Genomic DNA, 57,671 nt, shown 5'->3' with positions numbered 1-57,671 from the left:
CATACAGGCACGCAGTCCCATTCGCGCACGCTGGTCACCGCACGTTGCAGCAACCGCAGTCTGCCGGTGATCAATGGCCACATACCTGACGAAGCAGAAATTGCTGCTGCCTTTGATGCCAACGGTAATCTGCTTGCGCTGCAAGCCGGGCAAAACCTGAGCTGGGACCGACGCAACCAGTTGCAGCACGTGCGCCCCGTCGTTCGCGAAAACGGTTCGGACGACAGCGAACGCTATATATACGACGCCAGTGGCCAGCGCCTGCGCAAGGTGCGTACCACGCAGGCCAAAACCATGACCCATACGGCCGATGTACGTTACCTGCCCGGTCTTGAAATCCGTACCGATACGGCCACTGGCGAAACCCTGCACGTTGTTGTGGCCCGGGCCGGGCGCAATAACGTGCGCGTGCTGCATTGGGCATCTGGAAAGCCCGACGCGCTTGAAAATGATCAGACTCGTTACACCCTGAACGACCACCTGGGGTCCGGCACGCTGGAACTGGATGGACAGGCGCAGCGTGTCAGTCAGGAAAGTTATTACCCGTTCGGAGGCACGTCATGGTGGGCGGGGCGCAATGCGATTGAGGCGAGTTACAAGACCGTGCGTTACTCAGGCAAGGAGCGGGATGCGACAGGGCTTTATTATTACGGGCTGCGGTATTACGCGCCGTGGTTACAGCGCTGGATCAATCCGGACCCGGCGGGCGTTGAAAGCGGTTTGAATTTTTTTAATTTCAGTGCCAACAGCCCGATTGTGTTTGTCGATATCGGCGGGTTGACACCATTCCCTTTTGAAAAAATAAATAATCCGAAGGTATTGGCAGCAATCCGCAGCGGCTCCTATTTAGAGGCTCAAACTTTAGCTCGTGAAGCGCGAGCTTTCAACGATGTAGCATCGATAAATGAGTGGTTGGTTTCATTGATGAGGGTTACAAAAATAAGTGATGCCAAAAGATTTGATAATAGGCTTAATAATACGCTATTGACAATGGATGTGCCGGATAGCAGTATTAAGTTAATTATTAAAAAAGTAAATTTTAGTACGGGCGCTCAGCGTGAGGAGTTGGCTTTTATAGTAAGTCATAAATTAAAGCTAAACCTTGTTCCTCCCACCATCGCCAAGGCAAAAATAGCGGTTCAACAAATGATCGTAGGTGGGAAAAAAAACACAACTTCGGGAGTTAAGTTTCCGGAAGATGCCAAATTTTTTTACTATCTGGTGAATCAAATAGATGATAACTCAGGTAATCAACTTTGGCGGCAGGACGGCAGTGTGTATCTGATAGATCACGAATCGACGTTCTCAACAATAAACAATCAGGCGTACACGCTTGAAAATATAGACCTTCTGAGCGTTTTTGATGTGGACCGATGGGCCGCATTTAACAGTATTGGAGGGGGGAGTGGCGGAAGATTATTGCTCAGTCGGGTTCGACATTGAAGGACGCGGAAATAGACGCTTTTTTACACCGTGTTGCACAAACAAAAATTTCTGTACAAAAACATATTGATCAAGGAACGGCTTCTTTTGGGAAAAAGCGAAGTCTGATGCAGCGGGTGCTTAATAAAAAGACCGCCTGATGGCGTTTCTACTAAGTTGTGAGGTTTGAGAGTGAAATAAATTAAAAACCCTCAACACCTCTCTGTGCATATCAAAATACACAAAGAGCCGCTGAGGGCTGTCTTACTTGCAGCTAAAAGCGTCTGTCAGCGAGCGATCGTCTGTGTTTTCACACCCGCTTCCAGCGCGTTCGAACGACCGTAGATGTCTTCGAAACGCTCGATGTCGTCTTCGCCCAGGTAGCTGCCCGATTGTACTTCGATGATTTCCAACGGGATCTTGCCCGGGTTGCGCAGGCGATGGACCGAGGCGATCGGGATGTAGGTGGACTGGTTTTCAGTGAGCAGGAACACGTTCTCGTCACAGGTGACCTGCGCAGTACCGGATACCACGATCCAGTGTTCGGCGCGGTGGTGGTGCATCTGCAGCGACAGGCAGGCGCCCGGCTTGACGGAGATACGCTTGACCTGGAAACGACCGCCCATGTCCACCGAATCGTAGGAGCCCCACGGACGGTACACTTCGAGGTGGTTCTGGGTCTCGGTGCGGCCCTGTTCGTTCAGGGTGGCGACCATCTGTTTGACGCCCTGGACCTTGTCCTTGTGGGCAATCATCATCGCGTCCTTGGTTTCGACGACCACGATGTTGTCCAGACCGATCACCGACACCAGTTTGCCGTTGCCGTGGATCATACAGTTGCGGCTGTCCTGGATAACGACATCGCCCTTGGTGACGTTGCCGTTGGCGTCCTTGGCGTTGACTTCCCACAGCGACGACCAGCAGCCGACATCGCTCCAGCCGGCCGACAGCGGTACAACGCAGGCGCGCTGGGTTTTTTCCATGACTGCGTAGTCGATGGAGTTGTCCGGGCAGCAGGCGAAGGTCGAGGAGTCGATTTCAAGAGCGTCGCCATCCTGTACGCTGCGCTCGAGGGTCAGCAGGCAGGTGTCGTAGATGTCCGGATCGTGCTTTTTCAGTTCTTCGAGGAAGCGGCTGGCGCGGAACAGGAACATGCCGCTGTTCCAGTAGTAACCACCGGCTTCGACGAATTCCTTGGCGCGTTTTTCGTCAGGTTTTTCGACGAACTGCGACACGCGGCTGACGCCTTCCGGCAGCAGGGCATCGGCGGTGGACTTGATGTAGCCGTAGCCGGTTTCCGGCTTGTTGGCCGGTACGCCGAACAGCACCATTTCGCCGCGTTCTGCGGCGACGGTTGCCAGTGCCAGTGCGCGTTGCAGGGCTTTCTGGTCTTCGATGACATGGTCCGCTGGCAGCACCAGCATCAGGCCGTCATTGCCTTCGTTGACCAGCTTCATGGCGGTCAGTGCAACGGCGGGTGCCGTGTTGCGGCCGAACGGTTCCATGAGGATCGCCTGGGTTTCCAGGTTCAGTGCCGCGAGTTGCTCGTTGACGATGAACCGGTGGTCTTTGTTGCAGACCACGATAGGCTCCTGCATGCCTTCGAACACCAGACGCTCCAGGGTTTGCTGGAACAGGGTGTGCTCGCCGGTCAATGCCAGGAACTGTTTAGGGAATTGTTTACGCGAAAGCGGCCAGAGTCGTGAACCACTACCGCCTGACAAGATAACTGGAATCATTTTGTTTCTCCAAAAGCATTCAATTAGGGCCGTACGAGGTGTCTGTCGTTTCTGTCTTGTTCTTGTTCCGCGCTGGCCGGTTCAGTGCTGACGCCCTGAACCGACCGGCATAATCCGTTTAGCGGGTAGCGACCGGTGGCTTGACCCACACTGGCGAGAGGCTGCTGCCACTGCCGGTGATGTAGAGCACAGCGGCTTCGCCACGCTCCAGTGCCACAGGTTTCACATCGGTGACTTTCTTGTCGCCGTCGTACAGCGCCAGGCTGACCTTGACCGGGTTGATTTCACGCTCGCCGGTGCCTTTGGCCGCTACAGCCTTGACCACGTCGGTCTTGCCATCAGCGGTTTTCAGGGTCAGGGACTTGTCGCTCAGGTTTTGCACACGAACCAGGGATTTCTGCTTGTTCTTGAACGGTGGCTCTTCGACCAGCTGTGGCTTGCCGCTGGCGTTGTTGACGATGGTGTAGTAGTGATCACCCGCCAGTTTCACCGGCAGGCTCTGGCTGCCCAGCTTGGCGGTGTAGTCGCCCTGCGGCATGAAGCTGAACGCAGTGCTGCCCAGTGGCGCCACTTCGTTGAGGTTGGTGTTGCCAACGGCTGCGCTGATTTCGGCGTTGCTGGCGTTGTAGACACGCACGAAGGTCGAGCCTTTCGGTGCGGTCGGGCCGTACAGGGCGGAGTCACCGGCGAAAGCCTGCAGGGACATCAGGCCCAGACCTGCGGCCATTGCGCAGGTTTTGAACAGGCGTTTTGCGGCCGAACGGTTGGCAGTAGTGTTGAAAGTCATGAGTCAGTCCTCTCAGTTTTGCGCCCGGTTGGGCGACTCGGATTGTTTGGCGTTGAGCGCCACGTTTTCTTGGGTGTCACGCGATTTCTTCAGCTCGGCGATCCACTTCGGATCGAACTCGCCAAGATCGTTGTGTGCCGGCAGGTAGCGCTCCGGGAATTCCCAGATCACCACTTGCGGCGGGGTGTTCTTGAAGGCATCAGTCTGCAGGTACTTGAGCATCGGCAGGATGGGGCCATGGCCGTCTTCGGCGTAGTTGACGACATCGCTGCGCAGCGCTTCTTTCAAGGCACCGACGAAGTTCCAGTTAGGGTTGGCGCTGTAGCTGGTGCCCACCAGACCCACCGGGATGTCGCTGTCTGCGAACAGTGCGTCACCGCCTGCCGCTTCGCCTGCTACCGGATCGGTGCTGCGTTTCTGCAACTCGTCCGGCTTGGGCAGCATGTTGCTGAACAGCGGATCAAGCGGCAGGAATGTAGTCAGGTCACCTTTGTAGGCTTCGGTTCCCTTGGCTTGTGTGACGAACTGCTCAGGTTCGCCTTCCAGTGGTGTTTTCTGGGCAATCGCGGCGCTCAGTTGCTGCGCGGCGACTTCGGCACCCATTGGCGTCCAGTGGGTGTCGGTGCGCAGGAAAACCTGGCCCTGTTGCTTGGCAGCTTGCAACGGCGCCAGCAGGTCCGGGGCAAAGATCCCGGCCTTGGCCACCTGAGCGTGGAACTGCTGATACAGGTCGGTGTGCAGGCTGGCAGGCTTGCTGTCACCGATGTGTTCCGGGTACAGACGGGTCTTCGCCGGAACGATCGCCAGGACCAGTTTGGTGCCCTGTTTTTCCAGCGCGTCACGCACACCCTGAATGATCGCCAGGTTGTCGGCTTCGTTCTGCTCGCCGTTGGCAACTGCGTCGAATTCTTCGTCGGTGTACAGCCACTGGTCCTTGCCGAGCACGACGCCCGGACGACCTTCGTTGAACAGTTTGAAATCCAGCGCCGCCCAGAGGTTGGTGCCCAGACGCTTGATCGGGAACTCATCGTCGTAATGAGTTTCCGCCGCCTTGGTCCACTTGCCGTTGAGCACAGTGGTTTCCGCCGACGTCGAGAAGGTGCTGAAACTGCGCAGCGACCAGATCCCGAGGACCAGCAGAATGCCCAGAAAGAGGGCGATGTAGAGGATTCGTAATGAACGCGTCATGTCAGTCTCCTCAGAACTGGAAGTAAAGGAACGGCGAGAAGCTTTGCGCCGAGAGTTTGAGAATCGAAGCCACGAACAGCAGCAGGATCAGTGCGCGCATGGCGTAACGTGGCCAGTCGGCTTCCCAATAGGCCGGTTGCACCTGAGCTTCGCTGCCTACGGTGTAGCCAGGCATGTGCAGGCTGCCGGGTGCGTCGCCAGGAACGGCCTTGATGGTGCCCGGTTGTGCGGTTGCAGGACCGTCGGCCTTGGTGCTCTTGCCGGTGTCTTTTTCGCGATTCTGGTAGAAGTCGCGCAGACCGAAGAACGCCAGCGTCAGATAAGCCACCACCAGCGTTGCCACTTGCAGACCGGTCAGGCTGGCGCGGTTGAGTTCCGAAAGCTGCCACTCGCCGAAGCTGAACATGGCGCCGTACATACGACCGGCGACATGCAGGTTTTCAGCGCGGAAGATCACCCAGCCGATGATCACCAGCAGGAAGGTCAGTGCCCAGCGGATCGGGTTGAAGCTGTAGGGTTTGGTGTTGATACCGACCGCTTTTTCGATCGCCAGCCACATGCCGTGCCAGGCACCCCAGATGATGTAAGTGACGTTGGCACCGTGCCACAGACCGCCGAGCAGCATGGTCAGGAACAGGTTGCGGTAGGTCGCGACCTTGCCGCCACGGTTGCCGCCCAGGGTGATGTAAAGATAGTCACGCAGCCAGGTGGACAGGCTGATGTGCCAGCGACGCCAGAACTCGGTAATCGACTGGCTGATATAGGGCTGTTTGAAGTTTTCCATGAAGCGGAAACCCATCATCAGACCCAGACCGATGGCCATGTCGCTGTAACCGGAGAAGTCGAAGTACAGCTGCGCGGTGTAGGCCAGCGCACCCAGCCAGGCGTCGCCGGTGGTCGGGTTCTGCAGAGCGAAGCAGTGGTCGGCGACCACGGCCAGGGTGTCGGCGATGAACACTTTCTTGATGAAGCCCTGCATGAAGCGCGTGGCACCTTCAGAGAACTTGTCCAGCGTGTGGGTACGGTTGTTGAACTGGTCGGCCAGATCACGGAAACGCAGCACGGGGCCGGCGATCAGGTGCGGGAAGATCGCGACGAATGCAGCGAAGTCGATCAGGTTGCGCGTGGCCGGGGTGTCGCCGCGATAAACGTCGATGATGTAGCTGATGGACTCGAAGACATAGAACGAGATACCGATCGGCAACAGCACGTGAGTCAGGATGAACGGTTCCAGACCCATCGAGGTCATGGCTGCGTTGATGCTGTCCACGCCGAAGTTGGCGTATTTGAAGTAGCCCAGAATGCACAGGTCTACAATCACGCCAAGCAGCAACCACTTCTGTGCCGGCTTGGTCCGCACACCTGCTGCGCCCACCTTGAGACCGATCCAGTAGTTCCAGACGGTCACGCCGATGAACAGCGCCAGAAAGTCCACTCGCCACCAGGCGTAGAAGATATAGCTGGCAATCAGCAGCAGCAGATTGCGATAGCGTTGCCCGCTCAGGTAGTACAGGCCGAGGAAGATCGGCATGAACAGGAACAGGAACACGTTGGATGAGAAAACCATCCTTATCTCTCCGTTTGTCCAACATTCAAGGGCTCAAAGCCCCCCCAAACCCCCCGTTGAAATTGGGGGGTAAAACACGTCGCGTTACGACTTGTCGGTGAAGCAGCTCAGGCGAGGTCCGGTCTTACGGATTTAGCGCCTGGGCGTGCTTCTTCGCGAGCAAGCTCGCTCCCACAAAGAACTCTGTGAATCACGAACCGTCGTTATCGCCCTTGTCGCCTTTCTCGTGCGAGGGGTCGTAGACCTTGGTCAGGTCACCGCCCAGGCGGAACGTCTTGAACGGCTGCTTTTCGTGTTTCTCTTCCAGCACATCCGGGCTGCAGGTGTAGAGCGAGCAGTACGGTTCGAGCCAGGCGAATTTCGGATCTTTCTTCAGGTCCGTCATGTCCTGTTTCTCGCCGTTGTGTTCAGCGAAAATCGAAGGGTCTTTGACGCCGGCCAGAACCCGGTCACCCAGACGCTTCAGGGCACCATTGTTTTCCGGACGCAGGTCCACGCCGTTGGCCTGGGCGAAGCTGGCAATCATCGCGAGCGGTGGCAATGCGTAGTTGTGATACGACAGTGCACGCTGACGACGCTTCATCTCGTTGGGCAGGAAACCGTCCTTGTCCACTTGATTGGCAGCGACCTTGTATTCCTTCACGGCCCAGTCGAACAGGTCCTGACGATTGGTGGCGACAGCGGTTGCCATCACTGACCAGGCAGCCCAGTACGAGTGGTTGTTGATTTTTTCCAGCGGCAGATTGCTCCAGTCGCTGACCACCTGATCGGCCAGTTTGCTGAACCAGGTCTCGATGATCTTGGCGTCCTGCTGACGGTTGGCCAGCGGGTGCGACTCGGAGAACTTCAGACGCAGGTAGGCGGAGGACATGCTGCCCAGTGCCCATTTGCGCATGGATTTACCGGTGTGGTTGAACTCGCGCGACTCCAGCGCATCGGCCTTGGCCCAGGTGGTCATCATGTTCAGCGCGCAATCGAGTTGTTCCGGACGACCGTCGCGCATGTACTGCATCACGACTTTGCTGACGCCACGCTCAAGGGTGGTGATGTCCTTGGTCGCATCGCGGAACGCTTCTTCGGATACCGCATTGAGCGTTGCACGTGCCTTGTCCGAACCCTCGTACTTGCTGCGGAAGACCAGCTTGTCGGTGTAGGGCTTTGGAATGGCTTCACAGCTGAAGTTGTGATCGCCAGTCTTCATTTTTTCGATCGGGGCGTCATAGCCCTTGGGTGGAACCAGTGCGGCGGACGCGCCCGTGGCCCAGGCCATCGATGACAGGATTGCCATCGACAGCAGGGTAGGGCGTATCAGTTTAGGAGTCTGCATAAGTCACCTCATAGTCCGGCTTGAGCGGTGTGTGTCGCAGCGCTCGGGAACACGTTGCGTTTGCATACTTTGGCTTCGACTTTTTGTGGTGCCGTGCCTGCTTCCGGTCCCTGGATTTCCAGCGCCAGCAGTTGCTGGTTGGCCCAATCCTCATCCTCGCGCAATTCAAAGGCGAAGCGTCCATCGGTGTCTGACGTTTCCGGTTTCTCGATTTTCAGATCCTCGTGGCGACCGTTCATGTACCAGAGCCTGGCCTGAAGGACTTTCACCGAGGTGTCGTCAAACTTGATGTCGATCTGATTGCTGCCGTTGCGAATGTCCTTGATGCCATTCTTGCCGTTGACCAACACTTCGTTGGTGCCCGGCTTGAGGGTGGTGCTGGCGCTCATGACGGCAGGCTTGCCTTCACAGCCGTTGTCCAGCAGCGACATCATCTGGCGATAGATGGTCTCCTGATCCAGGCGATACAGTGGCGAGAATTCCCAGATGAGAATTTTCGGCGGACGCTTCTGGAAGTCTTCGCTGCCCAGGTACTGCAGCATCGAACCTTCCAGGCCACCACCAGGGAACGCCACGTTCAACACGTCAGCGCCCATGTATTCCTGCAGGAAGCCAGCGAAGTTGTAGTTCTTGCCGCTGTGGCTGGTACCGACCAGGGTGATTTCCGGGTTACCGGAATCGCCGAACAGGTCGCCGTCGCCCGCCTCACCCTTGGGCTCGGTGGTGAACTGGTCCATGTACTGGATCGCGTAGCTGGTGCCGCACAATTGACCCGCCATATTGTGCAAAGTGCCCGTCTTGCCCATGCGCCCGGAAATATGGCTTTCGAACTCACGCTTGGGGATGTCGCTGTAACCCGGAACTTTCTTCACGGTTTCGGCAACGATCTTCGCCGTACGCTGCGCGCCATACGGCGTCCAGTGCTGGTCACCGCGGAAGTAGAAGTCGTGCGCCTGCTGCTCGTTGGTCAACGGCGACAGGTCTGGGACCCAGTAGCCCATCTTGCTGAAGCGACCGAGCATGGCCTGATAGTTTTTCAGCGCCTTGTCGTAGTCGAACTTGTCGCGTTCGGCCGGGAACAGCTTGTTGCGATCCACCAGACCACGGGTCGGCTGATACACCACGACCAGCTCGACGCCTTTGCTCTTGAACGCATCGTGCAGTTCTTTCATGCGGCGATAGCCGGCAGGCGTGGTATCGAACTCGGTGCGCAGGTCTTCCTGAGTCCGGAACAGCCAGTCGCCCTGCGCCTGGACCAGCGTGGTGAAGTTCTGCTGATAGCGCGTGGTGTAGTTTTTCGCGTCATGCGCGGCCGGGCACAGCGAGCAGCAAGGCTCGGCCTTGAACGTCGGTGCTTGCGAGTCGTCTGCCCGAGCGACACCCGCGGCGGCCATCAAGGCGGCGGTGAGGCTGGACAGGCTCAACAGCTTGATCAGATGTGCGTGCATAACAATACCCTTCCTCATTCCCGCAGCTCGGTCTGGCTTTCGACGGGGTCGATCAATACGGCTTTCTTCTGGCGTACCAGCAGGTCGAGGATTTCGTCCTGGCGCTCACCGAGGACGCCGTTGAGGCTGATACCGACTTCTTTGGTAGGCATCAGCATCGAGACGCGATACAGCTCGACACTCAGTGGCGAATCGATGGACAGCGGGCCGGAGCCGTTGCTGGACAGTTCGCCGCCGACCATGATCAGCGAGACCTGAGCGTCGAACGGATCGAGCTCGATGTCGCGGTCGGTGTCGCTCAAGTCCTTGATGTGGCCGTAAACGCCCATCAGGCCGTTGCCCATGGCGACGTTCTCGTACAGCTTGATGTTCACACTGTTACGCACGCGGATACCGTGGCGGCGGTTGGCGATCACGCGATTGCCCCACAGCAGGTTGTTGCCGCTTTCGTACAGGGTGATGCCGTCGGTGTGGTTCTGGTAAATCTCGTTGTAGGCGACGATGTTGCCGACGCTGTTACGGTCCAGAACCACGCCGGACAATTTGTTGTTGTGGCTCTTGTTGCGGAAGATGAAGCTGTTGTCCACTTCCCGGGAAATGATGATCCCGTGCTTCTTCTTGGTCCCGTAAACGTCGTTTTCGGCGATGATCAGACCGTGCGAACGGTCGTGCGGGTCAATGCCGTAAATGATGTTGTCGCGGTAGGTGTTGCCCTTGACCACGAAGTCGCGGGTTTCATAGCAGTAGAAGCCGTACCACATGTCCGAGAACTCTGAATCGATGATCCAGCCCGTCGGTTCGGGACGCTTGAGCACCTTCGCGGTGTTGGGCGTGTACTGGGAAATACTGATGCCGTAGGACTTGCTCTGGTCGTAGCCCATGCTCGCCATTTTGGTATTGGCGATCCAGGTTTCCGAGCCACCCCAGGTCAGCAGGAAAGGACGAAACTCGTCAGGCTTGCGATAGGTCGCCAGGCCGTTGCGGGTTTCACTCCAGGCGTTGACCTGAGTGTGAGTGATCAGCATCTTGCCTTCACTGACGATGAACGAGCCCTTTTCCTGAGACAGACGCAATTCCTTGGTCTTGCTGTCGATCTCGAAGGTCCCGGTTTCCTTGATCAGGATCGGCAGGCGCGCCACGTAGACACCTGGCGAGACTTCGTTGAGGAACTGCTTGGGCACCTTCCTGGCCAGGTCCTGCAGGTTCACGTAGCCGTCGGAAATCATGATGGCCTGCGGGATACCGCGCTGACGGTTCACCCATTCGGCCATCTTGTTGTCACCGCCGATGAATTCCTTCAGGCCGGTCTCTTCCATCATCCGCGAAACAGTGACCTTGCCCGGCTTGTTGCGCACGATCTTTTTCAAGGCGGCTTCGGCGGTGTAGCCCTTGAGATCGGGCAGCACCGGCTTGGCCATTTCCAGCGGCTCGGTCGGCGGGCTGGTGATGGTGTAGGTCTTGGCCTGGTGCAACTCCTTGACCACCGCCTTCTGTGTGTCGGGTACGACAGGCGCGTTGGCCAGCGCCACACCGCTGGCCATCAGCAGGGCGCTGGTCAGCAGTGCGCTTTCGAGCAGGGCGTGCGGCCAGTGCCGGCTACGCCCGTTGCTTGTATGACTGTTCATCTCTGGCACTCCTTTGGCGGTTCGCATCAGAAGCGCCAGATAACGTCGACAACAGCGCGGTGCATGTAGCTGTCCACGTTGCTCTGATACGCGTCGCCTGGCTTGAAGACACCTGCGCGCAGGCGCACCAGTGCCGAAGGTTCATCGAACGACTGGCTCAACGAGGCTGGCAGCAGGCCTTGCTTGAAGTACTTGGTCACGACCAGGTCCATTTCCTGACCCAGGTCCTTGCTGCCGTCTTCCAGTGGCAGCGAGCTGAACGTACCGTTCTGGTTGTCGCTCACCGCGTTGATGCCCGAGCCGCCGATACCGGTGTTGCCGTCCACGCGACGGAACTTGTGGTAGATCAGCGACGCGTCGTATTCCTCGTTCATCTGCCAGGAGGCGAACAGCGAGCCGGTTTCCACGTTGGCCATTTCGCCCTGGAAGGCTTCGCCGAAGCGATGGATGCGCGAGCGTGTACCGGTCCAGTTGGAGCGGTTACTTTCCAGACCGTTCTGGACGTAGTCCTTGCTGGCGCGCGAGTAGGCGGCGCCGACTTGCCATTGCGGGTCCAGGCGCAGGCGCAGGCCCAGGTCGGTGGCCCAGCCATTCATGTCACGGCTGTTCTTTTCGCCGGCAATGAACTGGTCGTTGGGAGCGGAGGTCACGCCGATTTCGTCGCGCGTTCCGTTCAGCCAGGTCAGGCTGCCCCAGTAGTTGAGCTGATTGGTGTTGCTGCGATAGTTGTAGGCATCGCTGTCAGCCTGCAGGCCGACCCAGGTCAGATCGCCATTGGAGGTCTTGTCCAGATCATCTACCACCTGGCCCTGAGACTTGAGCTTGCCGTCGTCAGCGCTGTGGTGAGCGCGGATACCGGCCCAGTTGCCCGGTGTCCACTGATAGCTGACCGAGCCGAACAGGTGCTTGCGATCTTCGTCGTCAGGTGCCAGTTCGGTCAGGTCGGTGCGGTATTCGCTGAAACGCTGGGCAGCACCCAGTTCAGCGCGCAGCAGTGTGGTATCGAACGACCAGTTGATGGCCTCGATGTTGGTGTCGTGCCATTGACCGTCGTCGTTGCGCAGACGCTGACGACCGACTTTCAGGATCTCGCCGGGGTAGGGCGTGAAACCGCTGTAGCCGATCCAGAATTCACGCAGTGCCGCGTAGGTCTTGTCGGCTTCGCGCTCGCTGGCAGTGCCACGCGAGGTCTGCGTGCCGCTGCCGTCGCTGTTGCTCTGCTCCAGCGGGTCGGTCTGAATGATGTCGGTGGCGGTGACCACCTGGCCCATTGCGTAACCGCTCCAGTCGCCGCGCTCGCCATAGACCCAGGGACGCAGGTCCAGGCCCACACCATTGACGTCGCCGCCCGAACGGGTGCCCAGATCGCGATCATCCTCGGCCTGCGCCGTGGCTTTGATTTCGATACCGAAATTTTGCGGTTGTTCGGTCAGCGCTGCCAGCGTCGGGCAGGCCCACAACAGGGTGAAGCCAAGGCCCATGCCGGCGGCCATCAGGGGATTCAACTTCATAATGCTTCCTCACCGTCTTTTTCTTCTTGCAGGGCCTGCAATGCCATCGCGTTCTGAGTGGCGTTAGCGCCCCGGACTTTTTGCTCGCGTGCCAACAGGTCTTTGGCGGTGGCGAGCTTTTCAGGCGGCAGTTGTGTGTTGAGGGCCTCGGCAAGCTCGGTCGCTTGCGGGGTCTGACTGGCCAGCGCCAGTTGCGCGAACACCCAGGCGTTGACCGGGTCGGGCATAGTGCCCTTGCCCTGCGAGAACAGCTGCGCAAGGGCGAAGTCGGCGCTGTTCTGGCCACCACGGGCGGCGGTCAGCAGCTCGTCCACGGCTTTTTGCGAGTAGACCTGACCCAGGTAGCCGCGACGGTAGATCTGACCCAGGTAGTAATGGGCCGAGATTTCCGTTGCGGTGGCTTTCTTCAGGTGCTCCTCGGCCTTGACGGCATCGGGCGTGACCCATTTGCCCTCGTAGTACAGGCGTCCAAGCAGCAGCTCGGCGCGCGGCTGGTCAGCCGCACGGCCGTTGTTCAGGTATTCCATCATCTTGTTGACGTCGCCCAGTTCGGGGAAGTCGTAAAGCAGTTTGGCCAGCGTGACCCATGAGATCGGGTAGCCCGGCGCAACGCTTTCCAGCAATTGCTGAGCGGTCTTTTCGTCCGGTGTACCGATGGTGGAGTCACCCAGTACGCGCGCGACGCTGTCCACTCGTTGGGCATTGACGCGGCCAGCGGCGTATTCGCTCTTGAGCTTTTCGATCAAGGCCGTGCGTTGCTCGGCCTGGCCGCGTGTCTGGTAGACGGTGGCCAGTTCGACGTAGCAGATATCCGTTGCCGACAGCGCCTGTTTACAGATGCTCTCGACCTCATCGAGGTGTTGAGCATAAGTGCCTTGGGTGCGATATAGCAGCACCTGAGCCAGACCTGCTTCCGGATAACCGGCGGCGCGCCACTCGCTGATCTTCTGCTGCGCATTCACTTCAGGGAAGGTGTGCGGGTATTGCAGATACAGCATCGCCAGCGGGATCAGCGTGCCGGATTCGCCATTGGCGAAGGCCTTTTTCAGCAGGCCTTCGGCTTCGCGGTGTTCTGCTTCGGTAGCGTCGGGCTTGGCCGCCAGCAGACGGCCCAGGCGCGACTGCGCACGAGGCGACGTTTCTGCTGCTGCGCGGTAGGTCGCCTCAGCTTGCTTGAGCTGAGCCGGGTCGCGAGTCGCGACCTGAATATCAGCCAGGCCGACCTGCGCGTCGCTATAGCCCAGGTCCGCCAGCTGCCGATAGTTCTGCTCCGCCAATGCCGTGTCGCCGTTTTTCAGGGCTTCATTGGCAAGGCGTTGATCAGGCAGGCCGGCACAGCCGCTCAGGCCGAGCGCGACGGCGAGGCTCAGTAGCGTGGGGGTCGACAGGCGTCGTAGTGGGCTGTTCATGGTTACAGACCCGCAGCCATGGCTTTATCGATCAGCCAGTTCACGGACGGGCCGCGATCGCTGACCACTTCGACAGGGCGACCGGCAAGCGAGCTGCTCAGGCTTTCGTCAGGCTTGATCTGCACGCGGATGTCGGTGGACAGGTCGGCGTCGCTCAGGTTGGTGCTGCTGACGATCTGACCAGTGCGCAGTTTGTCTTCACCAGCGATCTGGAAGCTGACACGTGTGCCTGGCTTGACGTCGTTGAACTGGCGATAAGTGAAGCGCGCTTCAACCGTAGCCGGCGCGTTGCGTGGCACCAGTTGGAAGATCACCTGACCCTTGGATGCGAACTGACCGTCGGCGACCAGCTGGCGAGCCACGACGCAATCGCACGGGCTGGTCATGGTGCCGCTCATCTGCTTGCCATACAGCTCTTCGATCTTGGCTGGCTGCAGGTCTTCACCGGTCAGGCTGCCCTTGAGCATTTCCAGCATGCTGGTGTTGAAGGACGCCAGTGGTGCGCCTTTGGCAGCTTCGCCGTTCTGGGCGACCAGGCTTTGCACGGTACCTTCACGCGGCATGGTCACGTCCATGCTTGGAATGGTGACCAGGCCGGCCGATGCGTGGCTGACGAAGTACAGGCCGTAGATCGTCTTGAAGATGAAGCCGAAAGCGGCCAGACCGACAATGAACACGCCCAGGCTGAACGTTACGGCGCGCAGGCGACCCATGGCGCTCATGCCGCCGTCCTTGCCCTTGACCTTGCGTGCCTTGGTGAAGTTGTCGCGCTGCAGGGTGGCCAGCACTTCGCCCAGGGTGACGACTTCGCCGGACAGGTGCGAGGTGATCAGGTGGCGCAGGGTAGCGATGTCCTGAGGTTCCAGGTTCTGGAACTGGCAACCGATGCGGTTGCTGGCGTTGTCGATCGAGCGCACTTGCAGGTCGACGTCCATGGCCAGGCCAAGGTTGTCGATGATGAATTGCAGGCGTCCCTTGACGATCTGACCTTCGCTGAATTTCTGCCCGGACGGAGCAACGAAGCTCAGGCCACCGGCCGACAGGTCTTCGACACGTACCAGTGGCGCGTTGGGCTGATCATTCAGCAGGCGAAGCTTGGCAGGGATCTTGATCCGCGCGTGTTGGCGCTGGGCTTCGGATTCATGTACGACGTTCGCATTCACGGCTGTATTCATGGCTATTTTTCCTACTTAAGCAATTAATCCGTTGGCCCGGTCAAACCATCGTCAACAGCACAGCGACGAAGATGGTGCCAGCCGAGAAAGTCATGGTTCGGGACGACCACGTGTTGAACCAGCCCTGAAAGCTGGCCATGTCGCGGCTTAGTTTGGTGTCCTGGCGAGTCCAGGACTGGCGGTCCAGGCGGAAGAAGACATAGATCTTCATCAGCGCGCCGACGATCTGGTTGTAATAGAGAATGATCGGGTAGGCAGGCCCGATCCTGTGTCCCGACAGGGACAGCAGCAGGGTGAGGATCAGGCGGGTCATGCCGATCCACAGCAGATACATCAGCAGGAACGCGCCGCCGTACTTGAAGCTGGCGATCAGGGCGACGGTCAGACCAAGAATGGAGGTCCACATCGACACACGCTGGTCGAACAGCACGATGCTGGTGAAGATCCCCAGGCGACGTACGCCCAGACCCAGTGCACGCGAGTTCTGACGCAGGTTGTTGCCGTACCAGCGATACATCAGCTTGCGGCTGGCTTTCAGGAAGCTCTTCTCGGGCGGGTGTTCCACGGTGTTGATCGCTGCGTCCGGCACGTAGAACGTGTCGTAACCCAGGCGCATCAGGCTGAACCAGCTGGACTTGTCGTCGCCGGTCAGGAAGCGGAAGGTGCCCAGACGCCAGTGATTGAGCGAGTCGCTTTCCACGTCGGCAATGAACTCGGGGTCGGTTACCACGGTTGCGCGGAATACCGACATGCGACCGGTCATGGTCAACACGCGTTTGGACAGGGCCATCGAGCACATGTTGATGTGACGCTGAGCAAAACGCAGCTTGTGCCACTCGCTCATGATGTAGCCGCCACGCACTTCACAGAACTCGTTGGTGGTCAGGCCGCCGACATTGTCGAACAGCTGGAACCACGGCACGGTCTTGGCGACCACACCTTCGTTGAGCACGGTGTCGCCGTCGATCACCGCAACCACCGCGCGGCTGTCGGGCAAGTGACGCGAGATGGCGCGGAAGCCATAGGCCAGACCATCGCGCTTGCCGGTGCCCGGAATGCGTACGAAGTCCAGCTTGACGCGCTCTGGCGGATTGAACTTGGCCCACATGCTCTTGACCAGCAGCTCATCGGACATTTCCACCAGCGAGCAGACGATCGTCGTCGGCAGGCCGCAGTCGATGGCTTCGCGGATAACCGAGTTGTACACCTGTGCGGTGGTCAGCGCGTCGATGCGGAAGCTGGTAACCATCAGAAATACATGGGACGGGTCTGCTGCACTGCCCAGCTTGCGAACCTTGCGGCGCAAGTGCGGGTAGACGATGTACAGGAAAATCATCCCGCGCACGAAGTGCGTGATCCCCATCGAGTAGCGCCAGATACCAACGGCGCCAATCAGGAATATAAAGTTCTTCGACTGTGAGTCGAAGATACTGGTAGGCAATGCCGCGGCAAGGCCCATGAGTAAACTTAAATAGAACAGCCAACCTGCGGCCTGTAACAGGCCGTGCTTGAGCCTCTGCATAATCGTATCCCTAAGTCAGTTGCGAGCCTCAAGCCCCAGGCTGCAAGCACATTGCTTGAGCCTGTGGCCTGGAGCCTGGCGCTTGTGGCTTGCGGCTGATTTACCAGCAGATACCTTCGGCACGACCGTCTTCGCTGGTGGCGTTGGCCATGAAGCCCACCAGATCGATGACGCGCTTGCCTTCAGGGGTCTTGTTGGCGAGGGCGCGGAAACGCTCATCGCGGTTGCCGAGGATGATGACGTCGGAGTCATTGATGACCTGGTCGAAGTCCGAGTTCAGCAGCGAGGAAACGTGCGGAATCTTGGATTCGATGTAGTCCTTGTTGGCACCGTGAACGCGTGCATATTCAACGTTGCTGTCGAAGATGCTCAGCTCGAAGCCCTTGCCGATGAGCATTTCGGCCAGCTCTACCAGCGGGCTTTCACGCAGATCGTCAGTGCCGGCCTTGAAGCTCAGACCCAGCAGTGCAACCTTGCGGGTGTCGTAGCTGGCAACCATGTCGAAAGCGTTCTGCACTTGCGAGGTGTTACTGCGCATCAGCGAGTTGAGCAGGGGCGCTTCAACGTCCAGGCTGCTGGCGCGGTAAGTCAGGGCGCGAACGTCTTTCGGCAGGCAGGAGCCGCCGAATGCGAAGCCAGGGCGCATGTAGTACTGGGACAGGTTCAGCGCCTTGTCCTGGCAGACCACGTCCATCACTTCACGGCCATCGACGCCGACGGCCTTGGCAATGTTGCCGATTTCGTTGGCAAAAGTAACCTTGGTGGCGTGCCACACGTTGCAGGTGTACTTGATCATCTCGGCGACGGCGATGTCCTTGCGGATGATCGGTGCATCGAGCTCTTCGTACAGCGATTGCAGAACGTCGCCCGACGCTGTGTCGAACTCGCCGATGACGGTCATTGGCGGCAGGTCGTAGTCCTTGATCGCAGTACTTTCGCGCAGGAACTCAGGGTTGACGGCGACACCGAAGTCAACACCGGCTTTCTTGCCGGAGCAGTCTTCCAGAATCGGGATAACGACGTTGGCAACAGTGCCCGGCAGGACGGTACTGCGAACCACGATAGTGTGGCGGGTGGCTTTGTCACGCAGGACATAACCAATTTCGCGGCACACCGATTCAATGTAATCCAGTTCCAGATCGCCGTTCTTCTTGCTCGGCGTACCGACGCAGATCATCGACAGATCGGTGGCGCGAATGGCTTCGGCGAAGTCGGTAGTGCCGCGCAGTTTTCCAGTACTGATACCTTTCTGCAACAGCTCTTCCAGACCCGGTTCAACGATAGGTGATTTGCCGTTGTTGATCAGGTCGATCTTGGTGCTGGAAATATCCACACCCACTACTTCGTGACCGCGGGCAGACAGGCAACCGGCACAGACTGCACCGACATAACCCAAACCAAATATGCTGATACGCATCGTATTCTCCTCGATTTTTCACGCCATAGATTGGCTGGATATTAATTTTGGCCAGCAGATGTCACGCGCTGTCCCTTACGGCTAACAACGCCGTAGAACTAACGCAGGCATATTTAATGAGTGAGTGCCCAAAACAAGTAAGGCGAACTCAAATGACACTATGTGCAAGCGGCAAGTAACCTGTCCTTTCGGTCAGGGCCCTGCTCTCCTTGGATGCAGTAAACCACTCCTGTTCGACGATTGACGGCGGACCTCGTTAAGCCTGCCTCTGGCGCTAGCCAGGGCCGTCCTGTTCGAATCCTGCGCGTCGCACCGGGCCGGTGCTTCGCCTGTCTACAACATCAACTAGTGATGTGAGTTTAGTTCTGGTACCTGACACCAAGGTCACGTGGACCTGGCTTCCTTGTCGGTAACTTCCCGTTCTTCCAAGGCGACCTGTAAGTGATCTCTTACACGTCAGCCCAGAATTGTTACGGGATGTAGGAGCGTACGAATTCGCATTTAGTTCCTGGCCACTCGTCCTGATTTGCAGATTTTGGTGTATCCGTCTTGTGACATGAGCGGTATCGCGATGATGGCTTTTTTCTTAAAAGCCTCGACTTGCAAGGGGTGTAGCGGGGTGAGTACGAAAGTGCCACTACTGCAAAAAGCTGAAATGCCACTACTTAAAAAAATGGATTTTTTTTTAAGAAAAAAACGCACGTGAGTTAACAGTCGAAAACTTGACGTTTGGTTGGCGTCATGAAGTTGTCATTCGGTGTTGGATCGTAGGACAGGTCGTGTAACAGCGCTCCGTTACACGACGGTTACAGCAGCTAGTCTTCTGCGACGTTACGCAAAAACACCAACTTGTCGGGGGTCGACTGTTCGCGGTTGTAACGGTAGCCCTGTACATCGAACGCTTGTAATGCCTGGGGATCGTTGATGCGCTCTTCTATAACGAAGCGGCTCATCATGCCGCGGGCCTTTTTCGCATAGAAGCTGATGATCTTGTACTGGCCGTTCTTGAAGTCCTTGAACTCGGTGTCGATGATCCGCGCTTTGAGCGACGAACGTTTGACGGCAGAGAAGTATTCGGTCGAGGCAAGGTTGAGCAGCAGGTCGTCGCCCTGGTCTGCCAGCGCTTCATTGAGCCATTCGCTGATCCGCGTGCCCCAGAAGGCGTAAAGGTCCTTGCCGCGAGCGTTGGCCAGCCGGGTGCCCATTTCCAGGCGGTAGGGTTGCATCAGGTCCAGTGGGCGCAGCAGGCCGTACAGACCTGACAGCATGCGCAAGTGGCCCTGCGCGTAGTCGAGCTGCGCTTCGCTCAGCGTTTCCGCCTCCAGACCCGTGTAGACATCACCCTTGAAGGCCAGCAGTGCCTGCTTGGCGTTGTCGAGGGTGAAGTCCGGGTTCCAGCTGCCAAAGCGTGCCGCGTTCAATCCGGCCAGCTTGTCGGACAGGTGCATCAGTTCGCTGATCTGCGCCGGCGTCAGTTCACGCAACTGGTCGATCAACTCCTGGGAATGCTCCAGGTACTGCGGCTGAGTGAAGCGGCCGGTCGTGGGCGGTGTCTCGAAATCGAGGGTTTTTGCCGGGGAAATCACCATCAGCATGAAGTCGTCTCCTTTTATCGTCCGGGGATTCTAGGGGCTGATAGCCTGCGACTCCAGCTATGGTGGCGATAGAGGTCGCTCGGATGGTGATGGCAGTCGCACCTGTGGCTTTGTATGCGCGCCGACATAAGAAGCCAGGCGCATATCAGCTATAGTGGCGCGCTGGTCATGACGTTAATGGTTGATCGAGAGGGCATCGGGTTTGCGTATCGTTTTAGCAGTGTGTGCAGGTCTGTTCTGGCTTCAGGCGCAGGCGGCAGCGCCGGTCATTGCCACCATTGACCGCAGCGTCTGGCCTGAGCGGCTGGAGACGCCGGGGTTGTTCGATGTCGCGTCGCGTGCGGAGATCCTCGCCTTTGCCCACGAGCTGTACCTCAGCGAAAAGCTCGACGAGGAGGGCCTCAAGCAGCGCCTCGGCCTGCGCTTCGTCAACGTGCCGTCCTTGAATGTGGTTCGTCATCGGCTGTGGCTGCGCTTGCTGGAGAACTACCAGAACGCGCAAAAGAGCTGCGAGCAGGACGCCAATTTCTGTGTGCTGGTCGAGGACATGGACCAGTTGCGACAGCGCGCCGAGGAATATCAGGTATCCAACGATTCGTTCTACGCCAACTGGGCCAGACCCGGCGCCGCATTCCACCAGCGTTATCTGAACGAGCTGATGTTCATGGCGGCCCTGTTTCCGCAGACCAGCAGCGAGATCGAGCGTTACAACTCCGATGAGATGAGCGGCGACGAGATGCCGGATCGTACGTTCATGCTCAACTTCGAAAGTGGCCCGAGCCCGGCCGACGGTGGTACCGACTGGCTGGCTGACTTCATGCGCCAGCAGAAAATGACCGCCACCTTCTTCGTGCTGGGCAAGAGTCTTCAGGAGCGTCTCGACAGCACGTCGGTTGCAAGTGTGCAGGCGCTGTATCGCCAGCAGTGTGTGGGCATTCAGGGCTGGGAGTACCGCTCGCACAGCCAGTGGCTGGACTGGCAGGACTCGGTGCGACGCAGCGCGGCACTGGTTCAGCAGGTGTTGCCGGACAACTTCGTGCCGCTGTTTCGCCCACCTTATGGCCATCGACGTGCCGACAGCGGTGACTTCTTCCGCGCCGAGCATTTGCGCGTGTCATTGTGGAATATCGACGCCGAAGACGACACCGGACGGCTTTCTGCGGAGCAGGTGGGCGACCGTGTACTGACCCTCATGCTGCTCTGGCGCAAAGGGACGGTGGTATTTCACGACGTGGCCAACAAGGCGCAGTCGGCGCTGCCATTGCTGCTGGCCAATACCGCGCAAAGCGAGTTGATCTGGGACGATTGCCGAAATATCTCTGAAGCGCCCGAGGAACAAGGGCTGCAGAGCAGTGAAGAGGCTGCGCCGGAAGGGGAATGAAGGCAGATTCGGCGTGGGCGGACTTCCGACTTTAAACGTGACGGGTACGTCCGCCAAGCCCTATTCGTCAGGCTGTGAAATAAACTTCAAAAAACTGTCAAAGAGCTTTTTTCTGTCATCCCTTTTGCTGTATTACGAATACAGACCGCCGAAACCTGCAACACAGGTGGCGTCTTCCAAGACCCACCTTGAGCGACATTTCTGCCCTGCCTGAAGGGCAGAATCCGGCGGCCTTTTCGTGGCGCAGTACTGTCGTGGTTCTGCGTCGCCCGGCTTCTACAAAGGTGAGCGAGTATGGATGACCACGGACGCACCCCTTCCACCAACCAGCCAATCCTTTACGTGCTCGATACCAACGTATTGATTCATGATCCAAACGCACTGCTGAACTTCGAAGAACACCACGTCGCCATCCCCATGACGGTTCTGGAGGAACTGGACAAACTCAAGGCCGGTAAACATTCGGTTGCTGCCGAATGCCGCCAGGCCATCCGCCTGATCGACAAGACCCTGGGCGAAGCTTCGCCGGAGGAAGTCGAGAAGGGCGTGCCCATCGACCGTGGAACAGGCGTCTTCAAGGGCTACCTGTCGATTTTGATGAGCAAGCGCGAGGAACCCAACAGCCTGCTGCCCGAGCACCTGAACGACAACATCATCATCAACCAATTGATTGACCTGCATGCGCGCAACAAGGACTTGAGCGTCGTGCTGGTGACCAAAGACATCAACATGCGCCTCAAGGCGCGCGCCTGCGGCATTGCTGCCGAGGATTACAGCACCGATCAGCTGGTCGACGACGTTTCACTGTTGTCGCGTGGCTACCATGACATGACCGGTTCGTTCTGGGACCGCGTCAGCAAGGTCGACACCCGTCAGGAGCGCGGCCGTACCTGGCACCGCGTGCAGCTCACTGAAATGCTGCCGGCGGTTCATATCAACGAGTTCATTGTCGATGAACAGGGTTTCGTCGGCTGGATCAAGGGCGTCAAGAACGACGAACTGCTGATTCTGGACATGCACCAGGAGCCGTTGCTGCATCAGGAGGCCTGGGGGCTGAAGCCGCGCGATATCTATCAGGGGCTGGCGCTGTTTGCGTTGCTCGACCCGGATATTCATCTGGTCAACCTGTCAGGTGCCGCAGGCTCGGGTAAAACCATTCTGGCCCTGGCTGCTGCCATCGAGCAAACCATGGTCACCAAGCGCTATAGGCGCATCATCGCTACCCGCAGCGTTCAGGGTCTGGATCAGGAAATCGGCTTCCTGCCCGGCACCGAGGCGGAGAAGATGGAGCCGTGGCTTGGCGCGATCACCGATAACCTCGAAGCGTTGCACATGGATGATGAAAACACCCATGGCAGTGTCGATTACATCCTCAGCAAGGTGCCGTTGCAGTTCAAATCCCTCAACTACATTCGAGGTCGCAGCTTCCAGCAAAGCCTGATCCTGATCGATGAATGCCAGAACCTGACCCCACACCAGATGAAAACCATCATCACCCGTGCCGGTGCCGGTTCCAAAGTGGTCTGCCTGGGCAACCTGGCGCAGATCGATACCCCTTACCTGTCGGCCACCAGTTCCGGGCTGACCTACCTGACGGAGCGCTTCAAGGACTTCCCGAACGGCGTGCACATCACCCTGCAAGGCGTGCCACGCTCGATACTGGCCGAATACGCGGAGAGTCATCTTTAGCTGAAAAGCAGCTTTAAGCTTCAAGTGGGGGAATTCGGTGTACGAGAGCCCTCGCTTGCAGCTTTTGACTGTCGCGCCCATGCGCCAAGCTTATCGTCACACACACGTTCGCTTCTGGCCGAAAGGCGTAGGAGCGAACTTGTTCGCGAAGGCTATATTGTGGGCGATAAATCATTTGTGCATGTACAGCCCTCTTCGCGAACAAGTTCGCTCCTACGCCCTCCGGGCAGAAGCCAGGATTTTCGTACGCTTTAAAACCTGTGTAAAACGCCGGGCACTTTCAGCTTGTAGCTTGCAGCTTGCAGCTGCCACACTTCTTGCTTCTGCCAAGGAGTAACGTTGTGCTCACTCATCTCGATTCCCAGGGTCGCGCCAATATGGTTGATGTGACGGATAAAGCCGTGACGTCCCGTGAGGCGGTGGCCGAAGCCTTCGTGCGCATGCTGCCGACGACGCTGCAAATGATCGTCAGCGGTGGTCATCCCAAGGGTGACGTGTTTGCCGTCGCGCGTATCGCCGGCATTCAGGCGGCGAAGAAAACCAGCGATCTGATCCCGCTTTGCCATCCGTTGATGCTCACCAGCATCAAGGTTCACCTCGCCGCTGAGGGTGATGATGCCGTGCGCATCACTGCGAGCTGCAAGCTGGCCGGGCAGACCGGTGTGGAAATGGAAGCCCTGACGGCTGCCAGTGTTGCTGCGCTGACCATTTACGATATGTGCAAGGCGGTAGATCGCGGCATGGTCATCGAGTCGGTTCGGCTGCTGGAAAAATTGGGCGGCAAGAGCGGCCACTTCATTGCCGATCAGGCACAGGTTTCCTCATGAAGGTTCAGGTTCAGTATTTCGCTCGTTACCGTGAAGTCCTGGGCCTGGACAACGAGTCCGTCGAAGGCGAGTTCGCCACGCTGGACGCGTTGCGCCAGACGCTGCTGCAGCGTGGCGAGGCCTGGCAGGTGCTTGCCGAGCAGAACCTGATGTGCGCTCGCAACCAGGAACTGTGCAAGCCGACCGAGCCGTTGGCCGATGGCGACGAAGTCGCGTTCTTTCCGCCCGTGACCGGAGGTTGATGATGAGCGTTCGCGTCCAGGCGGCAGCCTTCGACCCAGGCACCGAAGTCAACGCGCTGCATGCTGCCAACCTGGGCATCGGCGCGGTGGTCAGTTTTGTCGGCTATGTTCGGGATTTCAACGAGGGGCGTGAAGTGTCCGGCATGTTTCTCGAGCACTATCCGGGAATGACCGAGAAGGCACTGGCAAAAATCATTGCCGAGGCCGAAGAGCGCTGGCCGTTGCTGCGCGTCGATGTGTTGCATCGGGTAGGGGCGCTGGAGCCTGGCGAGCCGATCGTGTTCGTCGGCGTTGCCAGCGCGCACCGTCAGGCGGCGTTCGAAGCCTGTGACTTCGTCATGGATTACCTCAAGACCCGCGCGCCGTTCTGGAAGCGTGAAAACACCTCAGAAGGCACGCACTGGGTTGAAGGTCGTCACAGCGATCACCAAGCGGCTGATCGCTGGAAGTAAGCATCAGGCGTTGCTGCGCACCACGGCCCTGAGCAGATGAGTCGGGGGTGTCTCGCAGCTGATCTTGCGGCCCAGTTTTTCCTCGATGGCGGGCAACTGGTAAGAGTCATCCTCACCGGCAAAACTGATAGAGACGCCATCGGCGCCAGCGCGACCGGTACGGCCGATGCGGTGTACGTAATCGTCCGGCACTTCGGGCAGGGTGAAGTTGATCACGTGGCTGATGCCGTCGATGTGAATGCCGCGACCGGCCACATCGGTGGCGACCAGCACGCGGATCTTGCCTTCGCGGAAGCCTTCAAGGGTCTTGATGCGCTTGTGCTGAGGTACATCGCCTGACAGCTGCGCCGCGTTCACGCCATCGCGCACCAGACGCTCTTCGATGCGTCGGACTTCGTCTTTGCGGTTGGCGAAGACCATGACCCGTTCCCAACCGTTGTCGGTCACCAAGTTGTAGAGCAGCTTGTACTTGTCGGCACCGGCGACGGCATAGATATGCTGTTCGACGTTGTCGCTGGCAACGTTCAACGATTCGATCTCGACGATCGAAGGGTCTGTCGTCCACTGCTTGGCGAGGTTCATCACGTCTTCGGTGAAGGTCGCAGAGAACAGCAGGGTCTGGCGCTCACCCTTGTGCGGCGTCTGACGGATGATCTGACGTACCTGCGGGATGAAGCCCATGTCCAGCATGCGGTCGGCTTCGTCGAGGACCATCACTTCGACCATGTCCAGATGCACTTCGCCGCGCTGGTTGAAGTCCAGCAGGCGGCCTGGCGTGGCGACCAGGATGTCGCAGTGGCGTGCTTCGAGTTGTTTGAGCTGCTTGTCGAAGTCCATGCCACCGACGAACGTCATGACGTTCAGGTTGGTGTACTTGGTCAGGTCGGCGGCGTCCTTGGCGATCTGCACCACCAGCTCGCGGGTCGGAGCAATGATCAGCGCGCGCGGCTCACCCATGTAGCGTTCTGCAGGCGGCGGCGTCTGGGTCAACTGCTCGATGATCGAGATCAGAAACGCAGCGGTCTTGCCGGTGCCGGTCTGGGCGCGTCCGATCGCATCCTTGCCCTTGAGGGTGAAGCCCAGTACGCCCGCCTGGATCGGTGTGCAGTACGGGAAACCAAGGTCCTGAATTGCGTGCATCAGTTCAGGCGCCAGGTTGAAGTCATGGAAGCGGGTCTTGCCTTCCTGGGGTTCGACGACGAAATCTTCGAGTTTCCAGGCCGGCGCGGGCGGTTTTGTCACGCGCTCGCGACGCGGGCGCTCGGCCCTCGGCTTGTCGGTGCGCGGCGCTCTGGCTTTGGAGGGCTCGCTGGTCGTGTCCAGAGCCTGAGTCTGGACAGCATGATCCGGTGTATCGCCTGTGGCAGCGGGAGAGGCGGGAATAGAGGTTATCGGAGTAGGCGCAGGCTGCTCAGCCTCGCTCTTACCGAACATCTTTTTAAGTGCTTTGAGCACGGTCATCTCATCAATTGGTTAAGGAATGTACGCCGAGCAGTGTAAAGCAAGAACCGTGCTCGGCGTAGTGCCATCCATGGCGAGCTACAAAAGCGGTCCGTCGCAAGGGGTTCAGAGCGCTTCAGCGAAGCCTTTCAGCCAGCCAGACGCCGATGTCGCGAATTTCCTCCGGTAACACTTGATGCTCCATTGGGTATTCCTGCCATTCAACGGTTACACCCTGGGCGGTGAGATGGTCGTAGACGGCGCGGCCCATCGGATAAGGCACGACCGCGTCATGCTTGCCATGCAGGCAGTAGGCAGGGATGCGTTGCTGACTCGCCGACAGGGTCATCTCGTTGCTGAATGTGGGGGCATAAGTGGACAGCGCGAGTACGCCGCCCAACGGGCCTTGCCAGCGTCGGTAGCCGGCGTGCAAGACCACCGCGCCACCCTGGGAGAAGCCGGCCAGGAAGATTCGCGCCGGGTCGATGCCGCTGTCGCGCTGCTGCTCGATCAGGTCCAGCACCTTCTGCGCCGAGGCCTCCATCTGATCATGGTCAATGGCCCGGGCCTCTGAACTCATGGACTTGATGTCATACCAGCTGGGCATTGCATAACCGCCATTGACGGTCACAGCGCGTGTCGGTGCCTGAGGCAGTACGAAGCGGGTGGTGCGCAACGACTCCTGCAGTGCTTCGGCGACCGGCAGAAAATCATAGCGGTCGGCGCCCAATCCATGCAGCCAGATAACGCAGGCGTCGGCGGGACTGGAAGGTTCGATGATCAGAGAATCGCTCATGTCTGCTCCATTTGTGTGCGCTGGCTCTTTTTGAGCGCATTAATAAAGTGCGCGGTTAGATTAAAAATGAAAGAAGATGTCGCAAGGTTACAAGTTTTTGTCTTGACCTGTCGCTAATTCGACTTAGCCAGCATGCTGGTACGGGCTTTGCTACAGCAGGACTGGAGTCGAGTCGCTCACATCGTTCGGTAACACTATAAGGCTATTACTTATAGCGATCGAAAAGCAGCTCGGGAGTCCATGCGTCAGGATTCGCGGCACGATTCAACCTGTACCGCTCAGGTCCGGGAAAATCATGGAGTTTCAGTCCACGGGGCCGATTCTGAATGATGAAGACGCATGACGGGATGATCCTGCAGGCAATTCGTTATTCAGGCCCAGCGTCGCATGACCCAAAAATAAGCCAGCACGGGTCATTAGCGCCTCACAAAGGTGCGATGCGACTGAGACACCTACACAACAAAGAGCAAACTGGAGGTTTTTGAATGAAGATGTTGAAATCCACCCTGGCTGTCGTCACTGCCTTGGCCGCATTTGGTGTGATCGGGGCTGCAAATGCCGGTACCACCCTTGACGCTATCAAGAAGAAAGGTTTTATCCAGTGCGGCGTCAGCGATGGCCTGCCAGGGTTTTCCGTTCCAGACTCCACCGGCAAGATCACCGGTATCGATGCTGACGTCTGCCGCGCAGTAGCCGCCGCAGTATTCGGCGACGCTACCAAGGTCAAGTTCAGCCAGTTGAACGCCAAGGAGCGCTTCACTGCACTGCAATCGGGCGAGATCGACATCCTTTCGCGTAACACCACCTGGACCAGCTCCCGTGATGCGGGCATGGGCCTGGTGTTCACCGGCGTGACTTACTACGACGGTATCGGCTTCCTGGTAAACAACAAACTCGGCGTCAACAGCGCCAAGGAACTGGACGGTGCAACCATCTGCATCCAGGCCGGTACCACTACCGAGCTGAACGTCTCCGACTACTTCCGCTCGAACGGCCTGAAATACACACCGATCACCTTCGACACCTCCGACGAAAGCGCCAAGTCGCTGGAAGGCGGCCGTTGCGACGTACTGACTTCCGACCAGTCGCAACTCTACGCACAGCGCAGCAAGCTGGCCAAGCCGGACGATTACATCGTTCTGCCTGAAGTGATCTCCAAGGAGCCTCTGGGCCCTGTCGTGCGTAAAGGCGACGAAGAGTGGTTCTCGATCGTTCGCTGGACCCTGTTCGCCATGCTCAACGCCGAAGAAGCCAAAATCACTTCCAAGAACGTTGAAGCTGAAGCCAAGTCGACCAAGAACCCTGACGTAGCCCGTATGCTGGGTGCTGACGGTACTTACGGCACGGACCTCAAGCTGCCGAAAGACTGGGTCGTGCAGATCGTCAAGCAGGTCGGCAACTACGGCGAAGTGTTCGAGCGCAACCTGGGCGAAGGCACCCCGCTGAAAATCAAGCGTGGCCAGAACGCTCTGTGGAATGCCGGCGGCATTCAATACGCTCCACCTATTCGTTGATTGACCCGGCGCCCGACAGGCTTCCCAGCCTGTCGGGCGTTGTTCTGTTGGATTTTTCCTGGGGCATTTCATGGAAAAGCAAATCGTCGCACCCAAGCAAAAGCTCTCTCTGAGCGATCCGAAAGTGCGCGCGTGGTTATTTCAGATCATCACTGTCGTGGCGGTGATCGCGTTGGGCTGGTTTATCTTCGATAACACCCAGACCAACCTGCAACACCGTGGTATCACCTCGGGTTTCGGTTTTCTTGAGAACAGTGCCGGTTTCGGTATCGCTCAGCACCTGATCGACTACAGCGAAGCGGACAGCTATGCCCGTGTGTTCGTCATCGGTCTGCTGAATACCTTGCTGGTGTCGGTTATCGGTATTGTCCTGGCGACCTTGCTGGGCTTTGTCATTGGTGTCGCTCGCCTGTCTCCGAACTGGATGATCAGCAAGCTGGCCACCGTGTATGTCGAAGTCTTCCGCAACATTCCACCATTGCTGCAGATCCTTTTCTGGTATACCGCCGTATTCCTCACGCTGCCTGGTCCGCGTCAGGCGCATGGCTATCTGGACATGTTCTTCGTCAGCAGCCGCGGGCTCAACATGCCCAGAGCATTGCCTGCCGAAGGCGCCTGGGCATTCCTGGCCAGTCTGGTTGTCGCCGTGATCGCCATCGTCATGATGGTGCGCTGGGCCAACAAGCGCTTCGAAGCCACCGGCCAGCCGTTTCACAAGTTCTGGGTCGGCCTGGCGTTGCTGCTGGTCATCCCTGGCCTGAGCGTGCTGATCTTCGGCAGCCCGGTGCATTGGGAACTGCCACAACTGAAGGGTTTCAACTTCACGGGCGGCTGGGTGCTGATCCCTGAACTGATCTCCCTGACCCTGGCACTGACTATCTACACGGCGGCGTTCATCGCCGAAATCGTGCGCTCCGGCATCAAGTCGGTCAGCCACGGCCAGACCGAAGCTGCCCGCTCGCTGGGCCTGCGCCCCGGGCCGACGCTGCGCAAGGTGATCATCCCGCAGGCGCTGCGCGTGATCATTCCGCCGCTGACCAGTCAGTTCCTGAACCTGGCGAAGAACTCTTCGCTGGCAGCCGCCATCGGCTACCCGGAAATGGTTTCCCTGTTTGCCGGTACGGTGCTCAACCAGACCGGGCAGGCGATTGAAGTCATTGCCATCACCATGAGCGTGTACCTGGCGATCAGTATCAGCATTTCCCTGCTGATGAACTGGTACAACAAGCGCATTGCGCTGATCGAGCGGTGAGGAAAAGCGCATGACAACTCATACTTTCAAACCTGATATGCCACCACCGGGCAAAGTGTTCGGTCCGATGGCGTGGATGCGGCAGAACCTGTTCTCCAGCTGGATCAACACCCTGCTGACCCTGTTCTCGCTGTATCTGATCTATCTGGTCGTGCCGCCGATCATCAGTTGGTCCCTGCTGGACGCCAACTGGATCGGCACGACCAAGGCAGACTGCACCAAGGCGGGCGCCTGCTGGGTGTTCATCGAGCAGCGTTTCGGTCAGTTCATGTACGGCTACTTCCCCAATGAACTGCGCTGGAGGGTCGACCTGACCGCCATCCTGGCAATCGTCGGTGCTGCGCCGCTGTTCATTTCGAAGTTTCCGCGCAAGGCTGTCTACGGTATTGCCTTCCTGGTGATCTACCCGGTTGTCGCGTTCTACCTGCTGCATGGCGGTGCGTTCGGTCTGACCAACGTACCGACCAGCCAGTGGGGCGGTCTGATGCTGACTCTGGTGATCGCCACCGTGGGTATCGTCGGTGCCTTGCCGCTGGGTATCCTGCTGGCGCTCGGTCGTCGTTCCAACATGCCGGCCGTGCGTGTGGTGTGCGTGACCTTCATCGAGTTCTGGCGCGGCGTGCCGCTGATCACCGTGCTGTTCATGTCGTCGGTGATGCTGCCGCTGTTCATGCCAGAGGGCATGAACTTCGACAAGCTGCTGCGCGCGCTGATCGGCGTCATCCTGTTCCAGTCCGCTTACATTGCTGAAGTGGTGCGTGGCGGCATGCAGGCCATTCCCAAGGGCCAGTACGAAGCAGCCTCGGCGATGGGCCTGGGTTACTGGCGCAGCATGGGTCTGGTGATCCTGCCGCAGGCGTTGAAGATGGTCATTCCCGGCATCGTCAACACCTTCATTGCCTTGTTCAAGGACACCAGTCTGGTGATCATTATCGGCCTGTTCGACCTGCTCAACAGCGTCAAGCAGGCTACCGCCGACCCGGCATGGCTGGGTATGGCCACTGAAGGCTACGTCTTCGCGGCCCTGGTGTTCTGGATCTTCTGTTTCGGTATGTCCCGCTATTCCATGCATTTGGAACGTAAGCTGGACACAGGCCACAAGCGTTAGGAGTTTTGTGATGAGTGAAGTTATCAATAAGCCTCTGGGCGCTGAAGGCATGATCCGCATGGAGGGCGTACACAAGTGGTACGGCCAGTTCCATGTACTCAAGGACATCAACCTGAATGTGCGCCAGGGTGAACGTATCGTGCTGTGCGGCCCGTCGGGCTCGGGCAAGTCGACCACCATTCGCTGTCTCAACCGTCTGGAAGAGCACCAGCAGGGTCGCATCATTGTCGATGGCACCGAACTGACCTCGGACCTCAAGCAGATCGAGACCATCCGCCGCGAAGTGGGCATGGTGTTTCAGCACTTCAACCTGTTCCCGCACCTGACCATCCTGCAGAACTGCACGCTGGCACCGATGTGGGTGCGCAAGATGCCGAAGAAGAAAGCCGAAGAAATCGCCATGCACTATCTGGAGCGTGTGCGGATTCCGGAGCAGGCCCACAAGTTTCCGGGTCAGCTTTCCGGCGGTCAGCAGCAGCGTGTGGCAATTGCCCGTGCCTTGTGCATGAAGCCGAAAATCATGCTGTTCGATGAACCGACGTCGGCCCTTGACCCGGAAATGGTCAAGGAAGTGCTCGACACCATGGTGGGTCTGGCTGAAGAAGGCATGACCATGCTGTGCGTGACCCACGAAATGGGCTTTGCCCGTACCGTGGCAAACCGGGTGATCTTCATGGACAAGGGCGAAATCGTCGAACAGGCTGCGCCGAACGACTTCTTCGATAACCCGCAGAGCGACCGTACCAAGCTGTTCCTCAGCCAGATCATCCACTGAGTGGATATCTGCTGAGCAAGGAAACCGGGCCATGTGCCCGGTTTTTTTATGCCAGTCGTCGCTGTGTGGGGTGTATGCAATTGCGCTGAACCTTGTATTCGCGATGATTCTCCAACAGGATACCGCCCCCTGAAAAGGGTCGACATACCTGATGACCGAGAAACTGATGACTGCCAAGGCTCAACCCAGCCCCCAACCGACTACCGATCAACCCCATTCTGCTTTGAAGCGCCCCTGGCTGTTGCTGCTGGGTCTGGTGCTGGTCGCCCTCAACCTGCGCCCGGCGTTGTCCAGCATTGCGCCGCTGCTTGACACGGTGTCCGACAGCCTGGGCATGTCCGCTGCCGAAGCCGGACTGCTGACCACCTTGCCGGTTTTGTGTCTGGGCCTGTTCGCGCCCTTGGCACCAATGCTCGCCCGCCGGTTTGGCAGTGAGCGGGTGGTTATGGTGGTGCTTCTGACACTGGCCGCAGGCCTGGCAGTGCGCAGCCTGTTTGGTCAGGCCGGGCTGTTTGCCGGCAGCCTGCTGGCGGGTGCCAGCATCGGAATCATCGGCGTGTTGCTGCCGGGTATCGTCAAACGTGATTTCCCGCACAAGGCCGGAGCCATGACCGGTGTCTACACCATGGCCTTGTGCCTGGGCGCGGCCATTGCAGCCGGTTCGACGGTGCCGCTGAGTCAGTACGTCGGTGGCAGTTGGCAGATTGGCCTGGGTTTCTGGCTGGTTCCGGCACTGATTGCCGCCGCGTTATGGTTTCCGCAGGCGCGTGAAGTGCATGGCACGCATCGCGATGTCTACCGGGTGCGCGGTCTGTTGCGTGACCCGCTGGCCTGGCAGGTCACGCTGTACATGGGCCTGCAATCGTCGCTGTCGTACATCGTCTTCGGCTGGTTGCCGTCGATCCTCATCGGTCGCGGCCTGACGCCGACCCAGGCCGGCCTGTTGTTGTCCGGCTCGATCATTGCGCAGGTCATCAGCGCGCTGGCGGTGCCTTATCTGGCCACACGCGGCAAGGATCAGCGTCTGGCGATCATGCTGGTCATGTCGCTGACCCTGATCGGTCTGTTCGGCTGCCTGTATGCGCCGCTTGGCGGGCTGTGGGGCTGGGCGATCCTGCTGGGGATCGGGCAGGGTGGCACGTTCAGTCTGGCGCTGGCCTTGATCGTCCTGCGCTCGCGTGACTCACATGTCGCCGCCAACCTGTCGAGCATGGCGCAGGGCGTCGGCTACACCATCGCCTCGACCGGCCCGTTTGCCGTGGGTGTGGTGCATGACATGACCGGCAGCTGGAGCGCGATTGGCTGGATCTTCGCGGTTCTCGGGCTGGGCGCCATCATCGCGGGCATGGGCGCCGGTCGGGCGCTGCAGGTGCAGGTCAGTAGCGAGAAGGTTTGAGGCCATCAACCCCTCGCCATTTTCCGCAGCGCCGCTTATCGTGCACGGATAATTCGCCAAGGAATGTGCACGCATGAACTATGAAGAACAAAGTCAGGCCAACAGCGCACTGATCACCCGCTTTTATGAGGCATTCGCGCAGCTGGATGCCGAGGCGATGAGTGCCTGCTACACCGATGACGTGCTGTTCAGCGACCCTGCCTTTGGTGAATTGCGCGGCGCTCAGGTCGGCGACATGTGGCGCATGCTGACTTCCCGGGCAAAGGATTTCTCGGTGGTCTTCGATCAGGTGCGAGCCGATGACCAGACTGGCAGTGCGCATTGGGTGGCGACGTATCTGTTCAGTCAGACCGGGCGCACGGTGGTGAACGATATTCAGGCGCGCTTCGTGTTCCGTGATGGCAAGATCTGCGAGCATCGTGATCATTTCGATATGTGGCGCTGGTCGCGTCAGGCCCTGGGTTTGAAGGGCCTGCTGCTTGGCTGGACGCCTTTGGTGCGCAACGCCGTCAGGGCTCAGGCGCTCAAGGGCCTGAAGACCTTTTCAGAGAGCCGCCGTGCCTGAGGTAGCCAGCACTTCGAGTGCGTCGACTGCCGAACAGGTGGTCGGCAAACCCTGGTTTGTCTATCTGGTGCGCGCTGCCAACGGCGCGCTGTACTGTGGCATCAGTGATGATCCGCAGCGGCGGTTCGCTGCGCACCAGAGTGGCAAGGGCGCGCGCTTTTTCTCTTCGAGTCCGGCGATGGCACTGGTCTACGTTGAACAATTGCCCAGCAAGGGCGAGGCGTTGCGCCACGAGCGGCTGATCAAGAAGCTCAAAAAAAGCGCCAAAGAGGCGTTGGCTGCCAGCTACGTAACGTCATCGATCCATGCGCGTGATGCCGTCCCATCAGTTTGAGGCTGTGTGCGGGCAGGGTGCTGCGGGTTAAGCTGTGTTTTTCCCACGCGCACAGAGGCTGAACATGTCCGAGTTGATCCTTCACCACTACCCCACGTCGCTGTTCGCCGAAAAAGCCCGTCTGATGTTGGGTTTCAAAGGCCTTGCATGGCGTTCGGTGACTATCCCTTCGATCATGCCCAAGCCTGACCTGACTGCATTGACGGGCGGCTACCGCAGGACTCCGGTATTGCAGGCCGGTGCGGACATTTACTGTGACACGGCGCTGATGGCTCGGCGTCTGGAGCAGGAAAAAGCTTCGCCAGCGTTTTACCCGAAGGGGCAGGAATTTACGGTTGCCGGCCTGGCCGCCTGGGCCGATTCGGTGTTGTTCATGCATGCTGTGAGTCTGGTGTTTCAGCCAGAATCAATGGCAGTGCGCTTTGCCAAGGTGCCGCCAGACGCCGCCAAGGCGTTCGTGGCTGACCGTTCGACGCTGTTCAACGGCGGCACGGCGTCGCGCCCACCTGTAGAGCAGGTCAAACACCAATGGCCTACGCTGATGTCGCGTCTGGAACTGCAACTCTCGCACGGCGGTGACTTTCTGTTCGGTGTAGCGTCGATTGCCGATTTCTCGGTCGCCCATACGTTGTGGTTTCTCAAGCAGACGCCGGTCACCGCACCCTTTGTCGATGATTATCCGAGTGTCAGGGCCTGGCTCGATCGCGTTCTGGGTTTCGGTCATGGCACGTTCAGCGACCTGAGCTCGGCAGATGCCATCGAAATCGCCAGAAACGCCACGCCTGCGCCGTTACCTGAGGAAAATTTCGTCGATCCAAATGGCTTCAAGGCAGGTGACAAGGTTGCGGTTTCTGCGGTCGACTACGGCGTCGAAGCGGTTGAGGGCGAGTTGGTATTTACCGGCCGCGAAGAGCTGATCCTGCGCCGCGAGGACGAGCGTGCAGGCGTCGTGCACGTACATTTCCCGAGAATGGGCTATCGAATCGAGAAGCGCTGAGGTGCAACGATGCTCTGCGTCGCAAGGAGGACGCGGAGCATTGGCACAATAGCCTGGTGGGCTACTTCAATGCCGCCAGTATCTGATCCGGGTCAAACCCCCGGATCAGCGTGCCGTTGACGTCGATCAGCGGGATGCCTCTGCCGCCCAGCGCTTCATAGGCCTTGCGGCCTTCTTCCGACTTCTCGATGTCGAACTCCTGATACGCAATCCCCTTGCTGTCCAGAAAACGCCGGGTCTGCTTGCAGTAGCCGCACCAGTCAGTCGCGTACATCACCACTTTTGCCTGGCTGTAGCTCTGCGCGACGTCTGCCGGGGGCGGGTTGACGAAGTTTTCGATCCTGCCCCAGTTCTGGTAAATCACCACCACCAGCATGATCAGGGCAAACTTCTTCAGGGTGCGCAGCAGCATGTCGGTTACCGTCGCTTCAACTGGTCGGTCAGTTGCGTCGGCAGCCCTTTGATGATCAGGGTGCCGGCGGTTTCGTCGTATTCGATCTTGTCGCCCAGCAGGTGCGCTTCAAAACTGATCGACAGGCCTTCGGCGCGGCCGGTGAAGCGGCGGAACTGGTTGAGGGTGCGCTTATCCGCCGGTATTTCCGGGGACAGGCCGTAATCCTTGTTGCGAATGTGATCGTAGAAGGCGCGCGGACGCTCTTCGTCGATCAGCTCGGACAGCTCCTCCAGGCCCATCGGTTCGCCCATCTTGCTCTGACTGCTGGCGTAGTCGACCAGAGTCTTGGTCTTCTCGCGGGCCGATTCTTCCGGCAGGTCTTCGCTTTCCACGAAATCACTGAACGCCTTGAGCAGGGTACGGGTTTCGCCGGGGCCATCCACGCCTTCCTGGCAACCGATGAAGTCGCGGAAGTACTCGGAAACCTTCTTGCCGTTCTTGCCCTTGATGAACGAGATGTATTGCTTGGACTGCTTGTTGTTCTGCCACTCGGAAATATTGATCCGGGCGGCGAGGTGCAACTGGCCAAGGTCCAGGTGTCGGGACGGGGTCACGTCCAGCTCGGCATTCACTGCCACGCCTTCGCTGTGGTGCAGCAGGGCGATGGCCAGGTAGTCGGTCATGCCTTGCTGATAATGGGCGAACAGCACGTGGCCGCCCACTGACAGATTGGATTCTTCCATGAGCTTTTGCAGGTGCTCGACTGCCACCCTCGAGAACGCCGTGAAGTCGCTGCCACCGTCGATATATTCTTTCAGCCAGCCGCTGAAAGGGTGCGCACCGGACTCGGGATGGAACAGGCCCCATGCCTTGCCCTGTTTGGCGTTGTAGCTTTCGTTGAGGTCGGCCAGCATGTTCTCGATGGCCTGGGACTCAGCGAGTTCGGAGTCGCGTGCATGGAGAACAGCGGGCGTACCGTCGGGTTTCTTCTCGATCAGGTGGACGATGCAGTGACGGATCGGCATGGGCTTCTCGGCTGAAAAAGGTGAAGAGCGTGCAGCTCGTTGCAAGACGTCCAGTGTAACGCACGCATGCGCCCGATGGCCCCGGACAGGCTGGTTTTCGCCAGCAGCGAGTGTTTGCTGGGTGTTTTTTGTGCAATTAACATTAAAACCTGACCAAAAGGATAGGTAGAGGCGGATATTTGCCCGGCTCTGTGCTAGTTTTGCCCGGTCTTGCGCACTTAGCGCGTCAAGCATGCAGTTAGCGCACACGTAGGTCGAACCATTACCCGGTTTCAGTATCTACACTTTCGCGATTAATCGTGGCTGCTAGCGGGTGGCCAGGTTCGTTGCCTGGCCACGGGCCGACGTTGCGCTCTGCAATCCAAATGAATTTGATAGGGAAGGAACACCACCATGGCTCTTACTAAAGACCAATTGATCGCCGATATCGCTGAAGCTATCGACGCGCCAAAAACCACCGCGCGTAATGCTCTTGAGCAATTGGGCCAAATTGTTGCCGACCAATTGGAAAACGGCGTGGAAATCACTTTGCCAGGTATCGGCAAACTGAAAGTTGCAGAGCGTCCAGCTCGCACTGGCCGCAACCCTTCGACTGGCGCTGCCATCGAAATCGCTGCCAAGAAAGTTATCAAGTTCGTTCCAGCCAAAGTGCTGACCGACTCGATCAACAAGTAAGCAACCGCTTGCTGTGAAAAAGCCGTGCACCGGTTAACCGGGCACGGCTTTTTTGTGGGCGTCTGATCACAGATCTGTGCCGCACGGCACACTCATGAGAGGACGCAGAGCGTCCAGAACGGCGTGCCGACGCAGAGCGTCGCACGATAGTCGAGGTTAAGGCATGTCGGCGGAGCGTCGTACGGTAGTTGAGATTATCGTTCCTCACGCTCCAGCGTGGGAATGCCTTGCGTGACGCTCCGCGTCACAGATCTGTGCCGCACGGCATACTCAAGAGAGGACGCAGAGCGTCCAGAACGGCATGCGACGCGGAGCGTCGCACGATAATCGAGATTAAGGCCTGCCGACGTGGCGTCGCACGATAGTCGATGCGGCACGATAGCCCTATCCGTGGGGTGTGCGTTGTGCCTTGTCAAGGAAGGTCCAGGCCACAAAGCGGCTTTGTTTCTGGCCCTGGCCCATCTCGACTACCTTCACTTCAAGCGCGCCGGCTTTTTTCAGGGCGCTCTGGATCGGCGGCAGGTTGGAGGCCTTGGACACCAGTGTGCTGAACCAAGCCACCTGGCTGGGCAGCAAGGCGCTTTCCTGGATCAGTTGGGTCACGAAGCCGATCTCGCCGCCGTCGCACCACAACTCTTGTGACTGGCCGCCGAAATTGAGCACCGGCAGCTTGCGCTTGGGATCAGCCTTGCCCAGCGCGCGCCACTTGCGCTGGCTGCCACGCTGCGCTTCCTCCAGCGAGGCATGGAAGGGCGGATTGCAGAGGCTGACGTGGAAGCGTTCGCTGCTGTCGAGCAGCCCGAGCAGGATCTGCTTGCGATTGCCCTGCTGGCGCACGCTGATGGCCTTGCTGAGGCCGTTGGCCTTCACAATGGTGGTGGCTGCAGCGATGGCGGTGCTGTCGATGTCCGAACCCACGAACTGCCAGCCATAGTCGCTATGCCCCAGCAATGGGTAGATGCAATTGGCGCCGGTGCCGATGTCCAGCGCCTTGATGGATGCGCCGCGGGGTATCACGCCTTCGTTATCTTCGGCCAGCAGGTCGGCAAGGAAGTGCAGGTAGTCCGCACGCCCCGGAATCGGCGGGCACAGGTAATCGGCCGGAATGTCCCAATGGGCGATGCCATAGAACGCTTTGAGCAGCGCGCGGTTGAACACCCGTACCGCCTGCGGATTGGCGAAGTCGATGCTTTCCTTGCCGTAAGGATTGAGGATCACGAACGCTGCCAGCTCGGGGCTGGATTTGATCAGCTTCGCAAAGTCGTACTGGCCCTGATGCCGATTGCGCGGGTGCAAGGTGGCCTTTTCACGCGGTGCAGCAGGTTTGGCTGGCCGCTGAGGCTTCTTGCGCGGTGGTTTGCGGGTATCGGTCATGGATTCGATTGTCAGCCGTGAGGTTGAGTTGCCTGGCTTATTCGCGAGCAAGCGCAGCGTCGCCTCTGGCGTAGTACGCGTTGCTCGCGAATAAGTCAGTACAGGAGTTCAGATAACAAAAAGCCAGCCCATGATCGGGCTGGCTTTTCTGGCCACCTTACAGGCTGGCGATGCGTGCGTGTTGCTCGGCCAGCTTGCCCAGCGCCTGTTCGGCTTCGCTCAGCTTGGCGCGTTCCTTGGCGATGACTTCAGGCGGTGCCTTGTCGACGAAGGCGGCGTTGGACAGCTTGCCGCCGACGCGTTGCACTTCGCCTTGCAGGCGCTGGATTTCCTTGTCCAGGCGCGCCAGCTCGGCCCCTTTGTCGATCAACCCGGCCATCGGCACCAGCACTTCCATGTCACCGACCAGCGCGGTGGCGGACAGCGGTGCTTCTGCGCCATCGGTCAGTACGGTCATGGATTCGAGCTTGGCGAGCTTCTTGAGCAGGTAATCGTTTTCGCTCAAACGACGCTGATCTTCGGCGCTGACGTTCTTGAGGAACAGTTGCAGCGGCTTGCCCGGACCGATGTTCATCTCGCCACGGATATTACGCACGGCGAGCATCAGGCCCTTGAGCCATTCGATATCGTCTTCGGCCGCCTGATCGATGCGTGCTTCATTGGCCACCGGCCAGGGTTGCAGCATGATGGTCTTGCCTTGCGCACCGGCCAGCGGCGCGAGGCGCTGCCAGATTTCTTCGGTGATGAACGGCATGAACGGGTGCGCAAGACGCAACGCGACTTCCAGAACGCGAACCAGCGTGCGGCGTGTGCCGCGCTGACGCTCGACCGGCGCTGTCTCGTCCCAGAGTACGGGTTTGGACAGCTCCAGATACCAGTCGCAATACTGGTTCCAGATGAACTCGTACAACGCCTGGGCGGCGAGGTCGAAGCGGAACTGCTCCAGCTGGCGGGTCACTTCGGCTTCGGTGCGCTGCAACTGCGAGATGATCCAGCGATCAGCCAGCGACAGTTCGACCGCTTCGCCGTTCTGACCGCAGTCTTCGCCCTTGTCCAGCACGTAGCGCGCTGCGTTCCAGATCTTGTTGCAGAAGTTGCGGTAGCCTTCGACGCGGCCCATGTCGAACTTGATGTCGCGACCGGTGGACGCCAGCGAGCAGAAGGTAAAGCGCAGGGCATCGGTGCCGTAGCTGGCGATGCCGTCGGCGAATTCCTGGCGGGTCTGCTTCTCGATCTTTTTCGCCAGTTGCGGCTGCATCAGGCCACTGGTGCGTTTCTCTACCAGCGTTTCGAGGTCGATACCGTCGACGATGTCCAGCGGGTCAAGCACGTTGCCCTTGGACTTGGACATCTTCTGGCCCTGGCCATCGCGCACCAGACCATGCACATAGACAGTCTTGAACGGGACTTGCGGCGTGCCGTCCTCGTTCTTCACCAGGTGCATGGTGAGCATGATCATCCGCGCGACCCAGAAGAAAATGATGTCGAAGCCGGTGACCAGCACGTCGGTGGAGTGGAAGGTTTCCAGTGCCTTGGTCTTTTCCGGCCAGCCGAGCGTGGAGAAGGTCCACAGGCCCGAGCTGAACCAGGTGTCCAGCACGTCGTTGTCCTGCTGCAGCGCGACTTCCGGCCCCAGGTTGTTCTTGGCACGGACTTCGGCTTCGTCGCGGCCGACGTAAACCTTGCCGGACTCGTCGTACCACGCCGGAATGCGGTGGCCCCACCAGAGCTGACGGCTGATGCACCAGTCCTGGATGTCGCGCATCCACGAGAAGTACATGTTTTCGTATTGCTTGGGCACGAACGCGATGCGGCCGTCTTCGACAGCGGCAATCGCAGGCTCGGCCAGCGGCTTGGTGGAGACGTACCACTGATCGGTCAGCCACGGTTCGATGATGGTGCCGGAACGGTCGCCTTTCGGCACCTTCAGGGCGTGATCATCAACGCTGACCAGCAACCCGGCGGCGTCGAACGCGGCAACGATCTGCTTGCGCGCTTCGAAGCGGTCCAGCCCGGCGTAGGCGGCGGGCAGGCTGCCGTCGACGCTTTCGTTCAGCGTGCCGTCGAGGTTGAACACCTGAGCGGCGGGCAATACGTTGGCATTCTTGTCGAAAATGTTCAGCAGCGGCAGGTTGTGGCGTTTGCCGACTTCATAGTCGTTGAAATCGTGGGCCGGGGTGATTTTCACGCAGCCGGTGCCGAACTCGGGATCGCAGTAATCATCCGCGATGATCGGGATGCGACGGCCTACCAGAGGCAATTCGACGAACTTGCCGATCAGCGCCTTGTAGCGCTCGTCCTGCGGGTTCACCGCAACGGCGGCATCACCGAGCATGGTTTCCGGGCGGGTGGTGGCTACGATCAGGTAATCCAGACCTTCAGCGGTCTTTGCGCCGTCAGCCAGTGGATAACGCAGGTTCCACAGATGACCTTTCTCGTCATGGTTCTCCACTTCGAGGTCGGAAATGGCGGTATGCAGCTTGGTGTCCCAGTTGACCAGGCGCTTGCCACGATAGATCAGGCCGTCTTCATGCAGACGCACGAAGGCTTCCTTGACCGCTTCGGACAGGCCGTCGTCCATGGTGAAGCGCTCGCGGCTCCAGTCGACGGACGAGCCCAGGCGGCGGATCTGACGGCTGATGTTGCCGCCGGACTCGGCTTTCCATTCCCAGATCTTGTCCAGAAACTTCTCGCGGCCCAGTTCATGACGGCTTACGCCTTGTGCTTCAAGACGACGCTCAACCAGCATCTGCGTGGCGATGCCGGCGTGGTCGGTGCCCGGTTGCCACAGCGTATTGCGGCCCTGCATGCGACGGAAACGGATCAGTGCATCCATGATCGCGTTATTGAAACCGTGGCCCATGTGCAGGCTGCCGGTGACGTTCGGCGGCGGGATCATGATGGTGTACGAGTCACCCACGCCTTGCGGAGCGAAGTAGTTCTCGGACTCCCAGGTCTGGTACCAGGAAGTTTCGATGGCGTGCGGCTGGTAAGTCTTGTCCATGCGCGGCGGGAACCTGTGGCATTGATTCGGAAACCGGTAAGTATAGACCTGACGGCCAGCGACAAGCCATAAGTGCCGGGCCACAACTGGCAGATCTGTCAGTAGGCGGCGAGTGTTCCGAGGGTCGGCTGGCGGCTCTGATACGCTCGAAGCTAGATACGCGCCGACAAAATATCCAGTTACCCGAGGTGCAGGTCCCGAGTCAGAAACTTCACTTCTGCTGCTGCGCCAATAACCGCTCCAGCCTTGCCTCCAGCCGACGCTTGATCTCGTTTTCGATATGCGGGGCGAAGTCGTCGATCACGTCTTGCATGATCAATTGCGCGGCTGCGCGCAATTCGCTGTCCAGATGCAGTAGCGCATCAGGGTTGGGCAGCGCTTGCGGCTGGGCTGCCTGTTGCACCTGCGGGGCGGGCGCTGTATAGGCATCAGGTGTCAGTGTCGGAATGTCGTCTTCGTCGAAGTCCTGTTGATACGCCGCGTCAGGGCGAGCACCGACGACATCGAACAACAGGGGAATCTGGCCTTCGGGACGAGCGGCGTCGTTCGACAGGGGGGAATGTGCGGGGTCATCGCCGAGCAGTTGGCGGATCGACTCGAGGTCGTTCAGCAAATGCGCGGATTCAGCTTTTTTTGAAGTATCCATCGTGTCCTCAAAGGCGCTGCAGTCGGTGATCTTGCGGAGGATAGCCCTGTTCGCGGTAGGAACGGAAACTCTCGCGTGCGGCAAGACGTATGGCCGGGTCTTCGACAACGACTTCGGCCACGCGGGCGAAGCGTTTGAAGAAGGCCGGAATGCTCAGGTCGAGGTTGACCAGCAGGTCGCTGTGTTCGCCCGAGTCGTCGCCCAGGCCCAGTACCACGGCAGCATCGTGATCGCTCTCGGCGTCGCCATGGGGTAGAAATACTTCGCCTCTGAAACGCCAGAGCCGGGCATCGAGGTCCTCACGCTGCGCAGCATCGCTGCAATGCAGATAGACCTTGTGACCCAGGCGCCAGGCCTTTTCCGTGAGCTTGCAGGCAAAGTCCAGGCGGGCCGCAGGATCGGCGCTGGGCAGGATGTAGAAGTCGACTTGAGTCATGTGGGTTCCAGAACCGGAGGCGTATCGACTGTGCAGTCGATACGCCAGGGTCTCTTTTTATACGCCGGCGCGGTCGAGCAGGTATTGGGTCAGCAGCGGAACCGGACGCCCGGTGGCGCCTTTTTCCTTGCCGCCGCTCAACCATGCAGTGCCGGCGATGTCCAGGTGAGCCCAGTGGTAGGCCTTGGTGAAGCGCGACAGGAAGCAGGCCGCGGTGATGGTGCCGCCTTTCGGGCCGCCGATGTTGGCGATGTCGGCGAACGGGCTGTCGAGCTGCTCCTGGTACTCATCGAACAACGGCAGCTGCCAGGCACGGTCATCGGCCTGTTTGCCCGCGTCGAGCAACTGATTGATCAGCGCGTCGTTGTTGCCCAGCAGGCCGGAGGTGTGGCCGCCCAGTGCAACGACGCAGGCGCCGGTCAGGGTTGCAATATCGATGACCGCCTGCGGCTTGAAACGCTCGGCGTAGGTCAGTGCATCGCACAGTACCAGACGGCCTTCGGCGTCGGTGTTGAGGATTTCGACGGTCTGGCCGCTCATGGTCGTGACGATGTCGCCCGGACGTGTCGCAGTGCCGCTCGGCATGTTTTCGGCACAGGCCAGAATGCATACCAGATTGATCGGCAGCTTCAATTCGAGGACCGCACGCAGGGTGCCGAATACGCTGGCTGCGCCGCACATGTCGAATTTCATCTCGTCCATGCCCGAGGCAGGCTTGATGCTGATGCCGCCGGTATCGAAGGTGATGCCTTTACCGACCAGCACGAACGGCTGGTCGCCTTTTTTGGCGCCCTGGTAGTTCATGACGATGAGGCGCGGCGGCTGGGCGCTGCCCTGTGCTACCGCGAGGAAAGAACCCATGCCCAGGTCGGCCAGTTTCTTCTCGTCGTGGACTTCCACTTTCAGGTTCTTGTGTGCCTTGCCCAGCGCCTTGGCTTCTTCGCCCAGGTAGGTCGGGTGGCAGATGTTCGGCGGCAGATTGCCGAGGTCGCGGGTCAGCGCCATGCCGGTGGCGATTGCCTGAGCATGAGTCGAAGCGCGTTCGACGTCGGCCGCTTTGATCTTGTCGGTCAGCAGGGTGATTTTCTTCAGGGCGCGAACTTCGGCTTTCTGGGTCTTGAAGCGGTCGAAGACGTATTCGCCGTCAGCCAGGGCTTCGACCAGCAGGCGAGCCATGCCGTAGGTGTCGCGATTTTTCACCGACAGGTCATCGAGCGCAATCGCTGCATCGGTGCCGCCCAGGCCCTTGAGGCAGGTGAGCGCTGCGCCGACGATTTTTTTCAACTGACGGTCCGACAGCTCGTCTTCCTTGCCAGTGCCGACCAGCAGGACGCGCTCGGCCTTGATGTTGGGCAGATTGTGCAACAGCAGGCTCTGGCCGACCTTGCCGGCCAGATCGCCGCGCTTGAGAATCAGCGAAACGGCTCCGCCGCTGAGGATATCCACAGTCCTGGCAGCACCGGCCAATACACGGCTTTCACCGACGGTGACCACCAGCGTTGCGGTTTTCAAGGTTTCTGGGCTTACGCTTTTAACAACCAATTCCATGTGGGGTCCCCGAATAGACGATGAGAGTCGCAATATGAATGTCGTACGCGGCATGGCCTGAGTGTTTTCAGGGGCGATGCCTGCGCTAAGCCTTGCAGTTTGACCCCGCTGCACGACTGCTGACAACCCCGCAGAGCTGCCTGTCTGGCGTCTATGTGCGAACTATCCCCGGTGCGCAGTGACAGAAACACACAATCACAGGATAATGCCGCATATTTTTTGAGGCCCACGCCTTTTTTCGGCGTGAAGCTCTGGTTGCCGTGGCTCACAAATTTTCCCTGTTTGGCTGCCTGAGCCTGACAACTCTGGAGTGTCTGGTTTGATTGTCTTCCGTTATCTGTCCCGAGAAGTGCTGCTTACCTTGAGTGCGGTCAGCGCCGTACTGCTGGTCTTCATCATGAGCGGGCGCTTTATCAAGTACCTGGCGCAGGCCGCGTCCGGTGCGCTCGATCCTGGCGTGCTGTTTCTGATCATGGGCTTCCGTCTGCCAGGCTTTCTGCAGGTGATTCTGCCGCTGGGCCTGTTCCTCGGCATCCTCATGGCGTACGGGCGCCTGTACCTGGAAAGCGAGATGACCGTGCTGGCCGCCACCGGCATGAGTCAGCAGCGTCTGCTGGCCATCACCATGGGGCCGGCCACGCTGGTTGGTCTGCTGGTCGCCTGGCTGAGCTTCAGCCTGGCTCCGCAGGGCGCTACGCAGTTTTCGCTGCTGATCAATCAGCAGGACGCCATGACCGAGTTCGACACGCTGGTGCCGGGCCGTTTTCAGGCGTTGCGCGACGGTACGCGTATCACCTATACCAAGGAGCTGTCGGAAGACCGCTCGCAACTGGCCGGTGTGTTCATCTCGGAAAAGCGCATGTCCAGCGACAAGAGCAAGGACAACGGCATCACCGTGCTGGTCGCGGAGAAGGGCCATCAGGAGGTACGCCCCAATGGCAGTCGCTTCCTGATCCTCGAGAACGGCTATCGCTATGACGGCAATCCGGGCGCGGCCGATTATCGCGTGATCAAGTACGACACCTATGGGGCGATGCTGCCCAAGCCGGAAATCAGTGAAGAAATCACCGACCGTGAAGCCATTCCGACCAGCGAGCTGATCGGCAACCCGGCACCGCGTTCCGTGGCCGAGTTGCAGTGGCGTATTTCGCTGCCGCTGTCGGTGTTCATCGTGACACTGATGGCCATTCCGCTGTCACGGGTCAATCCGCGTCAGGGCCGTTACCTGAAACTGCTGCCGGCGATCCTGCTGTATATGTCGTACCTGGCCATTCTGATTTCGGTGCGCAGTTCTCTGGAGAAAGGCAAGCTGCCACTCAGCCTGGGGATGTGGTGGGTGCATGCCATCTACCTGTCCATCGGCCTGCTGTTGTTCTATTGGGAGCCTCTGCGTCTGAAGATGGCGAGTCGTCGCAGCGTCACGGAGGTGACTCGTGGTCAAGCTTGATCGATACATTGGCAAAAGCGTCCTGCTGGCGATTCTCGCCGTTCTGGGCATCATTCTGGGTCTGGTCTCGCTGTTCGCGTTCATCGACGAGATGGGCGATATCAGCGACACCTACACACTGGCGGATGCCCTCAGCTACGTCATGCTGACGGCGCCACGTCGCGTCTACGACACCTTGCCGATGGCCGCCCTGATCGGTTGCCTGATCGGTCTGGGTACGCTGGCCAGCAGCAGCGAGCTGACCATCATGCGTGCGGCGGGCGTGTCCATCGGGCGCATCGTCTGGGCGGTCATGAAGCCTATGCTGGTGCTGATGATCGCGGGCGTGCTGGTCGGCGAGTACGTCGCTCCCTACGCCGAGAACCAGGCGCAGGCCGCACGCTCGCTGGCTCAGGGCTCAGGTGATGCGCAGAGCGCCCGCCATGGTCTGTGGCACCGTCAGGGCGACGAGTTCATCCACATCAACACGGTACAGCCCAATGGCCTGATGCTCGGTGTGACACGTTATCGCTTCGACGACCAGCGTCACATGCTGACCTCCAGTTTTGCCAAAGAGGCCAACTTCAAGACCGATTACTGGGAATTGAAGGACGTCGCTACCACGCACTTCAATGATGGCCGCACCGAGGTCATCAACACGCCGGTCGAGCGTTGGGATGTGGCGTTGAGCCCGCAGTTGCTGAGCACGGTAATCATGCCGCCCGAGTCGCTGTCCATCAGCGGCCTCTGGAGCTACGCGCATTACCTGGCTGATCAGGGCTTGAGCAATGGCCGCTACTGGCTTGCGTTCTGGACCAAGGTCCTGCAACCGGCGGTGACCGTCGCGTTGGTGCTGATGGCAATCTCGTTCATCTTCGGCCCGCTGCGCTCGGTTACGCTGGGGCAGCGCGTGTTCACCGGTGTAGTGGTGGGCTTTACTTTCCGCATCATTCAGGACCTGCTCGGCCCATCGAGCCTGTTGTTCGGCTTCCCGCCGTTGCTGGCAGTGCTGCTGCCTGCTGCAGCCTGTGCGCTGGCCGGGGTGCTTCTGTTGCGCCGTGCCGGGTAATGCATCAACCGGATTGAAAAAGCCGACCTCCGGGTCGGCTTTTTCATGGGCGTTTGTGGACCCTGCAAACCCCGCATGCAAAAAAGCCTCTGGCATCGCTGCCAGAGGCTTTCTTGTAACTGCGTGGTGCGTCGTTCTCAGCCTTCGGCGTGAACTTCGTCAGCCTGCATGCCTTTCTGACCCTGCACTGCAACGAAGGTAACTTTCTGACCTTCTTTCAGGCTCTTGAAGCCGTTACCCTGAATGGCGCGGAAGTGTACGAACAGATCCGGCCCGCTCTCAGGAGTGATAAAACCAAAACCTTTTTCGTCGTTGAACCACTTGACGGTACCGCTCTGACGTTCAGCCATTTTCTTATTTCCTTGACGCTTGACTTGAATTGGTTACAGCCTCTTTCGCATGAAAGAGCACTGGGGCTGGTTGCAGGAAGTAAGAAACGTAGAACGGGTTGTAGCAAACCTAGAGCTACTGCCCAGGTCCAGATTCGGCGACCCATGCAAACACAGTTCGGAAACTCTACGCCAACTCTCGTTGCAAATACAACCCCCTTGCCTGGCGCCCTGTTTCCGGGGAGTTGGCCTTGCACGCGCAGTATTTGCACAGCGTGCACGGTGATTGATCCGTCATAACATTTTGCACTTTATAGGTGCATTTTTTGCATATATGACACGTTGCCTATGCGAATGAAACACTACGGGGTAACAGTGCTCCAGCAACACCGAAGTGTTGCTGTTTTTTTGACGCCGCTATTTAACCGCGGAAGTAACGTTGTGCAACGAAAGGCATTTTTGCAACGAGCATGGGGACTTTCTTGCCGCGCACCATTGCCCACACAGGTTTATCCAGCGCCGTGTAATCGTTATGCAGATAACCCATGGCCAGCGGGCCAGCCAGAGAGGGGCCAAAACCGCCGCTGCACACGGTACCGATGACTGCGCCCTGTTCATCGACGATCTCGGTACCCTCACGCACGGGTGTGCGCTCCTGGGGGAGTAGGCCGACTCGCTTTTTGCTGACGCCGTTCTGTTGCTGGGCAAAGATTCGCTCGGCGCCCGGAAAGCCGCCTGCACGCGCACCGTCGGCGCGACGCACTTTGGAAATGGCCCATAACAGGCTGGCCTCGATCGGCGAGGTCTGCGTGTCCATATCATGGCCGTACAGGCACAGACCGGCTTCCAGTCGCAGCGAATCACGTGCACCCAGGCCGATCGGAGCCACTTCCGGCTCGTCCAGCAGGCGGCGTGCCAGCGCCTCAGCCTGTTCGGCAGGCACTGAAATTTCATAGCCGTCTTCGCCGGTATAGCCCGAGCGACTGACGTAGCATTTGACGCCGAGCAGCGTGACGCTGGCGAACTGCATGAAGGTCATTTCGGCGACTTCCGGGGCCAGGCGTGCCAGTACGGTCACCGCGGCCGGCCCTTGCAGCGCCAGCAGGGCGCGTTCTTCAAACAGTGGTTCGATCTTGCAATGTCCGGCCAGGTGCTTGCACAGGTGCGCCAGGTCCTGATCCTTGCAGGCCGCGTTGACCACCAGCATCAACTGGTCGTTGCCGAGATTGGCAACCATCAGGTCATCGAGAATGCCGCCGTTCTCATCGGTGAACATCGCGTAACGCTGCATGCCGACCGGCAGGTCAATGATGTCTACCGGCACCAGTGCTTCCAGCGCCTTGGCGGCGTCTGTACCGCTGAGGCGAATCTGGCCCATGTGCGAGACATCGAACAGACCGGCCTGAGCGCGGGTGTGCAGGTGCTCTTTCATTACGCCAGCCGGGTATTGAACAGGCATGTCGTAACCGGCGAAGGGCACCATCTTCGCGCCGAGTTCGCGGTGCAGGGCGTGCAGGGGAGTGGTCAGCAGTGATTCTGTGGACATGTTCGATTCCTTGTTGAGCGGGCCGTGCCAATGGCACTGTCTGTGCGCGCAGCGCGATCAGGCAATGCCAGGCGGGGGCTGTCACGCTTCCTGATAGTTCTCGATGGACGGGCAGGCGCAGACCAGGTTGCGGTCGCCGAAGACGTTGTCGACACGACCGACCGGAGGCCAGTACTTGTTCTCGATCAACGAATCGACCGGGTACACCGCCTGTTCGCGGCTGTAAGGGTGGCTCCACTGGCCGACGATTTCGGCAGCGGTATGCGGCGCGTTTTTCAGCGGGTTGTCATCCTTGTCCAGGGTGCCGTTTTCAACCGCGCGAATTTCCTCGCGGATCTTGATCATGGCATCGCAGAAGCGGTCCAGTTCTTCTCTGGACTCACTCTCGGTCGGCTCGATCATCAGCGTCCCGGCGACCGGGAACGACATGGTCGGCGCATGGAAGCCGAAGTCGATCAGGCGCTTGGCCACGTCGTCGACGCTGATGCCGCTGCTGTCCTTGATCGGGCGCAGGTCGAGGATGCACTCGTGCGCGACCAGGCCGTTGCTGCCGGTGTAGAGCACCGGGTAATGCTCCTCCAGACGACGCGAGATGTAGTTGGCGTTGAGAATCGCCAGTTGCGAAGCGCGTTTGAGGCCGTCACCGCCCATCATGCGGATGTACATCCAGGTAATGGGCAGAATGCTGGCGCTGCCGAACGGTGCTGCGCAGACTGCGCCTTCCTTGCGCTCCATGCGTGCATGGCCGGGCATGAAAGGGGCAAGATGGGATTTCACGCCGATCGGGCCAACGCCCGGGCCGCCACCGCCGTGGGGGATGCAGAAGGTCTTGTGCAGGTTGAGGTGCGATACGTCGCCGCCGAACTTGCCCGGAGCGCAGAGACCGACCATGGCGTTCATGTTTGCGCCATCGATGTACACCTGGCCACCGTTGTCATGAACGATGCCGCAGATTTCGCGAATGCCTTCTTCGAACACGCCGTGGGTCGACGGGTAGGTGATCATGATCGCCGCAAGCTGGTCACGATGCTGAACGGCCTTGGCGCGCAGGTCTTCGATGTCGACGTTGCCGCGCGCATCACACGCGGTCACCACGACGCGCATACCGGCCATGTTGGCAGTCGCCGGGTTGGTGCCGTGCGCCGAGGAAGGGATCAGGCAGATGTCGCGATGTTCGTCGCCACGGCTCTGGTGATAGGCGCGGATCGCCAGCAGCCCGGCGTATTCGCCCTGCGAGCCGGCGTTCGGTTGCAGCGAGATCGCGTCGTAACCGGTGGCGGCACAGAGCATGGCCTCCAGCTCATCGGTCAGTTGCTGGTAGCCGGCGCTTTGCTCGGCCGGGGCAAAAGGGTGCAGGTTGCCGAATTCGGCCCAGGTCACCGGGATCATTTCGCTGGCAGCGTTGAGTTTCATGGTGCACGAGCCCAGCGGAATCATGGTGCGATCCAGCGCCAGGTCCTTGTCGGCCAGCTTGCGCAGGTAGCGCATCAGCTCGGTTTCCGAGTGATAGCGGTTGAACACGGGGTGGCTGAGGATCGCTGACTGACGCAGCAGCGCGGCCGGCAGGCGTGACTGTACGCTGTCTGCCAGTGCGGCGAAGTCCGGCAGGCTCTGGCCGTCGCTGGCGAAGATTGCCCACAGGGTTTCGACGGCCGACTGCGAGGTGGTCTCGTCCAGTGACAGACCCAGACGCTGGTCATCGATTTCGCGCAGATTGATGTGCCTGGCGCGTGCGGCGGCATGCAGTGCAGCGGTTCTGCCGCCAGTGTGCAGGGTCAGGCTGTCGAAGAAAAATGCCTGTTCGGCCTTCAGGCCCAGCGTGCTCAGGCCTTCGGCCAGAATCGCGGTCAGGTGGTGAACGCGCTTGGCGATCTGTGTCAGGCCGCGCGGACCATGATAGACCGCGTACATGCTGGCGATGTTGGCCAGCAGCACCTGCGCGGTGCAGATGTTGCTGGTGGCCTTCTCGCGACGAATATGCTGCTCGCGGGTCTGCATGGCCAGGCGCAGGGCTTGCTTGCCGTGACGATCCACCGACACACCGACCAGACGGCCCGGCATGTCACGCTTGAACGCATCGCGGGTCGAGAAGTAGGCCGCATGCGGGCCACCGAAACCCAGCGGCACACCGAAGCGCTGGGCGCTACCGATCGCCACGTCGGCGCCGAATTCGCCTGGCGGGGCCAGCAGGGTGAGGGCCAGCAGGTCGGCAGCCACGGCGACCAGAGCGTTGGTCGCGTGGAAGCGCTCGACCAGCTCGCGGTAATCGAACACGTCGCCATTGCTGGCCGGGTATTGCAGCAGCGCGCCGAAGTAATCGCTGACATCGCCCAGCTCGTGCTCGTCTGCTACGACCACGGTGATGCCCAACGGCTCGGCGCGAGTGCGCAACACATCCAGGGTCTGCGGGTGGCAATGGCTGGATGCGAAAAACTGCTGGCTAGCCTTGTTTTTGCTCAAGCGTTTGCAAAAGGTCATTGCCTCGGCGGCTGCGGTGGCTTCGTCGAGCAGAGAGGCGTTGGCAATCGGCAGGCCGGTCAGGTCGCTGATCAGCGTCTGGAAATTGAGCAGTGACTCCAGGCGGCCCTGGGAAATCTCTGGCTGATAGGGCGTGTAGGCGGTGTACCAGGCCGGGTTTTCCAGCAGGTTGCGCAGGATCGGTGCTGGCGTGTGGGTGTTGTAGTAACCCTGGCCGATGTAGGTCTTGAACAGCTGATTCTTGCTGGCGATGGCCTTGATGGACGCCAGCGCATCGGCTTCGCTCTGCCCGGCAGGCAGGTTCAGAACGCTGGTGCCCTTGATGCTTTCCGGAATGACGCTTTCGCTCAGCGCATCGATGGAATCGAAACCCAGCGTTTGCAGCATGGCCTGCTCGTCGGCCGCGCGCGGGCCAATATGCCGGGCAATGAATTCGTTGGCGGTGGTCAGTTCGATACGGTCAGTCATGGCGTGCTCCTCAGGCTTCGGCGTTGGCTTTGATCAGACGGTCGTAGGCGTCCTGATCCAGCAGGCCGTGAATGGCGTTGGCGTCTTGTGGGATGAAGCGAAAGAACCAGCCCGCACCGAGGGCATCTTCATTGACCAGCTCTGGCGTGGCGTCGAGGGCGGAATTGACCTCGACGACTTCACCGTCCAGCGGCATGTTGATGCTGCTGGCGGCTTTCACCGATTCCACCACCGACACTTCAGCGTGTTGAGTGTAGGCCTGTAATTCCGGGAGCTGCACGAAGACCACATCGCCCAGCGATTCCTGCGCGTAGGGCGTAATGCCGACCGTCACGCTGCCGTCGGTTTCGGCACGCAGCCATTCGTGGTCAACGGTGAATCGCAAATCGCTCATACAAACTCCTCGGAGAACAGGGCTCGCGCAGCACGCGAGCAATATGAGTTATGGCTTAGCAATTTAGCGGCCATGTTTTATTTTTGTAATAAAATCAATGAGTTGTATGTTTTTTGGTTGGGCCTGTTGATTTAGGGTGTAGCGAAATCGCTACAGTCTTCAGGCATTTGAAAATACCTGACTGATCAAGGCCTTGATACGCAGGGAGTGAAGTGTTTTGGAGCGAAATCGTTACAGTGGAGCGTTTTCGTTACGAAGGCGTTGAATGATTGCATCCAACCAGCATTGGCTATCACCGCTGAGCACAGCGCTAGCGCGTCGGCAGTTAGCCGACGCGGCTTTCCGGTGAGCGTAAAAACGTTTCGAGCTCTTCAAGCGGTAATGGCTTGCTGATCAGATAGCCCTGAATTTGATCGCAATGGTTTTCGCGCAGGAACGCCAGTTGCTCCGGGGTTTCCACACCCTCTGCAATCACCTGCAGGTCGAGGCTGTGAGCCAGCTCGATGATGGCTCTGGCGATGGCTGCATCCTGCGGGTTGCTGGTCACTTCGCGAATGAACGCGATGTCGATTTTAAGCTTGTCGATAGGGAAGCGGCGCAGGTACGCCAGGCTTGAATAACCGGTGCCGAAATCGTCGATGGAAATACTCACGCGATTGGCCCGCAGTGCCCCCAGAGTGGCGATGGTGTGCGCGGTATTTTCCATCAACGAACTTTCTGTCAGCTCGACCTCAAGCCACTGCGGCGCAACATTGTGTTTTTCCAGTGCCTGGCGGATGTCGGCGACCAGGCTGCTATTGGAAATCTGTTGCCCTGAAATGTTGACCGCGACCTGAAACGAGCCTAACCCGGAGCGTTGCCAGTGCGCGATCTGGGCGCAGACACTGTCGACGACCCAGTTGCCGACTTCACCGATCAGGCCGAGGCTTTCCAGTACGGGGACAAATACCGCAGGCGAAATGCCTGGATGGCCAGGGCGTGGCCAGCGCAACAGCGCCTCAAGCCCGCATATGCGGTCATTGTTCAGGTCCAGCTTGGGTTGGTAGACGATTTCGAAGGCCTGGCTGCGCACCGCTTCGCGTAGCGCGGCCTCAAGGTCCAGGCGTGCCGAAACGTCGGCGTTCATCTGCGGCGTATAGAACCGGTAGTTGTCCGGGCCGATCTTTCGGGCGCTGTTCATGGCGGTGTAGGCGTGTCTGATCAGCTCGCGCGAGTCTTCGCCGTCCTCCGGGTACAGGGCAATGCCGATGCTGGCGGTCATGACCAGGCTCTGGCCTTCTATGTGGAAGGGCACTCGCAATGCATTGCGGATGCGATCGAGCGTCTTCCGGGTATCCGCCTGGCCGTCTCGCAGCATCAGAATCAGGGCGAACTGATCGCCGTCCACGCGGCCAAGGGTGTCACTGGCATTCAGGCAACTGGACAGTCGGTGGCTGACTTCCAGCAGCACCTCATCACCCAGCACATGCCCCCAGGTTTCGTTGATGTTCTTGAAACCGTCGAGATTGACCGTCAATGCCGCCAGCTTCCAGCGGCTGATCGCCGCTTGGGTCATGCCCATTTGCAGGCTGGTAAAAAACAGATCCCGGTTGGGCAGGCCGGTCAGCGTGTCGTAGTGGGCCATGGTCAGCAGGCGCTGGTCGCTTTCCTTGCGCCGGGTGATGTCGCGCACGATACCGACGATGACCCAGTCCTCGCCGGTCCGGTAGGCCTGGCGATGGATTTCGACCTCGACATCCCGCCCGCTCTTGTCGCGAATCTGGGTCTCCAGCGGCTCACTGGGGCCTTTGCCGGCAATGATCCGGTCGTACACGACCTCAAGCTGCTCCATGGACGTTTCGCCCAGTTCGGCAGGCGTCTTGTGCGACAGTTCTTCTGCGGTGTAGCCCAGCAACTGGCAGGCCCGGCGGTTGAATTCGATCAGGCTCATGGTATTGCGGTTGATCAGAAAGATTGCGTCTTCGGAAGCGTCCATCACTGTGCGAAAACGCTCGAGATCGATGGTGCGCTGCTGCAATTGATCTTCGAGGATCAGGCTGTGGCTTTTCAGGTAGTCGCCGAACGCCTTGAGACGCAGCAGATTACGCACGCGCAGCCACAGTTCGGCGCTGTCCACAGGCTTGTTGAGGTATTCCTCGGCGCCCGCTTCCAGTCCTGAAAGACGCGAGCTTTGGTCGTCGAGTGCCGAGAGCATGATGATCGGTATATTGGCTGTGCCCTTTTTGGCCTTGAGCTGACTGGCGACCTCATAGCCGTCCATGCCCGGCATCATGATGTCCAGCAGGATCAGGTCGGGTGCCTGTCGTTTGATCATGGCCAGCGCCAGCTCGCCTGATTCCGCCGTCAGTGTCCGATAACCCTGGTTCTGCAAGAGCACCTCCAGCAGGTCCCGGACATGGACGTCGTCATCGATAATCAGGATGGTCGCGGCGCTCTGGGTCATATCGAATGCTCAGGTAATGGGCTGTTGAGGCAGATTTTTTTCCAGCAGTGTGTCGATGACCCGGTACAACTCCTTGTAGCGCAACGGCTTGATGACATAAGCGTTGCAGCCCGCCAGGCGGATCTTCTCCTTGTCTTCCTTCATGGCCATCGCGGTCAGTGCAATCACCGGGATCGCAGCTGTGCCGGCATCTTTCTTCAACAGCGATGTGGCGGTCAGGCCGTCCATCTCCGGCAGATGGATATCCATCAGGATCAGGTCGGGCTGACGCTCGCGAGCCAGTTTCAGGCCGCTTTCGGCATCGACGGCCGACAGCACGGCGTGCCCGGCGCTGGTCAGTAACAGCTCTGCCAGACGCATGTTCGCCGCATTGTCTTCAATGATCAGGATCTGGGCCATCGCGCCTCCGCTGATTCAGTTGGGCGGATGGGCAGCCAGACCACAAAGCGTGCGCCGAGGTCCTTCACGCTGGCCACTGCGACGCAGCCGCCGTGCAGTTCGCTGAGCTGCTTGACCATCGCCAGACCCAGTCCGGTGCCTTCGAATTTGCGTGCCAGGCCGCTGTCGATCTGGCTGAATGCCTTGAACAGCTTGTTCATGTCGCTCTGGGCGATGCCGATTCCAGTGTCGCTGACACTCAGTTCGAGAAACTGCTCACAGTCACCGGGCGGAAGCGCAAACCCGTAGGTCGGCCAGTCACCGTCGATAAGACCTGCCTGGGACGCCGGCACCAGACGCACCGCCAGCGTTACCCAGCCACCGGGCTCGCTGAATTTCACGGCGTTGGCCAGCAGGTTGTAGACGATCTGTTTGGTCTTGCGCCGATCGAGCTCAAGCTCACCGAATTCGGCCTCTGTTTCCAGCTTCAACTGAATGTGTTGCAGGGCGGCTTGCTCGCGCACGATCAGCAGGCTGTTGCTCAGCAGTTCGTCCAGATCGACCGACTCGAGCTCCAGCGTCATCATGCCGGCCTCGACCTTGGACAGGTCGAGGATGTCATTGATCAGCGACAGCAGGTGCTGGCCGCTGTTAAAGATATCGCCTATGTAGCGTCGCTGGGCATCGGTCATGTCGCCGACCATGCCGTCCTTGAGTGCCTCGGAAAAACCGATCACGGCGTTCAGCGGCGTGCGCAGCTCGTGGGACATGGTGGCAAGAAACTCGGACTTCATGTGGCTGGCGTGTTCCAGCTCGATATTCTTTTCTTCCAGCGTCCGCTCGAAACGCTTGCGCTCGGTTACATCGCGGGCTGCGGCGAAGACCCCCTTGAGCTTGCGGTCACGGTCATGAAAGGTCGCAGCGTTGTAGGACACCACGGTTTCAGTGCCGTCGTAGGCGCGCACGGTGAGTTCGTAGTCACTGACCTTGTGCTCGCTGAGCACGCGCTTGATCGCGGCATCGGCACTCGCCGGGTCAGTGAAGAAATTCTTGCAGGGCGCACCGATCAACTCATCGCGGGTGCGCCCGGTCAGGGCCATCATCTGCTTGTTGACGTCGGAAATGATGCCTTGCGGATCAGTCATCATCAGTGCATCGATGTTCGATTCGATCAGCGAGCGGGTATAGAACTGTTGGTCCCGCAAGCGCTGATCGAGCAAGGCCTGAGCCTCTTCTTCCTGCTTGCGCGCAGTGTTGTCGGTGCCGATCAGCAGATAACCGATGATGGTTTCGGCGCTGTCGCGCAGTGACGTGACCGAGACCATGGCCGACAGGCGGCTGCCGTCCTTGCGGATGTAGGTCAGTTCGTAAATGTCTTCGATGCCGCGCGAAGCCTTGAACACCAGCGCCTCGAAGCCAGGCGTGATGGGCGTGTTGAGTTCATGGCTGAGGGCTGCCGCGCGGATGATGAGTTCGGCGGGGTCAGAGATGTCCGCAGGTGTGATTTTGTCGACCACGTCCTCGGAGTGATAACCGAGCATGCGTTCGGCGCCGACATTGAATATCTGGATAACGCCGTGTTCGTCGGTTGCGATGCTTGAGAAGTAAGCGCTGTTGAAAATTGCATCCTGCAGTGCGCCGGTCTTGAGGAGGATTTTCTGACGGCGAGATTCGACGATTTTTTCAGCGCGAGACTGAGCGTCGACAAGCGGGCGGTCCACTGGCGAGGTTGGCATATGACTTCCCGGTACTACCTGACCTTTTTGCCATTACGGCCGTAATCACACTACGGACATCCATTCAAATGGATGATAAGAGGTTTATGGACGATACCAGATCGTTATCGGCAAACTAGTTATTAAATGAACCCTTTCGGAATATATTTTCGATAAACGACTTCAATCGACTAACGCTTGCCTGGAATTCCATATTTTCGCAGGCGATGAGCGATGGCGGTGTGCGAAGTATGCAGGCGATTGGCCAGTTGGCGGGTGGAAGGATAGTCCGCGTAAAGCTTTTCCAGCAGATTCCGCTCGAAGGCTTCGACGGCATGTTCGAGGCTGTCGATCGAGCTGTCGTTCTGACGCGCCACTGCGGTGCCCGCGATATCCAGGTCGCCTATATCCACTTGAGTGTGTTCGCAGATGGCGGCCGCGCGAAAAATCACGTTTTGCAATTGCCGCACATTGCCTGGCCAGCGGTTGCCGAGCAGGGCAGGGTAGGTGCCGGGTGCAAGCCTGCAGACCGGGCGCTGAATCTGTGCGCACGCCTGCTCCATGAAATATCGGGCCAGCAGCAGAATGTCCTGACCGCGCTCGCGCAACGGCGGAACCTCCAGATTGAGGACATTGAGGCGGTAGAACAGGTCTTCGCGGAAGGTGCCTTCGCTGACCATCTTTTCCAGGTCGCGGTGGGTGGCGCTGAGAATGCGCACATTGACCCGTACTTCGCGATCGCCACCGACGCGGCGGAAGCTGCCATCGTTTAGGAAACGCAGCAGTTTGGCCTGCAGATAGGGTGACATTTCGCCGATTTCATCGAGGAATACGGTGCCTTGGTTGGCCAGTTCCATCAGCCCCGGTTTGCCGCCGCGTTGCGCTCCGGTAAAGGCCCCCGGGGCATAGCCGAACAGTTCGCTTTCGGCGAGATTTTCCGGCAGTGCTGCGCAGTTCAGGGCCAGGAACGGTTCGCCGTGGCGGGCGCTGCTGGCGTGACAGGCGCGGGCGACCAGCTCTTTGCCAGTGCCGGTTTCGCCCTGTATCAGCAGTGGGGCGTCCAGCGCCGCCACCCGTTGCGCCCGCGCCTTGAGGGTGCGGATGGCGGCCGAGTCGCCGAGCAGGGCGTCGAAACCTTCTGCGTGATCATGGTGCAATGCCGACAGGCGTTCGCCGATTCGGCTGGGCAGGTACAGGGTAATCAACGCGCCGGCTTCGGTGATTGGCGTGGCATCCAGCAGCAGCGCTTCACCGTTCAGGGTGATCTCGCGCAGCGGCAGGCGAAAGCCGTTTTCCAGCAGCGCGACGTGCAGGCTGGGGTCGCTGAACAGCTCACCGATGGACTCGCCCGCAGGCTCCCTGCCAATCAGTGCGATGAGCGCCGGGTTGGCCAGCAGCACATGCCCGGCGCTGTCGAGCGCCAGCACCGGGTCGGTCATGGCGGCGAGCAACGCGTCCAGCTGCAGGTGGCGCCGCTGACCCGGAAGGATATCGACCACGGTGATCGCTTCTACACCGCGGACCCGAAACAGCGCGTCCTTGAGCTCTTCGAGCATTTGCGGGCTGAGGGTCGGCGCATCGATGTACACGTTGGGCGGCACCATCTCCACCGCGTCCAGATTCAGATTGCGCCCACCCAGAATCGCCAGCACTTCCTGGGTGATACCGACGCGGTCGATGAAGCTGACATGGATGCGCATGAGGCGTTGACGGTTCGCGAATGAGAAGGCGGCAAGTATGCCTTGTGGCGGCAGGTTTGGTGAAATCCGCTGGTGTACTTCGGAGCCTCGTTCCTCACGCTCCTGCACGCACCTATCGTTCCT

Annotated in this window: 47 protein-coding genes (1 of these 47 running past the window's edge); 17 read left to right on the top strand and 30 right to left on the bottom strand. The window is 59.2% G+C overall.

Annotated elements, in window-relative coordinates:
- Positions 1 to 1,443: the 3' portion of an RHS repeat domain-containing protein gene (locus LIX91_RS09605; RefSeq protein ID WP_226488400.1), read on the top strand. 1,179 nt of this gene lie to the left of the window's left edge; 1,443 of the gene's 2,622 nt are visible here — the last part of the coding sequence; its start codon lies beyond the left edge, outside the window; its stop codon occupies positions 1,441 to 1,443.
- A 266-nt stretch (positions 1,444 to 1,709) separates the two neighbouring features.
- On the opposite strand, the gene LIX91_RS09600 is transcribed toward LIX91_RS09605, so the two are convergent.
- From LIX91_RS09600 to yaaA, 13 genes are all read right to left on the bottom strand, one after another.
- Positions 1,710 to 3,161 carry a mannose-1-phosphate guanylyltransferase/mannose-6-phosphate isomerase gene (locus tag LIX91_RS09600; RefSeq protein WP_003415201.1) on the bottom strand — a complete coding sequence of 484 codons (1,452 nt, stop codon included), beginning with the start codon at positions 3,159 to 3,161 and terminating at the stop codon, positions 1,710 to 1,712.
- A gap of 118 nt (positions 3,162 to 3,279) precedes the next feature.
- The gene (locus LIX91_RS09595) at positions 3,280 to 3,948 is read right to left on the bottom strand and encodes an alginate O-acetyltransferase AlgF (RefSeq protein ID WP_003408867.1); all 669 of its coding nucleotides are present in this window, start codon (positions 3,946 to 3,948) and stop codon (positions 3,280 to 3,282) included.
- A gap of 12 nt (positions 3,949 to 3,960) precedes the next feature.
- Positions 3,961 to 5,136: an alginate O-acetyltransferase gene (locus tag LIX91_RS09590; RefSeq protein WP_103689188.1), complete on the bottom strand. Its 1,176-nt coding sequence runs from the start codon at positions 5,134 to 5,136 to the stop codon at positions 3,961 to 3,963.
- A gap of 10 nt (positions 5,137 to 5,146) precedes the next feature.
- Positions 5,147 to 6,703: an MBOAT family O-acyltransferase gene (locus LIX91_RS09585; RefSeq protein WP_003408871.1), complete on the bottom strand. Its 1,557-nt coding sequence runs from the start codon at positions 6,701 to 6,703 to the stop codon at positions 5,147 to 5,149.
- Between the two features lie 190 nt (positions 6,704 to 6,893).
- Complete coding sequence (locus tag LIX91_RS09580) at positions 6,894 to 8,030, bottom strand: mannuronate-specific alginate lyase (protein WP_003408872.1); 1,137 nt, start codon at positions 8,028 to 8,030, stop codon at positions 6,894 to 6,896.
- Between the two features lie 8 nt (positions 8,031 to 8,038).
- Complete coding sequence (locus tag LIX91_RS09575; RefSeq protein WP_003408874.1) at positions 8,039 to 9,478, bottom strand: alginate O-acetyltransferase AlgX-related protein; 1,440 nt, start codon at positions 9,476 to 9,478, stop codon at positions 8,039 to 8,041.
- Positions 9,479 to 9,492: 14 nt separating this feature from the next.
- Complete coding sequence (algG, locus tag LIX91_RS09570; protein WP_003408876.1) at positions 9,493 to 11,103, bottom strand: mannuronan 5-epimerase AlgG; 1,611 nt, start codon at positions 11,101 to 11,103, stop codon at positions 9,493 to 9,495.
- Between the two features lie 26 nt (positions 11,104 to 11,129).
- Positions 11,130 to 12,614 (bottom strand): alginate export family protein, encoded by a 1,485-nt coding sequence (locus LIX91_RS09565; RefSeq protein ID WP_003408878.1) that lies wholly within the window; start codon positions 12,612 to 12,614, stop codon positions 11,130 to 11,132.
- The gene (gene algK / locus LIX91_RS09560) at positions 12,611 to 14,023 is read right to left on the bottom strand and encodes an alginate biosynthesis TPR repeat lipoprotein AlgK (protein WP_003408880.1); all 1,413 of its coding nucleotides are present in this window, start codon (positions 14,021 to 14,023) and stop codon (positions 12,611 to 12,613) included. Before algK ends, LIX91_RS09565 begins: the two co-directional genes overlap by 4 nt.
- Positions 14,024 to 14,025: 2 nt before the next feature.
- Complete coding sequence (locus tag LIX91_RS09555; RefSeq protein WP_003408882.1) at positions 14,026 to 15,198, bottom strand: alginate biosynthesis protein Alg44; 1,173 nt, start codon at positions 15,196 to 15,198, stop codon at positions 14,026 to 14,028.
- 40 nt (positions 15,199 to 15,238) lie between these two features.
- Positions 15,239 to 16,720, bottom strand: a complete 1,482-nt coding sequence (alg8, locus tag LIX91_RS09550; protein WP_002552255.1) for a mannuronan synthase — start codon at positions 16,718 to 16,720, stop codon at positions 15,239 to 15,241.
- A gap of 100 nt (positions 16,721 to 16,820) precedes the next feature.
- On the bottom strand, positions 16,821 to 18,137 hold the full coding sequence (locus tag LIX91_RS09545; RefSeq protein WP_100072268.1) for a nucleotide sugar dehydrogenase: 1,317 nt from the start codon (positions 18,135 to 18,137) through the stop codon (positions 16,821 to 16,823).
- Positions 18,138 to 18,952: 815 nt separating this feature from the next.
- Positions 18,953 to 19,732, bottom strand: a complete 780-nt coding sequence (gene yaaA, locus LIX91_RS09540; RefSeq protein WP_003408886.1) for a peroxide stress protein YaaA — start codon at positions 19,730 to 19,732, stop codon at positions 18,953 to 18,955.
- A gap of 202 nt (positions 19,733 to 19,934) precedes the next feature.
- Here yaaA and LIX91_RS09535 point away from each other — a divergent pair, with 202 nt between their 5' ends.
- From LIX91_RS09535 to moaE, 5 genes are all read left to right on the top strand, one after another.
- Positions 19,935 to 21,113, top strand: a complete 1,179-nt coding sequence (locus LIX91_RS09535; protein ID WP_032702651.1) for a polysaccharide deacetylase family protein — start codon at positions 19,935 to 19,937, stop codon at positions 21,111 to 21,113.
- Between the two features lie 294 nt (positions 21,114 to 21,407).
- Positions 21,408 to 22,802: a PhoH family protein gene (locus LIX91_RS09530; RefSeq protein WP_003341739.1), complete on the top strand. Its 1,395-nt coding sequence runs from the start codon at positions 21,408 to 21,410 to the stop codon at positions 22,800 to 22,802.
- Positions 22,803 to 23,143: 341 nt separating this feature from the next.
- Positions 23,144 to 23,629, top strand: coding sequence for a cyclic pyranopterin monophosphate synthase MoaC (gene moaC, locus LIX91_RS09525; protein WP_003341741.1), 486 nt, complete (start codon positions 23,144 to 23,146; stop codon positions 23,627 to 23,629).
- Positions 23,626 to 23,871, top strand: coding sequence for a molybdopterin converting factor subunit 1 (gene moaD / locus LIX91_RS09520; protein WP_100072266.1), 246 nt, complete (start codon positions 23,626 to 23,628; stop codon positions 23,869 to 23,871). The genes moaC and moaD overlap by 4 nt, the downstream gene beginning before the upstream one ends.
- A 2-nt stretch (positions 23,872 to 23,873) precedes the next feature.
- Positions 23,874 to 24,323 (top strand): molybdopterin synthase catalytic subunit MoaE, encoded by a 450-nt coding sequence (gene moaE, locus LIX91_RS09515; RefSeq protein ID WP_100072265.1) that lies wholly within the window; start codon positions 23,874 to 23,876, stop codon positions 24,321 to 24,323.
- A gap of 3 nt (positions 24,324 to 24,326) precedes the next feature.
- Here moaE and rhlB read toward each other — a convergent pair whose 3' ends face one another.
- Both rhlB and LIX91_RS09505 read right to left on the bottom strand, forming a co-directional pair.
- Positions 24,327 to 25,784, bottom strand: a complete 1,458-nt coding sequence (gene rhlB, locus LIX91_RS09510; RefSeq protein ID WP_162492623.1) for an ATP-dependent RNA helicase RhlB — start codon at positions 25,782 to 25,784, stop codon at positions 24,327 to 24,329.
- A gap of 115 nt (positions 25,785 to 25,899) precedes the next feature.
- Positions 25,900 to 26,559 carry an alpha/beta hydrolase gene (locus LIX91_RS09505; protein WP_003415217.1) on the bottom strand — a complete coding sequence of 220 codons (660 nt, stop codon included), beginning with the start codon at positions 26,557 to 26,559 and terminating at the stop codon, positions 25,900 to 25,902.
- Between the two features lie 485 nt (positions 26,560 to 27,044).
- On the opposite strand from LIX91_RS09505, the gene LIX91_RS09500 reads away from it, so the two are divergent.
- The 8 genes from LIX91_RS09500 to LIX91_RS09465 all read left to right on the top strand — a co-directional run bounded on the left by LIX91_RS09500 (position 27,045) and on the right by LIX91_RS09465 (position 34,500).
- Positions 27,045 to 28,073: an amino acid ABC transporter substrate-binding protein gene (locus tag LIX91_RS09500; protein ID WP_003415218.1), complete on the top strand. Its 1,029-nt coding sequence runs from the start codon at positions 27,045 to 27,047 to the stop codon at positions 28,071 to 28,073.
- A gap of 70 nt (positions 28,074 to 28,143) precedes the next feature.
- A complete protein-coding gene (locus tag LIX91_RS09495; protein WP_003415219.1) occupies positions 28,144 to 29,325 on the top strand; it encodes an amino acid ABC transporter permease in 1,182 nt (393 codons plus the stop codon).
- Positions 29,326 to 29,335: 10 nt separating this feature from the next.
- Complete coding sequence (locus LIX91_RS09490) at positions 29,336 to 30,433, top strand: amino acid ABC transporter permease (protein WP_003408903.1); 1,098 nt, start codon at positions 29,336 to 29,338, stop codon at positions 30,431 to 30,433.
- 10 nt (positions 30,434 to 30,443) lie between these two features.
- Positions 30,444 to 31,208, top strand: coding sequence for an amino acid ABC transporter ATP-binding protein (locus LIX91_RS09485; RefSeq protein ID WP_003408905.1), 765 nt, complete (start codon positions 30,444 to 30,446; stop codon positions 31,206 to 31,208).
- A gap of 166 nt (positions 31,209 to 31,374) precedes the next feature.
- On the top strand, positions 31,375 to 32,604 hold the full coding sequence (locus tag LIX91_RS09480) for a CynX/NimT family MFS transporter (protein WP_180301232.1): 1,230 nt from the start codon (positions 31,375 to 31,377) through the stop codon (positions 32,602 to 32,604).
- Positions 32,605 to 32,677: 73 nt separating this feature from the next.
- On the top strand, positions 32,678 to 33,169 hold the full coding sequence (locus LIX91_RS09475) for a nuclear transport factor 2 family protein (RefSeq protein WP_226488399.1): 492 nt from the start codon (positions 32,678 to 32,680) through the stop codon (positions 33,167 to 33,169).
- Positions 33,162 to 33,503, top strand: coding sequence for a GIY-YIG nuclease family protein (locus tag LIX91_RS09470; RefSeq protein ID WP_226488398.1), 342 nt, complete (start codon positions 33,162 to 33,164; stop codon positions 33,501 to 33,503). Before LIX91_RS09475 ends, LIX91_RS09470 begins: the two co-directional genes overlap by 8 nt.
- A gap of 64 nt (positions 33,504 to 33,567) precedes the next feature.
- A complete protein-coding gene (locus LIX91_RS09465) occupies positions 33,568 to 34,500 on the top strand; it encodes a glutathione S-transferase family protein (protein ID WP_003415226.1) in 933 nt (310 codons plus the stop codon).
- 61 nt (positions 34,501 to 34,561) lie between these two features.
- Here the strand turns inward: LIX91_RS09465 and LIX91_RS09460 are convergent, their stop codons facing one another.
- Together LIX91_RS09460 and yejK are read right to left on the bottom strand one after the other, a co-directional pair.
- The gene (locus LIX91_RS09460; protein ID WP_003408919.1) at positions 34,562 to 34,912 is read right to left on the bottom strand and encodes a glutaredoxin family protein; all 351 of its coding nucleotides are present in this window, start codon (positions 34,910 to 34,912) and stop codon (positions 34,562 to 34,564) included.
- 5 nt (positions 34,913 to 34,917) lie between these two features.
- Positions 34,918 to 35,919 carry a nucleoid-associated protein YejK gene (yejK, locus tag LIX91_RS09455; protein ID WP_003408920.1) on the bottom strand — a complete coding sequence of 334 codons (1,002 nt, stop codon included), beginning with the start codon at positions 35,917 to 35,919 and terminating at the stop codon, positions 34,918 to 34,920.
- 393 nt (positions 35,920 to 36,312) lie between these two features.
- Between yejK and LIX91_RS09450 the strand changes: the two genes are divergently transcribed.
- Entirely contained in the window at positions 36,313 to 36,594 is a 282-nt protein-coding gene (locus LIX91_RS09450; protein WP_002552279.1) for an HU family DNA-binding protein, read from the top strand.
- Positions 36,595 to 36,978: 384 nt separating this feature from the next.
- On the opposite strand, the gene rlmF is transcribed toward LIX91_RS09450, so the two are convergent.
- From rlmF to LIX91_RS09425, 5 genes are all read right to left on the bottom strand, one after another.
- The gene (gene rlmF, locus LIX91_RS09445) at positions 36,979 to 37,968 is read right to left on the bottom strand and encodes a 23S rRNA (adenine(1618)-N(6))-methyltransferase RlmF (RefSeq protein WP_003415228.1); all 990 of its coding nucleotides are present in this window, start codon (positions 37,966 to 37,968) and stop codon (positions 36,979 to 36,981) included.
- 157 nt (positions 37,969 to 38,125) lie between these two features.
- Positions 38,126 to 40,972 carry a valine--tRNA ligase gene (locus LIX91_RS09440; protein ID WP_226488397.1) on the bottom strand — a complete coding sequence of 949 codons (2,847 nt, stop codon included), beginning with the start codon at positions 40,970 to 40,972 and terminating at the stop codon, positions 38,126 to 38,128.
- A gap of 211 nt (positions 40,973 to 41,183) precedes the next feature.
- Positions 41,184 to 41,618, bottom strand: a complete 435-nt coding sequence (locus tag LIX91_RS09435) for a hypothetical protein (protein ID WP_003415231.1) — start codon at positions 41,616 to 41,618, stop codon at positions 41,184 to 41,186.
- Between the two features lie 7 nt (positions 41,619 to 41,625).
- Positions 41,626 to 42,054 (bottom strand): DNA polymerase III subunit chi, encoded by a 429-nt coding sequence (locus LIX91_RS09430; RefSeq protein WP_002552284.1) that lies wholly within the window; start codon positions 42,052 to 42,054, stop codon positions 41,626 to 41,628.
- 57 nt (positions 42,055 to 42,111) lie between these two features.
- Positions 42,112 to 43,602 (bottom strand): leucyl aminopeptidase, encoded by a 1,491-nt coding sequence (locus LIX91_RS09425; protein WP_103695943.1) that lies wholly within the window; start codon positions 43,600 to 43,602, stop codon positions 42,112 to 42,114.
- 319 nt (positions 43,603 to 43,921) lie between these two features.
- Between LIX91_RS09425 and lptF the strand changes: the two genes are divergently transcribed.
- The gene (gene lptF / locus LIX91_RS09420; protein ID WP_003316899.1) at positions 43,922 to 45,049 is read left to right on the top strand and encodes an LPS export ABC transporter permease LptF; all 1,128 of its coding nucleotides are present in this window, start codon (positions 43,922 to 43,924) and stop codon (positions 45,047 to 45,049) included.
- A complete protein-coding gene (lptG, locus tag LIX91_RS09415; RefSeq protein ID WP_003415235.1) occupies positions 45,036 to 46,097 on the top strand; it encodes an LPS export ABC transporter permease LptG in 1,062 nt (353 codons plus the stop codon). Before lptF ends, lptG begins: the two co-directional genes overlap by 14 nt.
- A 137-nt stretch (positions 46,098 to 46,234) precedes the next feature.
- Here lptG and LIX91_RS09410 read toward each other — a convergent pair whose 3' ends face one another.
- The 8 genes from LIX91_RS09410 to LIX91_RS09375 form a co-directional block, all read right to left on the bottom strand.
- Positions 46,235 to 46,447 carry a cold-shock protein gene (locus LIX91_RS09410; protein WP_100072260.1) on the bottom strand — a complete coding sequence of 71 codons (213 nt, stop codon included), beginning with the start codon at positions 46,445 to 46,447 and terminating at the stop codon, positions 46,235 to 46,237.
- Between the two features lie 400 nt (positions 46,448 to 46,847).
- Positions 46,848 to 47,972 carry a glycine cleavage system aminomethyltransferase GcvT gene (gene gcvT, locus LIX91_RS09405; RefSeq protein ID WP_226488396.1) on the bottom strand — a complete coding sequence of 375 codons (1,125 nt, stop codon included), beginning with the start codon at positions 47,970 to 47,972 and terminating at the stop codon, positions 46,848 to 46,850.
- An 81-nt stretch (positions 47,973 to 48,053) separates the two neighbouring features.
- Complete coding sequence (gene gcvP, locus LIX91_RS09400; protein WP_226488395.1) at positions 48,054 to 50,918, bottom strand: aminomethyl-transferring glycine dehydrogenase; 2,865 nt, start codon at positions 50,916 to 50,918, stop codon at positions 48,054 to 48,056.
- A gap of 10 nt (positions 50,919 to 50,928) precedes the next feature.
- Entirely contained in the window at positions 50,929 to 51,312 is a 384-nt protein-coding gene (gene gcvH / locus LIX91_RS09395) for a glycine cleavage system protein GcvH (RefSeq protein WP_003316893.1), read from the bottom strand.
- Positions 51,313 to 51,637: 325 nt separating this feature from the next.
- Positions 51,638 to 53,755, bottom strand: coding sequence for a putative bifunctional diguanylate cyclase/phosphodiesterase (locus LIX91_RS09390; protein WP_103695946.1), 2,118 nt, complete (start codon positions 53,753 to 53,755; stop codon positions 51,638 to 51,640).
- A gap of 9 nt (positions 53,756 to 53,764) precedes the next feature.
- Positions 53,765 to 54,154 (bottom strand): response regulator, encoded by a 390-nt coding sequence (locus tag LIX91_RS09385; protein WP_003314036.1) that lies wholly within the window; start codon positions 54,152 to 54,154, stop codon positions 53,765 to 53,767.
- Entirely contained in the window at positions 54,139 to 55,869 is a 1,731-nt protein-coding gene (locus tag LIX91_RS09380; protein ID WP_100072255.1) for a PAS domain-containing sensor histidine kinase, read from the bottom strand. The genes LIX91_RS09385 and LIX91_RS09380 overlap by 16 nt, the downstream gene beginning before the upstream one ends.
- A gap of 170 nt (positions 55,870 to 56,039) precedes the next feature.
- A complete protein-coding gene (locus tag LIX91_RS09375) occupies positions 56,040 to 57,548 on the bottom strand; it encodes a sigma-54-dependent transcriptional regulator (protein ID WP_003408932.1) in 1,509 nt (502 codons plus the stop codon).
- Positions 57,549 to 57,671 lie beyond the last annotated feature (123 nt).

It is taken from the genome of Pseudomonas sp. B20 (assembly GCF_020515755.1).
Classification (GTDB): domain Bacteria; phylum Pseudomonadota; class Gammaproteobacteria; order Pseudomonadales; family Pseudomonadaceae; genus Aquipseudomonas; species Aquipseudomonas syringae.
The sequence above is the reverse complement of the archived record's forward strand: the minus strand, read 5'-3'. Positions and strand labels throughout refer to the sequence as shown.

Excerpts from the sequence above, each read along its gene's own strand:
- LIX91_RS09580 (WP_003408872.1), bottom strand. The coding sequence starts at position 8,030 with ATGCAGACTCCTAAACTGATACGCCCTACCCTGCTGTCGATGGCAATC.
- LIX91_RS09465 (WP_003415226.1), top strand. The coding sequence starts at position 33,568 with ATGTCCGAGTTGATCCTTCACCACTACCCCACGTCGCTGTTCGCCGAA.
- LIX91_RS09475 (WP_226488399.1), top strand. The coding sequence starts at position 32,678 with ATGAACTATGAAGAACAAAGTCAGGCCAACAGCGCACTGATCACCCGC.
- moaE (WP_100072265.1), top strand. The coding sequence starts at position 23,874 with ATGAGCGTTCGCGTCCAGGCGGCAGCCTTCGACCCAGGCACCGAAGTC.
- LIX91_RS09410 (WP_100072260.1), bottom strand. The coding sequence starts at position 46,447 with ATGGCTGAACGTCAGAGCGGTACCGTCAAGTGGTTCAACGACGAAAAA.
- yejK (WP_003408920.1), bottom strand. The coding sequence starts at position 35,919 with ATGCCGATCCGTCACTGCATCGTCCACCTGATCGAGAAGAAACCCGAC.
- LIX91_RS09575 (WP_003408874.1), bottom strand. The coding sequence starts at position 9,478 with ATGCACGCACATCTGATCAAGCTGTTGAGCCTGTCCAGCCTCACCGCC.
- LIX91_RS09390 (WP_103695946.1), bottom strand. The coding sequence starts at position 53,755 with ATGACCCAGAGCGCCGCGACCATCCTGATTATCGATGACGACGTCCAT.
- rlmF (WP_003415228.1), bottom strand. The coding sequence starts at position 37,968 with ATGACCGATACCCGCAAACCACCGCGCAAGAAGCCTCAGCGGCCAGCC.
- LIX91_RS09590 (WP_103689188.1), bottom strand. The coding sequence starts at position 5,136 with ATGACGCGTTCATTACGAATCCTCTACATCGCCCTCTTTCTGGGCATT.
- LIX91_RS09555 (WP_003408882.1), bottom strand. The coding sequence starts at position 15,198 with ATGAATACAGCCGTGAATGCGAACGTCGTACATGAATCCGAAGCCCAG.
- LIX91_RS09380 (WP_100072255.1), bottom strand. The coding sequence starts at position 55,869 with ATGCCAACCTCGCCAGTGGACCGCCCGCTTGTCGACGCTCAGTCTCGC.
- yaaA (WP_003408886.1), bottom strand. The coding sequence starts at position 19,732 with ATGCTGATGGTGATTTCCCCGGCAAAAACCCTCGATTTCGAGACACCG.
- LIX91_RS09435 (WP_003415231.1), bottom strand. The coding sequence starts at position 41,618 with ATGGATACTTCAAAAAAAGCTGAATCCGCGCATTTGCTGAACGACCTC.
- algK (WP_003408880.1), bottom strand. The coding sequence starts at position 14,023 with ATGAACAGCCCACTACGACGCCTGTCGACCCCCACGCTACTGAGCCTC.
- gcvP (WP_226488395.1), bottom strand. The coding sequence starts at position 50,918 with ATGACTGACCGTATCGAACTGACCACCGCCAACGAATTCATTGCCCGG.
- moaD (WP_100072266.1), top strand. The coding sequence starts at position 23,626 with ATGAAGGTTCAGGTTCAGTATTTCGCTCGTTACCGTGAAGTCCTGGGC.
- LIX91_RS09375 (WP_003408932.1), bottom strand. The coding sequence starts at position 57,548 with ATGCGCATCCATGTCAGCTTCATCGACCGCGTCGGTATCACCCAGGAA.
- LIX91_RS09385 (WP_003314036.1), bottom strand. The coding sequence starts at position 54,154 with ATGGCCCAGATCCTGATCATTGAAGACAATGCGGCGAACATGCGTCTG.
- LIX91_RS09585 (WP_003408871.1), bottom strand. The coding sequence starts at position 6,703 with ATGGTTTTCTCATCCAACGTGTTCCTGTTCCTGTTCATGCCGATCTTC.
- LIX91_RS09500 (WP_003415218.1), top strand. The coding sequence starts at position 27,045 with ATGAAGATGTTGAAATCCACCCTGGCTGTCGTCACTGCCTTGGCCGCA.
- algG (WP_003408876.1), bottom strand. The coding sequence starts at position 11,103 with ATGAACAGTCATACAAGCAACGGGCGTAGCCGGCACTGGCCGCACGCC.
- LIX91_RS09530 (WP_003341739.1), top strand. The coding sequence starts at position 21,408 with ATGGATGACCACGGACGCACCCCTTCCACCAACCAGCCAATCCTTTAC.
- alg8 (WP_002552255.1), bottom strand. The coding sequence starts at position 16,720 with ATGCAGAGGCTCAAGCACGGCCTGTTACAGGCCGCAGGTTGGCTGTTC.
- LIX91_RS09485 (WP_003408905.1), top strand. The coding sequence starts at position 30,444 with ATGAGTGAAGTTATCAATAAGCCTCTGGGCGCTGAAGGCATGATCCGC.
- LIX91_RS09600 (WP_003415201.1), bottom strand. The coding sequence starts at position 3,161 with ATGATTCCAGTTATCTTGTCAGGCGGTAGTGGTTCACGACTCTGGCCG.
- LIX91_RS09505 (WP_003415217.1), bottom strand. The coding sequence starts at position 26,559 with ATGAGCGATTCTCTGATCATCGAACCTTCCAGTCCCGCCGACGCCTGC.
- LIX91_RS09495 (WP_003415219.1), top strand. The coding sequence starts at position 28,144 with ATGGAAAAGCAAATCGTCGCACCCAAGCAAAAGCTCTCTCTGAGCGAT.
- rhlB (WP_162492623.1), bottom strand. The coding sequence starts at position 25,784 with ATGACCGTGCTCAAAGCACTTAAAAAGATGTTCGGTAAGAGCGAGGCT.
- LIX91_RS09545 (WP_100072268.1), bottom strand. The coding sequence starts at position 18,137 with ATGCGTATCAGCATATTTGGTTTGGGTTATGTCGGTGCAGTCTGTGCC.
- gcvT (WP_226488396.1), bottom strand. The coding sequence starts at position 47,972 with ATGTCCACAGAATCACTGCTGACCACTCCCCTGCACGCCCTGCACCGC.
- gcvH (WP_003316893.1), bottom strand. The coding sequence starts at position 51,312 with ATGAGCGATTTGCGATTCACCGTTGACCACGAATGGCTGCGTGCCGAA.
- LIX91_RS09490 (WP_003408903.1), top strand. The coding sequence starts at position 29,336 with ATGACAACTCATACTTTCAAACCTGATATGCCACCACCGGGCAAAGTG.
- LIX91_RS09460 (WP_003408919.1), bottom strand. The coding sequence starts at position 34,912 with ATGCTGCTGCGCACCCTGAAGAAGTTTGCCCTGATCATGCTGGTGGTG.
- LIX91_RS09440 (WP_226488397.1), bottom strand. The coding sequence starts at position 40,972 with ATGGACAAGACTTACCAGCCGCACGCCATCGAAACTTCCTGGTACCAG.
- LIX91_RS09565 (WP_003408878.1), bottom strand. The coding sequence starts at position 12,614 with ATGAAGTTGAATCCCCTGATGGCCGCCGGCATGGGCCTTGGCTTCACC.
- LIX91_RS09595 (WP_003408867.1), bottom strand. The coding sequence starts at position 3,948 with ATGACTTTCAACACTACTGCCAACCGTTCGGCCGCAAAACGCCTGTTC.
- LIX91_RS09450 (WP_002552279.1), top strand. The coding sequence starts at position 36,313 with ATGGCTCTTACTAAAGACCAATTGATCGCCGATATCGCTGAAGCTATC.
- LIX91_RS09430 (WP_002552284.1), bottom strand. The coding sequence starts at position 42,054 with ATGACTCAAGTCGACTTCTACATCCTGCCCAGCGCCGATCCTGCGGCC.
- LIX91_RS09480 (WP_180301232.1), top strand. The coding sequence starts at position 31,375 with ATGACTGCCAAGGCTCAACCCAGCCCCCAACCGACTACCGATCAACCC.
- LIX91_RS09425 (WP_103695943.1), bottom strand. The coding sequence starts at position 43,602 with ATGGAATTGGTTGTTAAAAGCGTAAGCCCAGAAACCTTGAAAACCGCA.